This is a genomic window from Citrobacter sp. Ca225, assembly GCF_030337175.1.
GTDB lineage: Bacteria > Pseudomonadota > Gammaproteobacteria > Enterobacterales > Enterobacteriaceae > Citrobacter_A > Citrobacter_A amalonaticus.
On sequence record NZ_JAOWCD010000101.1, the window covers coordinates 6,139 to 62,443 of the forward strand.

Consider the following 56,305-nt stretch of genomic DNA (forward strand, 5'->3'; position numbering starts at 1 on the left):
GTGGGGCTATAGCTCAGCTGGGAGAGCGCTTGCATGGCATGCAAGAGGTCAGCGGTTCGATCCCGCTTAGCTCCACCAAATTCAGAACCCTCGCTGTGAAGCGGGGGTTTTTTTATCTCTGCGCGCCTTTCATTTTTGTAATACAGTTTCTATTAAGCCAGAGTCTGTGCTCACAAATTCGGTGGATTTATCTGGCGGGTATAGGTTTGCTTCGCGGTGCGAATAAACTTATCATTTATGTGACAAATAGTTCGTTCCGTGAGAGCAGTTAATTCATGCCACCCAAGCATAACCTGATAAATAATATAAGAATATTCGCTCTTGCGATCGTGCTCTCCATCGCAGCCATCCAGTTTTCACGTTTGATTTCCCCGCGGACCATAGTGGACTCCAGCGATATCTATCTTTCGTGGCTACCGCTGTGCGTGCTGCTGTCGATGCTGCTGCTGTTTGGTCGACGCGCTGTTCTGCCTATTGTGCTGGCGTTATACCTGACCAATCACTGGAATCTTCATCTGCCGTTTGCGCAAGGTATCGTGTTGCTCTTTTGTCAGATGTTTGCCGTACTAGGAACGAGCGCGCTTGTTCGCTGGCATATTGGACCGCGCTGGCGTTACGGCTTGCCCGATCGCAATATCTGGCGCAGGGTGATTTGGTTTGGCTTTGTGGCTCCTGTCGGGATGAAGATCAGCATGTATCTCGCCGGGCATTATCTCGACTTCCCGGTCGCGGTGTCGACATTCTTTGGTGCTGCGGCAGCCATCTTCACGATTGTCGATATTCTGAGTCTGATCTCGGCGGCGCTGATCTTCACCTTGCTGTTTTATTATCCGCTACGGATGATTGTGAATCCACGGTATGCCCGAACGTTCTGGTGCAGAGACATTGCCCCGTGTTTCGATAAAGAAAAGCGCTTATTTACCGTCAGTTGGCTGGCCTGTATTTCGGCCCTTCTTGTCATTATGTGTTCTCCCCTGGAGAGCGGATACATTGCAGGGTATCTGGTGCCGGTCTTCTTCATTATTTTTACCACCGGCGTGGGTAAACTCACCTATCCGTTTATTAATCTAAGCTGGGCGATTAGCACGCTGTTCTTGTTGACCTATAACCGCAATTTCTTACAAGGCGTGGGGTCGGAGTATTCGCTGGCGTTTATCCTGTCGGTTCTTGTTTCGTTCAGTATCTGCCTGATGTATATGATGCGCATCTTTCAGCGCAGTGAATGGCTTAATCGCCGCTGGCATATGCAAGCGCTTACCGACCCCTTAACTCGTTTACCGAATCTGCGTGCGCTGGAGCAGTTCCTGAAAAAAGAGTCAGGGCAGAGCGTCTGCTGTCTGCGACTGGAGAATCTGGAGTTTCTGAGCCGTCACTACGGCATGTTAATGCGCGTGCACAGCAAACGCACGGTGCACCGTATGCTGCAACCGTTGATGCTTGAGAATGAAAAAATCTTTCAGTTGCCGGGGAGTGAATTATTACTGGTGCTTAACGGGCCGGAAATGGACGCCCGTCTGCAACATATGCTCGACCTGTTGAACAGTCGTAAAATTTACTGGAACAACACCGGGCTGGACATGGGCTACGGCGCATCCTGGGGGCAATGGGATGGGAAGCAGGAGACGCTGCAACCGCTGTTGGGTCAGTTAAGCTGGCTGGCGGAACAATCCTGCGCCAATCACCGGGTACTGGCGCTGACGCATAGCCAGGAAGTCGCGACGGGCCAGACGACCGAACGGGTGCTGCTGCTCAATAAAATTCGTAAAGCGCTCGATAACGGCGATCTCCTGCTTTATGCGCAGCCTATCCGCGACGCTCACGGCAAAGGGTACGACGAGATTCTTGCGCGGCTGAAAAGCGATGAAGGTATCATGACGCCGGATCAGTTCATCCCGCTGATCGCGCAATTTAACCTCAGCGCCCGTTTTGATTTGCAGGTGGTGGAAGCCTTGCTGAACTGGCTATCTGCGCATCCTTCTGGCGAGGCGGGACCGCTTTTCTCGGTGAATCTCATGCCGCTGACCCTGCTGCAAAAAGAGACGGCGCCGCGCATTATTCGCCTGTTCACCCGCTATGGTATCGCCCCGGAAACGGTGATCATTGAGATCACCGAAGAGCAGGCATTTTCCAATTCGGAAACCAGCATGCAGAACCTTGAACAGTTGCATAAATTCGGCTTCCGGATTGCGATTGACGATTTTGGTACCGGGTATGCCAATTACGAGCGCCTGAAGCGTTTGCAGGCTGACATCATCAAAATCGACGGCGTGTTTGTAAAAGATATTCTGACCGATTCACTGGACGCGATGATTGTGAAGTCGATAACCGATCTGGCAAAGGCGAAGTCGTTAAGCGTAGTGGCGGAATACGTGGAAACCCCTGCGCAGCGGGAGCTGCTGTTAAGCCTGGGCGTGAACTACCTGCAAGGATATCTGATTGGACGACCGAGGCCGTTAGGGGAATCACAGGTATAAAAAAACGGGGATGCGCTCCCCGTTTTTTGTGTCAGTGCTGTCTTACAGAACCAGTGCGGCGATAGAGGCAGACAAGACGCTCACCAGCGTAGAGCCGTAAACCAGTTTCAGACCGAAACGGGATACGACGTTACCTTGCTCTTCATTCAGGCCTTTAATCGCGCCTGCGATGATACCGATAGAAGAGAAGTTGGCGAAGGAGACCAGGAATACAGAAAGGATACCTTCCGCGCGCGGAGAGAGCGTGGCGGCGATTTTCTGCAGATCCATCATTGCAACGAATTCGTTGGAAACCAGTTTGGTCGCCATGATACTGCCTACCTGCAACGCTTCGCTGGACGGCACACCCATCACCCAGGCAATCGGGTAGAAAATGTAGCCCAGGATGCCCTGGAAGGAGATGCTGTAGCCGAACCAACCGGTGACGGTGGCGAACAGGGCGTTCAGCGCGGCGATCAGGGCGATAAAGCCGATCAGCATGGCGGCAACGATAATCGCAACTTTAAAGCCCGCCAGAATGTATTCACCCAGCATTTCGAAGAAGCTCTGGCCTTCGTGCAGGTTGGACATCTGGATGTTTTCTTCGCTGGCATCAACGCGGTACGGATTGATCAGCGACAGCACGATAAAGGTGCTGAACATGTTCAGAACCAGCGCCGCAACCACGTATTTAGGTTCCAGCATGGTCATGTACGCACCGACGATAGACATGGAAACGGTGGACATTGCTGTCGCGGCCATGGTGTACATACGGTTGCGGGACATTTTGCCGAGAATATCTTTATACGCGATAAAGTTCTCAGACTGACCGAGGATCAGCGAGCTGACGGCGTTGAAGGATTCCAGTTTGCCCATGCCGTTGACTTTGGATAACAGGAAACCAATGGCACGGATGATAATCGGCAACACGCGAATATGTTGCAGAATACCGATCAACGCTGAAATGAAGACGATAGGGCAGAGAACTTTCAGGAAGAAGAAGGCCAACCCTTTATCGTTCATGCTGCCAAAGACGAAGTTCGTCCCTTCATTGGCGAATCCGAGCAGTTTTTCAAACATTTCGGAGAAGCCTCTCACGAAGCCGAGGCCGACGTCAGAGTTCAGGAAGAACCACGCCAGTAACACTTCGATAACAAGCAGTTGAACGACATAACGAATGCGAATTTTTTTACGGTCACTGCTTACCAGCAATGCGAGGATCGCAACAACGGCAAGTGCCAGGACAAAATGAAGGACGCGGTCCATATTTGCTCCAAATATGAGGCAGATTAAGTTTTCGTGCACATTCTATGCAACGTGTACAAAGAAAACGAGATCTAACACACACTATAATCAGGACCTGTGACGAGATTCAAAAATAGTGATCCGGCATACACTTCTGTTATGTCTAATGCGAAAGTAAATAGTTAAGTTATTGTGCTAATATAGTAACAATTATTAAACATGCCACGCGCATTCCTGTACCCACACTTTTATCGTTCCCGCCTATTAGAGAAATCAAGGTTACCTTTTTTACATGCACTTGATAACCATTCTCATCAGGCATACTATAAAACATAGCAAAGGCTATGTTTCCGAGGCAGAAGATGACAAACGATCGCGTTGAGAGTAGCAGTGGAAGAGCAGCGCGCAAGTTAAGGCTCACATTAATGGGACCTGCGTTTGTCGCGGCTATCGGCTATATCGACCCGGGCAATTTTGCGACCAACATTCAGGCCGGTGCCAGCTTTGGTTATAAACTGTTGTGGGTGGTGGTCTGGGCAAACCTGATGGCGATGCTGATTCAGGTCTTGTCTGCGAAACTGGGTATTGCGACGGGTAAAAATCTGGCTGAACAAATTCGCGATCACTATCCGCGGCCGGTAGTCTGGTTCTATTGGGTGCAGGCGGAGATTATCGCGATGGCGACCGATCTCGCGGAATTCATCGGGGCGGCGATAGGATTCAAACTGATCCTCGGCGTTTCGTTATTGCAGGGGGCGGTGCTGACCGGGATCGCCACCTTTCTGATCCTGATGCTCCAGCGGCGTGGACAAAAACCGCTGGAAAAAGTGATCGGCGGCCTGCTGCTGTTTGTCGCCATGGCTTATATCGTTGAACTGATCTTTTCCCAACCCAACTTTGCACAGTTGAGTAAAGGCATGATAATCCCTGACTTGCCCAACTCTGAAGCGGTATTTCTGGCCGCCGGGGTGCTGGGCGCTACCATCATGCCACATGTAATCTACCTGCACTCTTCGTTAACACAGCACCTGCATGGCGGCACGCGTCAGCAGCGCTATGCGGCGACAAAATGGGATGTAGCTATCGCCATGACCATTGCGGGGTTCGTCAATCTGGCGATGATGGCGACTGCCGCCGCCGCGTTTCACTTCAGTGGTCACACCGGTGTTGCCGATCTGGATCAGGCTTATCTGACGCTGGAGCCGTTATTAAGTCACGCGGCGGCAACGGTCTTCGGACTGAGCCTGGTGGCGGCGGGGTTGTCGTCAACGGTGGTTGGTACGCTGGCGGGGCAGGTCGTGATGCAGGGGTTTGTCCGCTTTCATATCCCCTTATGGGTGCGGCGTACCATCACCATGATGCCGTCCTTTATCGTGATTCTGATTGGCCTTGATCCGACGCGGATTCTGGTGATGAGCCAGGTGCTGTTAAGCTTTGGTATTGCACTGTCGCTGGTGCCGCTGCTGATATTTACCAGCGACAGCAAACTGATGGGCGATCTGGTGAATACCCGCTGGGTTAAACAGACTGGCTGGATGATTGTGGTGCTGGTGGTGGCGTTGAACCTGTGGTTGCTGGTCGGCACGGTGCTGGGGTTGTGATCTAACCCGCCGTGACACGCAACAGGTCACGGTTTTAGTCCTGGATTTCCGTTATCCTGCATCTTGCATTATCCACTGGCGAGCGTTCATGAATCACTTTGATCTCTCTTTCCTGAAGTATTTACAGGATAACAGCCCGCTGTCGATTGACGAGGCGGTTCAGCGTTTCGGTAAGACTCTCTCCACGCTAAAACGCACCATGAAAGAGCTCAATGAACTCTTGCCGGAAGACGTCCAGCTCCATCAGGATAATCAGTTTATTACGACCCGGATTGGCTATAGCGAATACCGGCAATTTTTAGCGCGTATACGTTTTAATCGCTATATCACTACGTCGGAAGAGCGTGTGAGGGATCTCCTCGTGGCGCTCTGTTTGCATGATGTGGTGAATAAAAACGAGTACTACAAAAAGTTTTATGTCAGCGCGGGGACGGTCAAAAATGATAATCCCGTGATGTTGCGTCTGGCGCAAGAACACGCCCTGACGGTACAAAGCATCCCACGTACCGGGTCGCGGCTTGTCGGCGATGAGTTCTCGTTGCGCCTGGCGGTGTGCATATTAATACTCAAAACCGTTGAGATTGGTGAACACCACCAGTTGATAGCCCATCAGGCGAATGAGCCCGTCAGTCGTTCGATTGCCGATCAGTTTCTGAGTGAATGTGCTTCGGAGATTACCCAGGCTGCACGTTGCTATGAAGACGTTATCCGGCCGATTAACACGCTGGGTTACAACGGTCGGAAATACCTGCTGGTGTATTTGAGCCTCGCGTTACATCGCATCCGCCGGGGACATGTAATCAAAGAGAGTACGACGACGCCGTTTTTGACGACGTTCCCTTTTGAGGCCATGACCAATCCGCAGGAAAACCGCTGTCTGGATCTCCTGATTGCTTCGCTGACGTTTACGTATCGCCCTTTCACCTTATATGACGCCAGCCTGGTGGCGCATGTGAAACGGACCTGTGAACGTTTAGCCGCTAGCCTGAACAACACCATTCACAATCAGCATGCCTGGTTTGCCGAGGTTTATCACTTTATCTATGCCGCCATCATCCAGAATAAATTTCATCTCTGGTTTGATGATAAAAAACTGCATAACGTCCAGAATCGTTACCCTGAACTCTGGGACGACGTTCAGTCTGCGGTGAGCGAGATTGAAAAAGGCTGGCAAACGACGTTTTCCGCCATTCATCTGGCGACACTGGTGTTGATCACGAAAAAATATGAGCTTAAAAACCGGGTAGTGAGTGAGCCGAAAAAGCGGGTCATTATTGTGACGAACTCTTCGGAAAGTAAGGTCGGGTATTTCAAAGAGGTCCTGTCCTCACGTTTTCATATCGATATCCCGGTATGTATTAATATCAATGAGATTCAACAGCTCCAGTCACGTGAGTTTGATCTGCTGATCACCTTTACCAATAAGATCTCAAGCCATTTGCGGTATGCCGGACTGGATTACGTCAAAGTTAACTTCTGGCTAACGCAGGATGACTTCCAGTTGCTTCGTGAGCGGGGACTTGCCTCCGCGCGCAAAAAAATACCGGCTGAGCAGTTTGTTCAGCAGGTACAGGGTATGAGTCCCGAGGCGCTCAGGGATTTCCTCGAACGCCATTATGGTGATGTGTTTATTTAGCCAGCGGTTGTAAGACGCCGCGACACCAGACGGCTTCAAGATCTAACGCCTCATCAAGGACAAGAATATCGGCATCTTTTCCGGGCGTCAGGCTGCCCTTACGCTGTTCAACACCGGCGAGAATCGCCGGATTCAGGCAGGCAATCTGCGCTACGGAAACCCAACTATTCTCCAGACGACCAACCACATTTTTCACTGAATCCAGAAAGCTCATCTCCAGTGTGCAGACGTCCGCCCAGTCATCAGGCGAGACCGTGCGGATATTGCCGTGGCGATCGGTTATTTCCAGAAGATGATGGCGAATACGAAACGTCTCCTGACGCAGGTAATGGTGAAATTCAAACCCTTCCGGGAAATCCACATATCCCAGACAGTCGCTGACCATGACCAGACGACGATCTTTTTTCAGACGATAGAGAATATCGAACACTTCCGGGCGTAGGGTGATGCCGCTTTGTTTTGCCACTTCGGCGAAGGTGTCCTGGTGGTACATTAGCGCGCCGACAACGCCTGGCTCACGATGATGTAATCCGCGCATGGCGCTGAAGGCGTGGGTAAAGTGGCATAGCCCTGCTTCAATCGCCCGGGTGGTTTCGTCAAACGTCGCGTCGGTATGCCCTGCGGATACCGTGACGCCAGTCCGGCGCAAATGACGGATCAGCGGCAGCGCATCCGGCAACTCTGGCGCCAGCGTCATTAAGCGAATATGCCCCCGTGCAGCCTGCTGATAGCATTCAAAGCCCTCAATGCTGGGGAGCTGAATAGACTCCTTGCGCTGCATCCCGCTGTATTTGGCATTGATAAACGGTCCTTCCATGTGAATGCCGACGGCTTCAGCCCCGTCTTCTGCTTTCGCGTGTGTAATCCAGTCGGCGGCCGTGGTCAGACTCTCCAGTAAGAACGCGTCCGGCTGGGTGGCGGACGTAGCAAGCCACGCGGTGACCCCGGCATTGACCAGATCCCGGCTCATCGCCTGTAAAGAGTGACGCTCCCCCTTCCAGGCAAACGAACCTCTTCCCCAACCGTGGACGTGGATATCGACAAAACCCGGCATCAGCATCGCATGTTGGTAATCAACCACCTGGCCGCGAGGAGAATTATCCAGGCCAACAATCTGTCCCTGTTTGATATGCAGATAACCGCGTTGTATCCCGTCGGGTGTGATGATTCGGTCGCTTGCCAGAGAGAGCAGGGGGTCAGACATCCTCTTTCTCCCATACGCGTGCTGCCGTTTCGGCGGCGATCTCCGCACACAAACCGAGGTAGTGGGCGGGATCGAGCAGGGCGTCGATTTCTGTATCGCTAAAATGCTGGCGAATCAGGGGGTCGGCGCGCAGCACGTCGGCATAGGGCAATCCCTCGTGGGTGCTGCGCATCGCCAACTGGTACACGCGCTCGTGCGCCGCGTCTTTGCCTAACCGCTCCACCAGTTGCATCATGATTTTTTCGCTATTGATCAAGCCATGGGTTAAGTGGACGTTCTGGCGCATACGTTCAGGATTAATCACCAGCGTACGGGTCAACTCTTCCGCGCGCATCACGATCTCCGCCATCAACTCCATGCTTTCCTGAATATTTCCGTCGAAGATAAAGTAGGCTGAACTGTCTGCTTCAAATGGGCGAGGGCTGACATACAGGCAGGAAGTGAGCACGGAATACAATTTTTGCGCGTTGGCGATAATCCCTTTAGCCAGTTTGGGGTTCACTTTTTGCGGCATAGTGCTGCTGCCAACCGTTCCTTTGGTAAACGCTTCAGAGACTTCAGCGAACTCTTCGCTGGAAGTCTGATACACCTCTTCGGCGATTTTATGCAGCGTGGTGGCGAGCAGGCACAAATTGCTGATGTATTCCGTGCGATAAACGCGGGAGTTACGCGAAGGGATCGCCATGGAGTGCATTCCCAACCGTTGTGCGACGCGATCCTGCACCCGACGTCCAGTTTCGCCAGTGGCGTGAAACGCCCCCACAGCCCCCCCCATCATCACCGTGAAAACGCGTTTTTCTGCTTCCTGCATGCGCTGTTGGGCGCTCAACAGTTCGTCAATCCATACGGCAGCTTTATAGCCCCAGGTCACCGGTAAGGCATGCTTACCGTGGGTGCGACCTGGCATCAGGGTGGCCTGATGATCGGATGCCATTTTCGCCAGGTTGCGCAGAATATCGTTCACAAAGCCCTGCATGATGTCATCGAACTGCTTTGCCAGGTAAAGCTGTGCGGTTTGCTGGATATTCTGGGTGGTGACGCCATAGTGCACATACTTCCCGCTTTCGCTGTCGCAGGCTTTGACCAGTACTTTGATCACCGGGACAAAGCCGTGGCCTATCTCGCGGAGCAGGCGTTCCATTTCTGTCAGGTCGATTTTATCGACGCGACAGTTGGCGGCAATATTTTCTGCCGCACGGGTGGGAATCATCCCGTATTCAGCCTGTGACAGCGCCAGGGCAGCTTCGACATCCAGCCAGGACTGGACCCGCGCAGGTTGAGCGAGCAGCGTTTTCATTCCCCGATCGTCGATGGTTTTACTTTTTGAATCATACAATGCGCGCATTCCTGTCTCCTTAAGCTTATTTCGCGCCGACAAGGCGGTCATCTACCGCATTGCGGACAAATTCGACGTGTGGGCCAAAGACCACGTGGACATGGTTGCTGGAGGGAATAAAGGTACCCAGCGATCCCGATTCTTTCAGCACGGTCATGTCCATTTTTTTCTGATCCTTTACATCGACACGCAAACGCGACACACAGTTTTCAACATGTTTAATGTTGTCGGATCCGCCTAGCCCCTGAATAACCAGTTCAGCGACCTTGTCGTACTCTTTATTATTCAGCAAGGTACTGTCTGACGTTTCACTTTCGCGTCCCGGCGTTTTTATATCAAAGCGAGCGATCGCGAAGCGGAAAACGACGTAGAAAACGACAAAGTTAATGGCACCAAGAAGCAGTAAATTTACCCAGTGCGTCTGTTCATACATCAGACCAAAAATACCGAAGTCGAAGATCGTGCCGCGAATATAGCCGATGGACACATCCAGCATTTGCAGTGGAATAGTCAGCAAACCGCAAAGTATGGCGTAAACAATAAAGAGCTGTGGAGCAATAAACAGGAAGGAAAACTCCAGCGGTTCGGTGATATTCCCCAGCATGGCGGTGAGCACCACGGTCAGAATCATCCCTTTGGCAAATTTCTTATTCTTAAAATAGGCCATGTGATACATCGCCAGCCCAATCGCTGGCACGCGGAACAGCGTGGTGAGCATTTGCGACGACGCCAGATAACTGGTGAGCGTCGGCATATATTCCTTCCACGCAGGATGGGAAGGGCCAAGCTCAAACAGGATCTTATTAATCGCAGGCAAAATGCCGACATACGTTTGTCCGTCAATGAGATAGGTACCCCCAGCCGCGGTAAAACGGACGGTCGAACTCAGGACATGGTGTAAACCAAATGGAATTAACAGACGGTTGAGCGTCATGTAAATCCCGGCACCGATATTAGGGGCCATCATAATGGTTGAAATGGCGCGCATACCGGCAGTAAACAGATCCCAGATAAAAGGGATAATTAACCCCACGGGAATCGAAAAGGCGATAGCCAGAATCGCTACGGATTTCTTACCACTGAAAAAAGCAAAGGCGAGAGGAAGTTGCAATCGGTAAAACCGGTCGGTGACTTTGGCCGCCAGTAGCCCGGCAATAATGCCGCCAAGCGCTTCGATTTTCAGCGTCTGAATACCGAGTACCATTCCTTGCCCAACGAGCGCCAGCTCATCTTTTGCCAGTGTACCCGCCAGTTTGAGGTGAACATGCATGGCGATAAGTAGCGTCAGATAGGCCACCACGGAGGCAAAAACCGCAATCCCTTTCTCTTTTTTGGACATGCCGTACGCCACACCCATCGCGAATAATAACGGGATATTGTTGAATACGACGCTACTGATTAATCCCAGTGAAGAAAGAATGGCTTTAAATATATCGTTTCCGAGAAACGGGAGTTTTTCTATCATATAGCTCTGGCCTAACGCAGAGCTAATTCCCATGACCATCCCCACGGGCGCCAGTACGGCAATCGGCAATAACAGCGATCGACCGAATGTCTGAATTTCATTCTTAAAATTAGCATTCATAAGTTAATCCTGACGTGAATTCTCATGAGGATAAGATACGTTCAGGATATTTTTGCTCAAGGGCAAATGGTGCAGGATAAAAAGCGCAGGATTTGACCATAAAAAAGAGCCCGAAGGCTCTTTTTTTTAATGATGGTGACCGTGGCCTTTTTTCCCGCGCCCGCGATGGTCGTCGCGATCGCGCCAGCCTTCCCGGTATCCGCGCTCGTAAGCATTACGCTTATCCCAGCCACGGTGATAGCCATTGTCATGTCGCCACCAGCGATTTTTACGCCATTCATAATTGCGATGCCAGTAGTCACGGTCACGCCAGTGTCCGCCGTCCCAGTAGTTACCGTAATTATCGCGATCGCCAATTTGTAATTTTATCGATGGCAACAGGGTGATTTCGCCCGCGTTTGCGGCAAGCGGTGTAAAAGCCAGTAGGGCTGCCGCCAGAATCAGTGACCTGAACATTCTTTATCTCCTTCACGATCGAAGCCGTAGTCGGCCTGTTAACGTAATATTACGGGGCCGTAAAGCCCCATTTCATCGCCTTAACTCTTAAATCATGAATGAGAGCACGAATTGCTAAAAACGCTGCTCACGCTTACTGTTCAGAATGTTGTCGATATCGGCGCATTCCTGGTCAGTGAAATGACGATTGGCCAGCATGCCGACCGCATCCTCAATCTGCGAGGTTTTACTGGCACCAATCAGGACCGAGGTGATGTTATCGTCGCGCAGTACCCATGCAAGCGCCATCTGCGATAATTTTTGTCCGCGCTTTTCAGCCAGTGCATTGAGCTGGCGAACGGTTTCCAGCTTTCCGGCGGTAAGCTGATCAGCATTCAGAAAACGGCTTCCGCTTGCCGCTCTGGAATCAGCCGGGATCCCGTTCAGATAGCGATCGGTGAGCTGTCCACCCGCCAGCGGGGAAAAGGCAATGCTGCCCACCCCTTTTTCCTGCAACATCGTCAGCAGTTCCTCCTCCACCCCGCGTTCAAACATCGAATATTTAGGCTGATGGATCAGGCATGGCGTGCCCAAATCATTGAGGATATCGATAGCTTCACGAGCGCGATCGGCCGGGTAATTGGAAATCCCGACATACAGCGCTTTCCCCTGGCGTACGAGGTGATCGAGCGCTTGCATTGTCTCCCGCAGGGGCGTTTCAGGATCGGGACGGTGGTGGTAGAAAATATCTACGTACTCCAGCCCCATTCGCTTCAGGCTTTGATCAAGACTGGCAATCAGATACTTGCGGGATCCCCAGTCGCCGTAAGGGCCGTCCCACATGGTATATCCCGCTTTGGTGGAGATAATGAGCTCATCGCGCCACGGTAAAAAATCTTCCTGCAGGATGCGGCCAAAGTTGCATTCCGCTGAACCCGGCGGGGGACCGTAGTTATTGGCGAGGTCGAAGTGGGTAATCCCCAGATCAAATGCGCGCTGAAGCAGTGCCCGGCTGTTTTCCACCAGGGTGGTATCGCCGAAGTTATGCCACAGGCCAAGCGAAATGGCGGGTAGCTTCAGGCCGCTCTGACCGCAACGGCGAAATGCCATTCTCTGATAGCGATTTTCATCAGGCTGGTAAACCATTGTCTTCCCTCGCAGTGAATTCAGCTCCCCAGTGTATACGTTTACACTGGTGATTTTTCAATGACATTTTCACTCCGGAAACTGTAAATCCTGCTTTCCACCCTCATCGCCGCCTCTTTCTGGACAGCCCCGACGCTTCTTCAATACTCAACATGAGGTTACCGTCAGAAGGAAAGCTGTCATGCAAACCCCTTACACCGTTGCGGATTACCTGCTCGACAGAATTGCCGGGTGCGGCATCGGGCATCTGTTTGGCGTGCCGGGTGATTACAATTTGCAGTTTCTTGACCATGTGATCGACCATCCGCACGTGCGCTGGGTTGGGTGTGCCAACGAGCTTAACGCTGCCTATGCGGCGGACGGTTATGCCAGGGTCGCCGGATCCGGAGCGCTGCTGACTACCTTTGGGGTCGGGGAGCTGAGTGCGATGAATGGCCTGGCGGGCAGCTATGCGGAATATGTCCCCGTTCTGCATATTGTTGGCGCCCCATGTAGCGGCGCGCAGCGTCGGGGAGAACTGATGCACCACACGCTGGGCGACGGCGATTTCCAACACTTCTACCGGATGAGCCAGTCCCTGTGTGCGGCCAGCGCTGTGTTGGATGCGCAAAACGCCTGTCATGAGATTGACCGTGTACTGAGTACGATGTTGACTGCCCATCGCCCGGGTTACCTGATGCTGCCTGCTGATGTGGCGAAACGTCCCGCGTTGCCCCCTTCAGCGGAACTGATCCTCTCTGCACCGGAATCGCAGGGGAGCGTGGTGACGGCATTTCGTTACCATGCCCGACAAAAGCTGATCAACAGTCCCCGCGTGGCGCTGCTGGCCGATTTTCTCGCCCACCGTTTTGGTCTACAACCGGTCCTGCAACGCTGGATGGCCGAGACGCCTATGGCCCACGCCACGCTGTTGATGGGAAAAGGACTTTTCGATGAACAACAGCCGGGATTTGTCGGCACCTATAGCGCGGGGGCCAGCAGTGACGACGTCCGTCAGGCGATAGAAGAGGCGGATACGACGATTTGTGTGGGTACTCGATTCGTCGATACGCTAACGGCTGGCTTCACCCAGCAACTGGCGCTGGAACGCACAATTGAGGTGCAGCCGCAGGCATCGCGGGTGGGAGGCATCTGGTTCAGTGGACTGTCTATGGAGCAGGCGGTTACCACGTTACGTGAGTTATGCCTGGAACTCTCCATTGCGCCGCCGCCCGTTAAACCTGCGACCGTACAGCTGCACATCGAACGAGGTCCACTGACCCAGGAGAACTTCTGGCATACCGTGCAGCAGGCGCTGGCACCCGGCGATCTGATCCTGGCCGATCAGGGAACGGCGGCATTTGGGGCCGCGTCCCTGTTGTTGCCTACGGGGGCGGAACTGATTGTCCAACCGCTCTGGGGATCGATAGGCTATTCGCTGCCCGCCGCGTTTGGCGCGCAAACGGCGGCGCCTGAGCGTCGGGTTATCCTGATAACCGGCGACGGCGCGGCGCAACTGACCATCCAGGAAATCGGCTCCATGTTGCGCGACGGGCAAACGCCGGTAATTCTGGTACTCAACAACGACGGCTACACCGTCGAGCGAGCTATCCACGGGGAGAAACAACGGTACAACGATATTGCTTCCTGGAACTGGACGCAGATCCCTCGGGCATTCAGCCTTGCGGATCAGGCTGAATGCTGGCGGGTGACTCAGGCCATCCAGCTCGAGGAAGTTCTGGCCCGGCTGGCACGTCCACAACGGCTCTCGCTGATAGAGGTCGTGCTGCCAAAAGCCGATTTATCCGTGTTATTACGTAAGGTCACCCAGGCGCTGGAGTCGCGTAACAGCGGATGACTATTTGTCCTCCCGGTTGGCGACCATCATGGGTTTGCCCGCCAGCAACAGCCAGGCCGGAAGCATCACAATACACAGCAGCGGCAGCAGGGTGGTATCCGGTACCACCACAGCAGCCATAAACAGGCTAAGCCAGCCGTCACGGGTGACGACCAGCACCAGGCCAAGAATAGCGCAGGAGACGGTAATCGCGGCCGGAACGGCTTCAACGTGGGCGTGCAGCATCAAACCTAATGCCACGCCGATAAACACGGCCGGGAAGATCCGCCCGCCGCGAAAACCACTGGCCGCAGCAATGACCAGCGCAGCGAGCTTTATCACCGCGAGCATGAAGAAATCCGTGGTACCGAGCGTCTGACTGAACGCCATTTGCTGCATTTCATCCAGACCTTTAAACAGCGTCAGTGGTCCACCCATCACGCCGAGTAACCCTAACAGGAAACCTCCAACGCCGAGGATCAGCACCGGATTCTTCAGGCGATGCAGTAAAGCGTGCAGCCGGGGTAAGCACCAGACCGCCACCATCCCCGCGGCAATAGCAATCGCCGCCACCACGGCTCCGGAGAAAATGTCCACGATGCGCATCTGGGTGTAATGGGCGATCGGGAGCGAGAAATGCGGGTGAAAAAACAGGCTGGTGGTCAATGAACCTGCCGCCGCCGCCATTAACGGCGCAAAGAGGCGATCCCACAAAGGGGTATCGTTAGAGCCACTCAGGGTTTGCGAGAAAATCAGCGCGGCGGCGACCGGCGTGCCAAACAGGGCGCCGATGGTGCCGGCCGAGGCCAGAATGGTCCAGTCGAGGGCACCAATCCGTGGGAAAGACCGACGTCCCAGCGCAACGGCTAGCGCGATGTTAACGGCCATAATCGGATGTTCGGGACCAAGGCTGACGCCACCCGCCAGACCCAGCACCAGTGCGATGATTAGGCCTGGCAATGCAACAGGAGAAATTGGCGCACCGATCAGCGGTTCGGTGGCCGGATCAGGGCCAGCGTGCCCGGTGCTGTAACGAATCACCAGCCCCACCAGAACCCCGGTTAACGTCAGGGTGAGCATGATCCAGAGCGGGGAATCGGCGGCAATCCCCACACTTCCCGGCAGACGTTGCCAGAGTATGCTCTGTAAGATGGAAGCAAACTTCATGACCACAATCAGGACTAAACTGGATGCAACCCCCAGAATCAGCGCGGGGATCGACAATAACAACATGGTTCTGGCTCGCGGATGGAGCATGTTTTTTTCCTTAATACCGTGTCTTACGTTCAGTTTGCCGCGTCAGCCAGATGGCATCGCTGCAAATGGTGCTGAAACGATAAAGTTATTGTGTGACCTGGATCGATATTTTCAGGGGACTCGCTTTTCTGAGATTGTTGTTATGCCCCCGTATATTTACAGTGTGGCAAAGACTTATTTTGACTTTAGCGGAGCAGTAGAAGAATGACAAAGTATGCTTTAGTAGGTGATGTCGGCGGCACCAACGCTCGTCTTGCTCTGTGTGATATCGACAGTGGTGACATCTCACAGGCTAAAACCTATTCCGGTCTGGACTATCCCAGTCTGGAAGCTGTCGTGCGTGTTTACCTCGATGAGCACAAGGTGAAAGTGGACGCGGGCTGTATCGCGATCGCCTGTCCGATTACGGGTGACTGGGTGGCTATGACCAACCATACCTGGGCGTTTTCTATTGCGGAGATGAAAAAAAATCTCGGTTTCAGTCATCTGGAAATCATTAATGATTTCACTGCGGTGTCGATGGCGATCCCGATGCTGAAAAAAGAGCATTTGATCCAGTTTGGCGGCGCGGAACCGGTTGAAGGTAAACCTATCGCAGTGTATGGCGCGGGCACCGGTCTGGGGGTATCGCATCTGGTTCACGTCGACAAACGCTGGGTTAGTCTGCCGGGCGAGGGCGGTCATGTCGACTTCGCGCCGAACAGCGAAGAAGAGGCGATCATCCTGGAGGTCCTGCGCGCTGAGATTGGTCACGTCTCTGCTGAACGCGTGCTTTCTGGTCCGGGTCTGGTAAATTTGTATCGTGCAATCGTCAAATCTGACGGACGTCTGCCAGAAAATCTGCAGCCAAAGGATATTACCGAACGTGCGCTGGCCGACAGCTGCACGGACTGTCGCCGCGCGCTGTCGCTGTTCTGTGTGATTATGGGGCGCTTTGGCGGCGATCTGGCGTTAACGCTGGGCACCTTTGGCGGCGTCTACATTGCCGGTGGTATCGTGCCGCGCTTCCTGGAGTTCTTCAAAGCCTCGGGGTTCCGTGGCGGTTTTGAAGATAAAGGTCGCTTTAAGGCCTACGTTCAGGATATTCCGGTGTATCTGATTGTTCACGATAACCCCGGCCTGCTCGGTTCCGGCGCGCATTTGCGCCAGACGTTAGGCCAGATTCTGTAAGTCTCGTTCCACAGGAAAACCGCGTGTCCCACGCGGTTTTTTGGTCTCTGCTCTCTGCGTCGCACGGGTTCACAGTTTATGACCAGGCGGCATCCGTAACCCTGTCCGAGCATAACGAGACCCGTAAACCACGTCCACCAACTGGTATCGTCGCAAAAATTGCAGGTATAATCTCAGACATCATTCCACAGGTTTATAAGTAAAGATGACGAAACTTACCTTACAAGAGCAGATGCTAAAAGCGGGTTTAGTAACCAGCAAAAAAATGGCGAAAGTCCAGAGAACGGCTAAAAAATCACGCGTGCAGGCTCGTGAGGCAAGAGAGGCAGTTGAAGAAAATAAAAAGGCGCAGCTTGAGCGTGACAAGCTGCTCAGTGAGCAGCAAAAGCAGGCGACGCTGGCGAAAGAATTTAAAGCCCAGGTAAAGCAACTGATTGAAATGAATCGTATCACTGTCGCAAAAGGCGACATTGGCTTTAACTTCACCGATAACAATCTCATCAAGAAAATCTACGTCGATAAACTGACCCAGACGCAGTTGATTAACGGACGTCTGGCGATTGCGCGTTTGTCTACCGATAACAGCGCCGAGAGCGAATACGCGATTATCCCGGCCAGCGTCGCCGATAAAATTGCGCAGCGTGACGCAACCAGCATCGTATTGCACAGCGCGTTGAGTCAGGAAGAGCAGGATGAAGACGATCCGTATGCTGATTTTAAAGTGCCTGATGATCTGATGTGGTAAGTCGTATTCAGAACGGCGCGGCGTGATGCACGTTGATGCGCTCCCCGCTAATGGGGTGAGTAAAGCGTAATTCGCTGGCGTGTAGCATCAGCCGTGCGGTTTGTTCTGTACCGGGCAGCAGGCGACCGCCATACAGGTCGCAACCCAGAATAGGGTGCCCCAACAGCTGGCAGTGAATACGTAGCTGATGCGTACGTCCGGTCTCCGGCGTGAGCTGGACCCGCGTCAACGGCAGTATAGTTCCGTCGTCCTGCGGTTGGTTAATTCGTGCGACGACCTGATAACGTGACCGCGCGGGTTTGCCATTGACCGGGCTTATTGACATCAGCGGGAACCGTGCCGGATCGTTGGCTATCGGCGCATCAATCACTCCTTCATCAGCGTTCAGATGGCCGCAGAGCAATGCGCAGTAGACTTTACTGACGGTGCGCTGGCTGAACTGGTGGCAGAGGGCGGCATTGACGGCCTTATTACGCGCCACGACCATCAGTCCGGACGTGCCGAAATCCAGACGGTGGACCAGCGTGCAGCCAGGATATTGCTGAACCAGCCGATAGTGTACCGAATCGAGATTTTGTGGATTTTTCCCTGAAAGACTGAGCAGCCCGCTGGGTTTATTGATCAACAGCAGGTGATCGTCCTGATAGAGCGTCTCTATCTCGTCGTTGCACGGTGGGGCAATAAAGGTATCAATAATCGTAGACATCAGGCTGCCCGACGGGAAAGTGGGTGCGGATGATAACCCATTTTCAGCCGACCGGCGAATGACGGCGGCTTTACTTTCTCTCATGTCGCTAAAATTTATCATCCAGACTTAAGCCAAAGACGTGGCCTGCGCAGGCAATGTGCTTTACACTGCGCGCTGCAAAAAATTGAGTGGATTAACCAGACGGTAATGGCGATGAACGGAACAATCACAACGTGGTTTAAAGATAAAGGTTTTGGATTTATCAAAGATGAGAACGGCGATAATCGCTATTTTCATGTGATTAAGGTTGCCAACCCTGAGCTTCTCAAGAAAGATGCGGCGGTAACCTTTGAGCCCACCACCAACAACAAAGGTCTTTCTGCGTATGCGGTGAAGGTCGTGCCGGACAGCAAATATATCTATATCGCGGGCGAGCGTCTTAAGCTCACCTCGATTAAGTCCTTCGTGGTATTCAGTGAAGAGATCCCGGCCGACACGCCGATTGATAAAGAAAATGCAGTGCTCTCTGTCGGGCTACTGATGAGCAACATCCGACCGAAAACTACGGCGACACCGGGTGAAATGCGCACGGTAAAAAAACTGGCGATCACCACTTTCCAGGGCACGACATTAATCTTCTCGGAAGATGAGATTGATATCGAGTCCACGGTTAAAATGCTCAAAGTTTGATTTTTTGTGCTGCCGCGCAGCAGCACAGTTCAGCCGACTACAGATGCATTAACTGGCGGAATTCTTTCACCTTACTGCGGCTTACGGGAATTTCAAATTCCAGATCCTTGAGCCGCAGAATATAGGTATTGTTGAACCACGGCTCGATCTCGCGAATCTTGTTCAGGTTGACGCAGAACGAGCGGTGACAGCGGAAAAAATGCGAAGGCGGCAGTTTGTTGCAGAACTCGGTGATGTTGATGGGCATCACGTACGATTCCCGCCGCGTATAAACAAACGTCATTTTCTCATGCGCTTCGGCATAATAGATATCGTTGATCGGGGTAACGATGATCCGCTCATCTTTAATTAGATTGATGGTGTCATTTTCACGCGCCACGGGCCCAACCCCAGCAGCGCCAGACTGTTGCTGCTGCCAGGCCGCCTCCAGTTTTTGCAGCATTCCGACAATTCGCGATTCCTGATACGGCTTGAGAATATAGTCAAACGCTTCCAGTTCGAACGCTTCAACCGCATGTTCTTTCCACGCGGTAATAAACACAATAAACGGCTTATGGGCGAACTGGCTGATATTTTGCGCCAGCAGAACGCCGTCCAGAGACGGAATATTGATATCGAGAAAAATGGCGTCAACGCGCTGATGCTGCAAAAACTTCAGCACATCCAGACCGTCGTCAAACGTCCCGACAATCTCCATCTGGCTATGTTCTTTAATCAGCCAACTGAGTTCCTGTTGGGCGAGGAATTCATCTTCAACGATGATGACTTTCACAGTGTTACTCCGGCTTAAAGCAATAACGTGGCGGGCGTAGCCGTTGCCGAACGCTGGTTGGGGACATAAAAGGCAATTTCGGTGCCTGGTTCCAGGCGGCGTATATGCAGGCCTTCACCAAATAACAGCTTAACGCGATGATGGACATTAAGCAGGCCAATTTTATTGCCCGGCATTTCGTTGGACTCCACGCGCTCGATCACTTTCGGATCGATACCGTGGCCGGTGTCCCTTACCGCAATGCGCACCCGGTTGCCGCACTCGGCGACGCTAATCGTTACCACGCCTTTCCCTTTGCAGGGCTGAATGCCGTGGACGATGGCGTTCTCCACTAACGGTTGTATCAACAGGCTGGGAATGGAGCAGTTGACCTCTTCATCAATATCATAAATCACGGTCAGCTTGTCGCCAAAACGGGCCTGTTCAATGGCAATGTAATCCTTGATTTGATACAGCTCTTTTTTGATGTCGATCTGCTCGTCGTCCTTTAACTCAATGTTATAGCGTAGATAACGCGACAAATTAAAAATGAGCTGACGGGCAGTGTCCGGATTAAGTCGAATCGATGACGAAATCGCGTTCAGGGCGTTAAACAGGAAATGAGGATTAATTTTGCTTTGCAGCGCACGTAGCTCTGCCTTATTTGCCATTTCCCGCAATTGCTCGGTACGGGAGACTTCGAGCTGGGTTGAGATAATTTGCGACAGACCCACCGCCATCTCCTGCAATGATGAGGTGATTTGATGGGCGTGACAATAGTAAATTTTTAGCGTACCGGTCACCACGCCTTTTTCCCATAATGGAATGACCAGCATGGAGTGGATCTCCGGCGTGCGGTGCGCTTCATCATTGTTTTTAATAATGATTTCACCGTGATTGATCGCCTGCTGAGTGGTCGGACTGACGAAGTCATCGTGGTTGCGGTAATTTGCTTCCCCGACGCCGACGTAGGCCAGCACATGCTGGGTATTGGTAATGGCGACCGCATCGGCGTGGATATCGTGACGAATGATGTCGCAGATCTGGCGCAGCGATTCGCTGTTGACCTTGCGAAACAGGGGCAGGGTTTTATTGGCGATATCCAGCGCCAGCTTGGCTTGCCGCGCGGCGCTCGCTTCTTTTTCCCCCTCAACGCTCTGAACCAGCAGCACGATAAACCCGATACAGACGCTACCGAGGATCATCGGAATACCGATTTTCGAGACAATATCCAGCCCCAGTTCAGTGGTTGGCGCCCAGAGGACCACCAGGATCATCGTCAGCGTTTCGCAAAGCATGCCGCCTAAAATCCCGGCGCGCCAGTGTTGGGCTTTGGGGATCCTGCGGTTAATCCAGCCCGCGAGGCAGCCCGCCAGAATGCTGGTAATAAAGCAGGGGATTGCCGTCACGCCGCCAATGTCGATCAGGTAACGGTGCGTTCCTGCGATCACCCCCGTAATAATGCCGACCCACGGACCAAACAGGATGCCGCCGGACATTACGGCAATGATCCGCACGTTCACCAGCGATCCTTCTACCGGTACACCAGACCAGGTACTGAACAACGCGAACATCGAAAAAATCGCGGTGACAGCAAGCAATTCCTTTGGCGTATGGGCAGATTTATGCAGCAGCTCGCGAAACAGGCGGATGCGGATGAGAAAGAACAGGCAAAATAGCATCAGCGCTGCGCGGTCAAACACGGCCAGCAGCATGGTAAATATTTCGTGCACGGGGGGACTCTTGCCAAAGGATTAAAGCCCTATGATAGGTAACCTCAGAGGGGATGACCAGCCTGCTGAGATCTTGCGGCTAATGAGGAAAAACCATAATTTTAAAAGGGGATTGATGGTTGGTTGGTGTATTTACAATACATCTCATAAAATGCCCGCTTTCATAGTTATCATCATGGCAACAAAATGTTATTGGAAGGTAATATTGAGCGGTGTCGAAAACCTGTTATTTCCCCTTTTAAAATTGTTATTCCTCTTTTGGTGAACGAAAAAATATTTTCCTTTCCCTCTCGACAGAAGGATTTTAATCAGGCTATTTTCTAAACGTGCCACCATCGTGGCAGCGTCGCTCGGACGGTCCGGGCGCTAACGTGAATCTGAGGAAATTATGGCTGACTCTCGCCCTGAACGTCGCTTTACGCGTATTGATCGTCTTCCCCCTTACGTTTTTAACATCACCGCTGAACTGAAGATGGCTGCGCGTCGGCGCGGCGAAGATATTATCGACTTCAGCATGGGGAACCCGGACGGCGCGACGCCGCCTCATATCGTCGAAAAACTGTGTACCGTGGCGCAGCGCCCGGATACGCACGGTTATTCAACTTCTCGCGGTATTCCGCGTCTGCGTCGGGCCATCTCCCGGTGGTATCAGGAACGTTATGATGTCGATATCGACCCGGAATCCGAAGCGATTGTCACCATCGGCTCAAAAGAGGGGCTGGCGCATCTGATGCTGGCCACGCTCGATCACGGTGATACGGTGCTGGTGCCGAACCCCAGTTATCCCATTCATATTTACGGTGCGGTGATCGCCGGCGCGCAGGTCCGTTCTGTTCCGCTGGTGGAAGGTATCGATTTCTTCAACGAGCTGGAACGTGCGATTCGCGAAAGTTATCCAAAGCCGAAGATGATGATCCTCGGCTTCCCGTCTAACCCGACGGCACAGTGCGTTGAGTTAGAATTTTTTGAGAAAGTGGTCGCGCTGGCGAAGCGTTACGATGTGCTGGTGGTGCACGATCTGGCTTATGCCGACATCGTTTACGACGGCTGGAAAGCGCCGTCCATCATGCAGGTGCCTGGCGCTCGCGACGTGGCGGTGGAGTTTTTCACCCTGTCGAAAAGCTACAACATGGCCGGCTGGCGTATTGGCTTTATGGTCGGTAACAAAACGCTGGTCAACGCGCTGGCGCGGATTAAGAGCTATCACGATTACGGGACGTTTACCCCGTTGCAGGTTGCGGCGATTGCGGCGCTGGAAGGCGATCAGCAGTGCGTACGGGATATCGCCGAGCAGTATAAGCGTCGCCGTGACGTGCTGGTGAAAGGCCTGCATGAGGCCGGATGGATGGTCGAAATGCCGAAGGCTTCGATGTACGTATGGGCGAAGATCCCGGAACAGTATGCCGGCATGGGGTCGCTGGACTTCGCGAAGAAACTACTGAACGACGCCAAAGTATGTGTATCGCCAGGCATTGGTTTTGGTGATTACGGCGATACCCATGTCCGCTTCGCGCTGATTGAGAACCGCGATCGCATTCGTCAGGCGATCAGAGGGATTAAATCAATGTTCCGCGCCGATGGCTTGCTGCCAGCCGGGACGAAATCACCCTCTGAGACACTTGAGTAAAACCCAGTCCTTCCAAACGCAAACAGGAGCCATCGGCTCCTGTTTTTTTGCTGCATTGTTGTCTTTAGATCATCAGAGCAAACGTACCGGCCCAAACGATGACCATAAAAGAAATGCCCATAAAGAAATATTTCACTTTCATCTCTCCGCGCAATAACTGATACGCCTGAATGAATTTCATCTCATCTGATTATAGAGAGCTGATACCGGTAAAAACGAAACCCAGAATATTCCTCATTTCGTTTACGGCACCACCTCAGAATTCTGTGCGTTGATTGCTCCAGACGGCGCTAATGTACGCCTAAAAATGAGGCGAGACAAGAGGGATTTTTTTATTTACTTTTAGTAACTTACAACTGTCGTGATTCGGCGACAGTATAATTGCAGAGGGTAATAAATCACTTTTGAGCGACGCGAGTGACGACCCGAAAAACGAGGATAAAAACCATAACATAATCAAGGTTATTAGCGGGTAACAGGCAATAAAAAAGGCCTTGCGGCCTTTTTTAAATGTAGAGTGAGGTTTCACCCATTGGACGGGTTTTAAAGCGGCGATGGATCCAGAGATACTGTTCGGGTGCGCGCATGATCTCTTTCTCGATAATCTTGTTCATATAGGCAGCAGCCTGATTTTCATCCGCCGGGTAGCCTTGCATCTCTGGTGAGATATACAGACGGTAGCCGCAATTACCGGCTTTTCTGACCATCGTTACGGTGAGCATCGCGGAACCTGACAGGCGCGACAACACATAGGTACCATTAGTGGTCGCTACGTTTTTAACGGCGAAGAACGGCGCGAAAGAACTGCCTTTCGGGCCGTAATCCTGGTCGGGGGCAAACCAGACGGCTTCCCCTTTTTTCAGGGCACCGACGATACCGCGCAGATTGTTTCTGCCGATCATCGCTTTATTCGAACGCATCCGTCCGCGGGTCTGTACCCATTCCATCAGCGGATTGTTGTGTGGACGATAGGTTGCCATCATCGGCTGGCAAAGCCCCATTACCCGGCCACCCAGTTCCAGTGACATAAAGTGAACGCCAACGACCATCACGCCGCGGTTTTGCGCCTGCGCGCGCTGTAGGTTTTCCAGTCCCTCAACATCAAACCATTTACGCACGCGACGGTCAGGCCAGAACCAGGCCATACCGGTTTCCAGCAGCGCCATCCCGAGAGAACGGAAATTCTCTTCAATCATCTTTTCTCTCTGTTCCGGAGAATAAGACGGGAAGCAGAGCTCAAGATTTTTGCGGGCAATAGACTCGCGACGTTTCAGTAAGGGGCGCGCCAGTGTGCCCGTCCGGGTGCCGAGAAAGCACAGAACAGGGTAGGGCAGTTGCACCAATAACCAAAGCACACCGAGGCCAAACCAGGTGAGCCAGTAACGCGGATGCAGAAACGCGCGGGAAAATTTGCATGTTGGGAACATAAACACCTTCTATAGATACCCATTTTTGTATCGCAGAAGATGAATTCTCCAACGCGGTACACTCAATGTCTTAGGCCATCATGTACGACAATGGTTCCTGCTAAGAGTGTAAAACTGCGTCAGGATAAAACCACGAGGGGCATGAATGCTGGACGTATAATGTACCATCAGGGGATTAATGTCAGCCACAAATAATTAATCAAGAAGCGTAAATATTTGCATGGCGTATAAAGGATAATGGCGTGTTTTTTAATTATTTGTTTTTAATAAGGTTAGAAAAGCACAATGCGGAATATTCGTATAATTAGACTTGTTATAAAAAAGTTGTGAAATTTGCTGGTGGTGGCGCTTTAGTTTATGATGAAAAGTATAAGGAGAGTAAGGATTTAGGTTTGGAGTTCACGCAAAAAGGAGGTACAGCGATGATCTTTTTTTTAGCCTTTCTGCTCGCGAGTATGCTGGGTGTCAGCGGGTATATCGCGCAGGTTTTAGGTTGGATATCAGCCATTAGCGCGCTTCTTGGCATGGTCGTTCTGGCAGTGCTGATATACTACACCACGATGTGGTTGACTGCGGGTGATGAAATGGTCACAGGATTGTTTCTTTTTCTTTCACCTGCCTGCGGCCTGATCATTCGTTTTATGGTGGGTTACGGTAAGCGTTAATTTGCACGGCAATAAATCATTATTATTGATGATTGCCATTTTTATATTGGGTTGTCGCGTCCTGTGGGAAAGTGCCAGCCAACTGGCACTTTCGTTGTCAGCCCCCCCGAAACGACCCGGTTAATCCTCTGTTCTTCCGTTCGTGCCTTACTCGGCGACTGACCACTCCTGTGGATAGCGTGCGGGAACGAAACGCACTGTGAGCGCCATCAGTCCGGCGATACAGAGGGCATGGAACGTCCAGTCAAGCCAGTAATTGCCGCTCAGACTGCGCAAGAGTCCAGAGAGCCAGGGAGAGAGGCCAGCAATAATAAAACCAATCCCCTGCATGAAAGCGACTATTTTACCGGAGATTACCGGATGTCGGGCATGGTCGAGCGCCAGCACCAGACATAAAGGAAACGCGCCGCCCAGGCCGATACCGCACACCACCGCCCAGAGAATCGGCAATTGCGCAGGCCAGAGGATAAAACCACAAAAGCCGAGCATCTGTAGTGCCAGCGTGAAAAGCAGCAATTTACGGCGATCCTGATGATGCGCGAGCATAGGCAGTATGAGTGCTCCCGCCGTTTGACCGACGGTCATCAGCGCCAGCAGCGTACCGCTGAACTGTGCACTTTTGCCCAGTTGAATATAGTACGGCGGCAGCCAGGCAATCAGACTGCCGTAACCGCCATTGATCACGCCAAAATAAAGCCCCAGCGTCCAGGCACGCGGGTTGAGGACGACGCACACGGCGGCACCTTTCGGGTGAGTGATCGGCATCTCTGCGGAGCGGCGTTGTGCTAGCCAGCCAACCAGAGCAATCAGCGCGGGCAAGGCCCACCATGCCAGCGAGCGATGCCAGAGTTCGCTGTGTTGCGCGATCCACGGCGTCAGCGCCGCCCCGAGTCCCCCGCCCCCCATCAATGCGGCCGACCAGAGTCCCATCACCTGCGGCATGCGGCGATGAAAAAGACGCTTAATCACCGTGGGCATCACCACCTGAATAATGCCAATGCCAATGCCACCCAGCAGAGCGCTGCTGAGCAGCACAACGCTGTGCGGCGCCAGTTCACGAAGCAACGCGCCGGTCATCACCATCAACAAACTCAAGGCGACACTGATATGCTCGCTGATATGGCGATTGATCCACCCGCCTGCCAGCGCCAACGCGCCCATGGCGATCATCGGTAGCGCCGTGAGCAGCGACGCCACGGCAAAGCTCATGCCGCTGGCGGCGCGCAGCTGTGGCAGAAGCGGGCCGACAGAAGTCAGCAGCGGACGCATGTTCAGGCCTATCAGCACCAGAACCAGCAGCATCAGGCCAACGCGGGGAGTTTTGTTCATGACTGTTTTTCAGCCCAGCGTTGATACACCGCCAGACCGTTAGGCTGCGGAAGATGATGAACGGGCAGGGTTTGCTGCTCGAGAGGCTGCTGTAGTTGCTGATAAATGGCAGCCGTAGAAAGACGGAACGTTTCGCCGTCGCCATTGCTGTTGGCGAACCAGACCTCTTTCACCCCGGTGAGATACATCGCGCTAAGGCACATTGGGCACGGTTGTCCGCTGGCGTAAACCACGCATTCGCGGAGCGCTGCACTGCCTGAATGGGCAGCAATCGCCCGAATGGCATTGAGTTCCGCATGTCCGGTGGGATCATCATCCAGGTGCAGCGTATTGACGGCTTCGGCGATCGCGACGCCGTTGCGGACAATGACCACGCCAAACGGGCGTCCACCCTGTTCAACGTTACGGGCCGCCAGGGCCAACGCCTGTTGCAGATAGTTATCATGTGCAGACATGCTTTACTCCTGTGAGCAAATAAAAGAAGAACGATACGCCTGCGCGTACCGTTCTGATGGATTAAAAAGGCTTCGTTGGCAAGTACTTACCATCCAGAGTAATCACGGCGCGCTCGCCACCTTCTGGATCCGCCACTTTTTTTACATCCAGCCTGAAATTTATGGCGCTGATAATGCCGTCGCCAAATTTTTCGTGGACCAGCGCTTTTAGCGTGGTGCCGTAAACCTGCAACATCTCATAGAAGCGGTACATCGTCGGGTCTGTCGGTACGCGATCGTCAATACTGCCGCGCAGGGGAATGGTCTGTAACAACAGGACTGCATCGCTGTCGAGGGCCAGCTTCTCGCCGATGAGGCGCGCAGCATCGGCCGGGAGGGCATGTTGACCGAGCAGTGCGGCGGTGACAAAGGCTTCGGATAAGCCGGTACCGTCCGCAAGCTGGGCAAATGTGAGATCCTTTTTGGCTTTGCTCAGCAGGATCTGGTCAGCCAGGACCAGGCGAATATCACGGTTAATTTGCGACTGAATCATGATGAATCCTCATTGATACGTTAAAAAATAGCTCAGGCTGCGGATGGCTGGCGGTAAGGCATCGCGCAGGTGTCTGGGTTTTTCGCCAAAGAGACGAACTGTCTGCTGGCACCGTCATAAGCGGCAATCTCTGCACTTTCGATGTCGTAAACCCAGCCGTGTAGCGCGATGCGCCCCTCTTCGAGCGCGAGGCGCACGGAGGGATGGGTCTGGATGTTGGCGAGTTGCGCGATGACGTTTTCACGCACCATTGAGGCCGTTTTCTCAGCCAAAGAGGTGTGCATTCGTGACTCGTTAACGACGCGAGCGGAGTCCGCATAACGCAACCAGTGGTTGACGGCAGGCATATGATCCAGGCAGTGACAGCCGGCAATGGCGGTCATCGCACCGCAGTCTGAGTGTCCGCAGATCACAATGTCGCTGACGCGAAGCGCAGAGACGGCGTATTCCACCGAGGCGGTTACCCCGCCGGGCTCCGGCCCGTATGACGGCACAATATTTCCGGCGTTGCGGATCACGAACAGATCGCCAGGCTCGCGCTGCGTGACCAGTTCGGGAACCAGGCGGCTGTCCGAACAGGAGATGAATAACGCCCGGGGATTTTGCTGGGTGGCAAGGCGTCTGAACAATTCCGCGCGTTCAGGAAAGACCTTGCGCTGAAACTTCAGGAAGCCATCAATAATCTCTTTCACGAATAATCCTCTGTCTCGCTATGCGATGGACACAGGCTACGCACTTCATATCATAAGATAAAAGACTCATTTATAATGGAGGCTATTGGAAAATCTTATAGGTAATGGCGATGCTGGATCGACACACTCACTATTTTCTTGCCGTCGCGGAACATCACGGATTCACTCGTGCAGCGGCGGCGCTGCACGTTTCGCAACCGGCGCTATCACAGCAAATCAGGCAACTGGAGGAGGCGCTGGGCGTTCAGTTGTTCGATCGTAGCGGGCGTTTGACCCGGTTGACCGATGCGGGAGAGGTTTATTTGCGCTATGCGCGTAGCGCGCTACAGGCGCTGGAAGAGGGCAAACGTGCCATTCATGATGTGGAGGATCTGAGCCGGGGGGCCCTGCGCGTCGCGGTGACGCCTACCTTTACCGCCTGGTTTATCGGCCCGTTACTGGCCAAATTCTATACCCGCTATCCTAATGTGACTTTACAGTTGCAGGAGCTCTCGCAGGACAACATCGAAGAGAGGCTGGTCAACGATAAACTGGATGTTGGCATTGCTTTTGATGAGATTCACTCTGCGGATATCGATGCACAACCGTTGCTGACTGAAAACCTGGCCCTGGTTGTGGCGAATCATCATCCGCTGGCGGCACAGGCGTCGGTGGATTTAAGCGTGCTCAATAATGAAAAGTTGATTTTATTGAGCGCGGAGTTTGCTACCCGGGAACAGATTGATCGTTACTGTCGTCAGGCTGGACTGCAACCGCAGATCCACATGGAGGTTAATTCCATCAGCGCGGTGCTGGAACTGGTGCGGCGCACGGGATTATCCACGCTATTGCCTGCGCCTATCGCGTTGCAAAGCAACGATCTGCGGGCCATTTCACTGACGCCACAACTGCTCGAACGCACGGTCGTATTATTGCAGCGCAAAGGCGCCTGGCGAAGCGCCGCCGCCAGGGCGTTTGTCGCGATTGCGCAAGAAGGCGTTAAGACGGTGAAAGCGACACGCTAAGCGGCGTTTCGGCGAGGTAAGCCGCGGAGCAGATTGTGATTGCATAAGGAAAGTAGTTTGGGTATTTTTATGCAGTAAATGTGCATAAAAATAACAGGAGAAGGGAATGTTCAGTCAGTGGATAAAAGCAGGATGTTTGATGATGGCGTTGACCGGGGCCGCTTTTGCAGCACAAGAAACCTACGTGGTCGGCGCGGGTGGCACCTATCGCCCATTTGAATTTGAAAACAGCCAGAAACAACTGGAAGGCTTTGATATCGATATTATTAAAGCCATTGCTAAAGCAGAAAATTTTGATGTCAAACTGGTCAACACGCCGTGGGAAGGTATCTTTGCGACGCTGGGTTCCGGGGATCGCGACATCATTATCTCGGGGATCACCATCACGGATAAACGTAAGCAGATGGTGGATTTTTCTCTTCCTTATTTCCCGGCGGAGCAGTCCATTGTCGTTCCGGCTGATTCAAAAGTGAGTTCTCTGGACTCGCTGAAAACGGAAAAGGTTGGCGTCGTTAACTCCAGCACCGGCGACATTGTGGTTTCTGGCGTTCTCGGGAAAAACAGCACCGCAATTAAGCGTTTCGACAACACGCCGTTAATGCTGCAGGAATTGTTTGAAGATGGCGTCAGCGCGGCGGTTGGCGATGTTGGCGTGGTGAAATACTACATCAAGCAGCATCCGGAAAAACAGTTCAAGCTTGTGCCGGATGCCAAGTTTGAGCGCCAGTATTTTGGTATTGCGGTCGCCAAAGGGAATACCGAATTACAGCAAAAGATTAACGCGGGATTGAAGAAAATCATCGCTGACGGTACCTACGATAAAATTTATAAAACCTGGTTTGACAGTGAAGTCCCGACGCTTCCGTCAGAGTAATTTGCATTATTAATTTATTTTTTAGGCTGACACGCGGTCTGTGTCAGCTTTTTTGCAGGGGAAAACCATGACGGGATTTCGTTGGGAAATCATCCAGGAGTATGCGCCATTATTTATGGAAGGCGCGTGGATGACCATAAAATGCACCATCATCTGTGTCTGTCTTGGCACACTCTGGGGGCTGACGCTGGGGCTGGGCCGCATGGCGAAAGCCGAGCACGGTTTCTGGAAATACGCACTCCGCTATTTTGTTCAATATCCCGTTCGTTTCTACGTCAGCGCCTTTCGCGGAACGCCACTGTTTGTTCAGATCATGGTCGTCCATTTTGCGCTGGTACCGCTGTTCATCAATCCCCGTGACGGAATTCTGGTCACCAGCGGGCTGATGAGCGCCGATTTTGCCCGCGAATTGCGCTCGGGCTACGGGGCTTTCTTATCCTGTATTGTGGCGATCACGCTGAATGCCGGAGCTTATGTTTCTGAGATCTTCCGCGCGGGGATCCAGTCGATTGACCCCGGTCAGATGGAGGCCTCGCGAGCGCTGGGGATGCCGTGGTGGAAAACCATGCGCAAAGTCATTCTGCCTCAGGCTTTTCGCCGTATTCTTCCACCGCTGGGCAATAACGCCATTGCGATTGTCAAAGATTCCTCACTCGCCTCGGCGATCGGTCTTGCCGATTTGGCCTACGCGGCGCGTACGGTTTCAGGCGCTTACGCCACCTACTGGGAACCCTACCTGACCATTTCACTGGTGTACTGGGTACTCACCTTCCTGCTGGCGCAGCTGGTTAACCGTCTGGAAAAAAGGTTTGGTAAAAGTGATCCACATTAAAAATTTACATAAACATTTTGGTGACAACCACGTTCTGCGCGGGATTGACTGTGATATCAAACCGCAGGAAGTGGTGTGCATCATTGGCCCGTCAGGGTCCGGGAAAAGCACCTTTTTACGCTGTATGAATGCGCTTGAGACAGTCACCGAAGGCGAAGTGATGGTGAATGGTTTTGCCGTTCACGATCGCAAAACCGATCTCAATAAAATGCGCGAAAGCGTGGGGATGGTGTTCCAGCGTTTTAATCTGTTTCCGCACATGACGGTGCTGGACAACCTGATGATGGCACCGCAAATGTTGTTGGGGCTCTCGCGTCGAGATGCGACCAGCCGGGCAGAAATGTTGCTGGAAAAGGTCGGATTAAGCGATAAACGCGACGCCTGGCCTTCACGCCTGTCGGGCGGTCAACAGCAACGTGTGGCGATTGCCCGCGCGCTGGCAATGAACCCCTCGATCATGTTGTTCGATGAGCCAACCTCGGCGCTGGATCCAGAGTTAGTGGGGGATGTGCTGGAGGTTATGAAGAATCTGGCCAATGAAGGCATGACCATGGCGATTGTCACTCACGAAATGGGGTTCGCCCGTGAAGTGGCTGATCGGGTCATCTTCATCGATCACGGTATTATCCAGGAAGAGGGATCGCCTGACGTGCTTTTTACATCGCCAGCGAATCCGCGAACGGCTGAATTTTTAAGTAAGGTTCTTTGATATTAGAGGCCAGATCGGTATTTCCCGATCTGGCCAATTACGTCAAAATCCGATCTGCTCTTTTATCGTTTTGCTACTGCCGTTTGTTTTTACTGGCGCGATGCCCGCATCACGCGATTGCACGGAGGCATACATCTGGCTGGCGCCAATAATCTGATGATTACCTGCTTTCAATACAAAACGGAATTGATCGTTTGTACTCTTACTCAATTCAAACCAACCGGCCATCATTATCGCCTTTTTGAAAAGAGAGGAATTACCGGACCGTATTGAGCATCGTTTAGTGATAATTTATCAGGCACTATTCGAAGGGAACTGTAAAGTCTCAAACTAGTCGCGATGCAGAAGGAGAGAAATGAAACAGATCAATGTGCGTCTCGCAAAGCTCAGAAGTCGGTTTCCGCCGCCGGTCATTTTGTTAATCTTTGTGGTCGGGGATTGTTTGACCGCAAATCCGCGTTTTACCTTTGGCCTGGTCACCCAGGTGCTGAGTCTGGCGATTGCTGCAGTCAGTCTTGGCATCATTCTGACGACCGCGTGGCACATGCATGTGAGTCGCACTACCCTCAATCCACTACAGGCGGATAAAACAACGACGCTGGTTACGCACGGATGTTATGCCTGGAGTCGAAATCCTATTTATCTTGGACTGATCGGTGTGCAATTTGCCGTTGCGCTCTGGATGGGCAGTCTGCCTGGCATGATTGCCGTGCCGCTCTTTATGCTGGCGGTGGCCCGGTTGCATATCGATTTTGAAGAGTTCGAGTTACATAAGCGTTTTGGTGCTCAGTGGGAGCACTACACTAAACAGGTTCGCCGCTGGCTATAAAGGCAGGATGTCGACTATCCGCAGACCGCGTCAACAAATGCGATGGCATCAGCGACAGCATGGCGCGCCTGCCACGCAAGGTATCCGGGGCTGTCTGCGTCACAAAAGCCGTGCTGTGCATCGTACATATGACATTGCACCAGGGGCAATGTTTCCAGCTTCTGTTGTAGCGCCGTAGGGTCGAATGACGGCTCATGGCGAGCCATGATCATCAGCGCAGGGCAGTGCGGTAACTCATCGCTGTACTGGCGAATGCGAGAGCCATAATGACAAATAACCCCGTCACACAAGCCGCTTCCTGCGACCCGCCATGCGAGCGTTGCCCCGGTGCTGTAGCCGATGACAATCAATTTGCGATGTTGCGCACGCAGTGTGGTAAGCAACGTTAAGATGGGTTGTGGATCAAAACCAACGTGGTTTGAAAAATAGCGATACGCCTCGTCCTGCTGAGCATAGCTGTACGGCGCGTCATGCGGAAAAAGTGCGGGGGCGTAGACATCGAAACCACGCGCCCGCCACATTTCCCTGGTGCGATGTATATGCGCATTGATGCCGTAGATTTCATGCAGGATCACGACGGCATCTGACCGTTGGGTTGGCATCGGCGGTTTAGTCGTCTGCTTTGTGTGCCCAGGCAGGCATGGATGTCAGGTAACGGATTGCGCGCTTACGTGACTCCTCAGGGCCCACTTTTTGCCAGGAATCCAGAAATCCTGCCAGACCGGAAACGGCGTCATCCCAGGGCTTCAGATTGCCTTCGGCATCGCTGCAATAGGCACAGTATTTATCGCTCGCCCCTTTGGCATCGGGTGCGGAAAGTGGCATTCCGCAGGCATGGCAAAACTGTTCTTGCTGTGACATTTCACGCTCCTTGTATCCTGTGGTTGATGAATGAATATACGGTTATTTTTCGAGAAGAATCCGATGCCAGATCAAATAACCCTGATAGTAGTGTCACAAATATTGATTTGATTTATGTATTGAGAGGCCTGGGGTCTGTTAGTCTTGCTGGCCTATCGGTAACTCAAGGGATTGTTGTGCTGGAAATCTTTTCTTAACCCACTGAAAAATATCTTCAAATATTTTTCGCATAGCAAAATTCATGGTTCGTCCAGGACGAATCCGTTTTTGTATGGGTTAAAAAAGGGTCAACATGCACGTCACATGGACTGTCAGTCCCGTGGGATATCAGCGCATTGCGAAGCGCTGTCCTGCCTGCAATATCAAACGCGATTTCATCCCTTCCGGGGCTTTCAGAATGAATTCGCAAAAGAAGCTGCTTGATGTCTGGAGCATCTATAAGTGCCTTCATTGCGATTATACCTGGAATATCAATCTGTTCTCTCGACTCCCTGTCAGCCGTATTGACCGCGATCTTTTTGCGCGGATCGTTGGCAATGACGCAAGCGCGATCCTGTTTTTCGCTCACGATCGCCAGGTTTTGAAGCGAAATAATGCTGAGCTTTCCGGTAGCCCGGAGTTTGCTGTTCGCGAACAGTGGCGGATGACGCTTGCCCGGCATCAACAGGTGAAGGTCACTATCCGCTTAACGACCGCCTTTCAGGTCAGTCTGTTGTCGGTGATGAAAAAGCAGTTACGACTCAGTACGGGGGAGGTCGCGCGACGGATTGCAGAAGGGAAGATTCGCGGCATTACGCTGCGTGAGCTAAAAAATCGCAAAATTCATGATATGGCGTATGAGTTTTGGATGAGCCCCGACGCGTTCTACGCGACCCGAAAAATACACATCGGAGTGAAACGCTAAACCAGACGACGCCCGCCAGTATGGCGGGCGTCACCGTCCAACGAGTCAATCCTGCGAGGGATATCGCGTTTCCGTGATGAGGTCTTTTTATTTTACGGACAATTTCTCCTGAAATATCAATCTTCAAGTGAGATAAATTCTTCGCAAAAAGGCGTATAGGGACGCAGATTCGCGTAATTCCGCGAGAAGCGAAGTCTGCGGTCAATATTTTTGACCAGCCTGTTTGTGGAATCTTCATTCAGGAGTTTACACACGTGCCGTGTATCCAGACGTAATATTTTGCACGCCTCCAGCGTTGGACAGAAATTCATGGAATGGAACGTGATCTGTTTTTCACTTCTCGCCACCACAGGCATTTCATCAACTGTGGTGTGAAATCGACTTACCAGCAAGCGATGGGCCGCTTCTAACAGATTGCTGTGTTCAGCACGCAGTATCGCGCTATTCTCACAGAACCAGGCCGTTCGACGCGCAATGGAATCGGCATTCAGCGCCCTAAGATCGTCATCGGTCGCCGAACGTAGTCTATTGATTTCATTTCGAACATCCGCGCGATAAAGAGTTGCGCATTCTCGCTGAAGAATACCTTTATGTACGGTAATATCCATTCCTGCTTTATCAAACGCTTCAGTACAGAGGAATAAAATCCGCCGCCGCCCCTGGGCCAGCGCATCCTGAATAGAGTATCCAAAGGCTATCTCTTTGATACCTGACCACGCAATGGCGAAGGCACACATCGGACAGGGTTCACTGGTTGAGAGAAGAAGACAACCGGATAAATCTTTGCCGATCTTTTTCCCGGCGAGTTTAATGGCATTAATTTCCGCGTGCGATGTCGGGTCTGATTCTGTTTCCTCACCATCATGCGCAGAGGCAATGATTTCCCCATCCTTGATGATGACTGCGCCAAAACCTTTATTCCCTTCACGCAGACTTTCTTCTGCTTCACGAATGGCGTGGCGCATATAGGATTCAAGTTGAATAATATCATCCATAAGTTATTTATTCCGTGGCATATTTTTATGAATTATTACACCGCCGTTATTCCGCTGGCAAGGAACAATAACAGAATTTACTGCTGCACAAAAAAGCGTTATTTACGTAAGGTTTGGTGACTCATTATTTATTTGAAAAGAGATTTCTGCATAAACGCGCCGATCCCCTGTGCGATGCCGCCGAATAAAAACATCAGTATTCCCGGAACGACTGACGCCGTGCCAAACGGCTGCGCGTTTTTTCGCAACCGTCTTTTTTTGCAAAACACAATTAATGCGTTCTTATTACAAAAATAGTTTCTATTCGCATCTTATCTATTCTTGCGGTCGCTGTAATTCCATACTTTTTATCTGGTTATCTGTGAATGCTTTCACAACATCCATTCAGTCATAAGCCTAGCCTCATAAGTAGCTATTTGTACTCAGTTTGCCTTACGTAAACTTATTATTAAGGAATGGCATATGTCGCAACGAGACTACCTTGATGAACTGATTCCTGGCTTCACGCCCTTGTTGGCTATCAAAGAAGCTTCCCGCTGTTTGTTGTGTCACGACGCACCGTGCAGCCAGTCCTGTCCGGCGGAAACAGACCCGGGGAAATTTATCCGCTCTGTTTATTTCCGTAACTTTAAGGGCGCGGCCGAAACCATTAGAGAAAATAACGCGCTTGGCGCCGTCTGCGCCCGGGTATGTCCCACGGAAAAACTCTGCCAGCGCGGCTGTTCCCGTTCCGGAATTGATAAACCTATCGATATTGCCCGTTTGCAACGGTTTGTCACCGACTTTGAACGACAAACGCAGATGCAGATTTATCAGCCAGGCCGTAAAGATAAGGGCAACGTCGCCATCGTGGGGGCGGGCCCAGCCGGGTTGCAGGCCAGTGTCACGTTGTGCAATCTGGGCTATGACGTCACTGTGTTCCAAAAAACGGCTCAACCCGGCGGTTGGTTGCGCCACGGCATTCCTGAATTCCGTCTGCCGCAATCGGTGCTGGACGCTGAAATTGCGCGTATTACGGAAATGGGGGTGACAATCCGCTGTGGCTGCGAGATTGGCAACACTGTCACGCTGGAGGCGCTCAAAGCTGAATATCGCGCTGTCCTGCTGACGGTCGGCCTGTCAAAAGGCATGTCGCTGCCGTTGTTTAATGACGCGGGGACGGCAGAAATCGCCGTCGACTTTTTAAAACGCGCGCGTGGCAAGGCGGGTGGCATATCCGTGCCGCAAAGCGCGCTGGTGATTGGCGGCGGCGATGTCGCCATGGACGTGGCCAGTACGCTCAAAATTCTCGGCTGTGAATCGGTTACCTGCGTGGCGCGTGAAGAGCTTGCGGAGTTCCCGGCCAGTGAAAAAGAGTTCACCACCACCCAGGCGCTGGGCGTCTCTATCATTGATGGCTTTACGCCAACGGCAGTTGACGGAAATAAGGTCACCTTCAGGCACGTGCGCCTGCCTGGCGAGCTATCTCTGACCGCAGAAAAAATTATCCTCGCCGTCGGTCAGCATGCCGGGCTGGAAGCCTTCTCCGGCATTCGGGTACAACGCAATACCGTCGACACTCAACATTACCAGACTGCAGTTCCGGGACTGTTCGCCGCTGGCGATATCGTCCAGGGAGATAAAACCGTGGTGTATGCCGTTAAAACCGGGAAAGAAGCCGCTCAAGCCATTCATCACTATTTAGAGGAGGCGTCATCATGCTAACCAAAGATCTCTCTATTACCTTCTGCGGCGTGAAGTTTCCCAATCCGTTCTGCCTCTCTTCTTCCCCGGTCGGCAATTGCTATGAGATGTGCGCTAAAGCCTACGATAGCGGCTGGGGCGGCATCGTTTTTAAAACCATCGGTTTCTTTATCGCCAACGAAGTTTCTCCCCGCTTCGACCATCTGATTAAAGAAGACACCGGGTTTATCGGCTTTAAAAACATGGAGCAGATTGCTGAGCACCCGCTGGCAGAAAATCTTGCGGCGATTCGTCGGCTCAAACAAGATTACCCGGATAAGGTGCTGATCGCCTCGATCATGGGGGAAAATGAGCAGCAGTGGCAGGATCTGGCGCGTCTGGTCGAAGAGGCTGGCGCGGATATGATTGAATGCAACTTCTCCTGTCCGCAGATGACCTCTCACGCCATGGGGAGCGATGTGGGGCAAAGTCCTGAACTGGTGGAGAAATATTGCCAGGCGGTGAAACGCGGCTCTTCTCTGCCGATGCTCGCTAAAATGACGCCCAATATCGGCGATATGTGCGAGGTTGCGCTGGCGGCGAAACGCGGTGGTGCCGATGGTATTGCCGCCATCAACACCGTCAAGTCAATTACCAATATTGACCTCAAGCGTAAATTGGGTCTGCCAGTCGTCAATGGCAAATCCAGTATTTCGGGCTATTCAGGTAAAGCGGTGAAACCGATTGCCCTGCGCTTCATTCAGCAGCTACGCACCCATCCTGAGCTGAAAGATTTTCCGATTAGCGGTATCGGTGGAATTGAAACCTGGGAAGATGCTGCCGAGTTCTTGCTGCTGGGCGCCGCAACACTTCAGGTGACAACCGGCATCATGCAGTACGGTTATCGCATTGTTGAAGATATGATCAGTGGCTTGTCGCACTATCTTAACGATCAGGGTTTCGACTCGCTGGATGAGATGGTGGGGCTGGCAAATGCCAATATCGTTCCGGCAGAAGATCTCGACCGCAGTTATATCGTTTACCCGCATATTAATCAGGAAAAATGCGTCGGCTGCGGTCGTTGCTACATTTCTTGCTTCGACGGTGGTCATCAGGCGATGGAGTGGAACGAACAGACGCGGACCCCGCACTGCAATACCGAAAAATGCGTCGGCTGCCTGCTGTGCGGCCATGTTTGCCCGGTCGCGTGTATCAGCCTCGGAGAGGTAGTATTCAAACCCGGCGAAAAAGCGCATTCGGTCACCCTTTAACGCCCGGACGTTTTCCGGCTCACCACGGTGGGCCGGATGGTGTCCCCTGCAGGAATCGAACCTGCAACTAGCCCTTAGGAGGGGCTCGTTATATCCATTTAACTAAGGGGACGAGGCGGCACGAGTATACCGGTTTTTGTTTGCCCCGGTAAGAGAGTGACCGCCTGACTGTTCAAACCGTCGCCATTCAGGACTGTTTTTCCTCCTTTTTCTTCGCATTGTCTCTTTTTTGTGCCGCGATTCTGGCTTCTTCTTTGCGGGCGTTGCTCATATCGTTGCGGATCTGCGCGTGGCTCATCAGGGCAAAGATAAAGGTGCCGCCGCAAATGTTTCCGGCAAGTGTGGGTAAGGCAAACGGCCAGAGGAAGTCGCTCCAGTGCAGCGTGCCGTTAAATACCAGATAGAGAATTTCGACCGACCCGACGACGATGTGGGTGGTATCGCCCAACGCAATCAGCCACGTCATCAGGATGATCACCACAATTTTCGCTGCACCCGCCGCCGGGAACATCCAGACCATGGTGGCAATCAGCCAGCCGGAAATAATGGCATTGGCAAACATCTCCGTAGGGGAATTTTTCATCACGTCCATGCCGATCTTCACGAACGCATCGCGGGTCTCTTCGTTGAAAATGGGCATGTATTCAAAGGCCCACGCCGCGACGCCGGTGCCCAGCACGTTCCCCAGCAGTACGATACCCCACAGTCGCATCAACAGGCCCGCGTTACTGAGCGTCGGATTCTGCATGACGGGCAGCACGGCGGTGACGGTGTTTTCAGTGAACAACTGCTGGCGAGCCATGATGACGATGATAAAGCCAAAGGTATAGCCGAGATTCTCCAGCAAGAAACTGCCGGGTACCCCCTCCAGTTCAACGTGGAAGATCCCTTTTGCCAGCAGCGAAGCCCCCATCGAAAGCCCGGCGGCGATGGCAGACCACAGCAATGCCATCGCGTCCCGTTCCAGCTCTTTCTCCCCGTCCTGACGAATATGCTCATGAATCGCCATCGCCCGCGAGGGGAGGCGATCCTCATCCAGTTCTATCTTCTTCCCATCCTGTTTTTCTTCACTTTCGACGGCAAGCTCGTCGCTATGTTTATCTAATTTGTCGTTTTCATGATCGACCATTATTCGTCTCCGGTATAAGCACTGACACGTTAAAGCGTAGCGGTTTTTAGCCTCCCCCCTGTCAGGACATGTTCTGAAAACGCAAAAATGGTAACGTTTGTTTTTCTTCATCCCGCTAAAATAGAAGCGCGACGATTCTGGTGTGACCAGGCTATGATCAAATCAACAAGTTCGGTGATATAGACATCGTTTGACGTACTGTTACAATCGCTCACACCTTTACAGGCGGATACGATAGCGTTCCGTCATGGATGGCAATCAGCGATAGCCATAATTAACAGGGAGACATTTATGAAGCTTCGCCTGTCGGCGCTTGCGCTGGGAACCACACTGCTGGTGGGGTGTGCGAGTTCCGGCACAGAACAGCAGGGGCGTTCAGACCCGTTTGAAGGGTTCAACCGCACCATGTACAACTTCAACTTTAATGTGTTGGATCCGTATATCGTTCGACCGGTGGCCGTCGCCTGGCGTGATTATGTTCCGCAGCCTGCCCGTAATGGTCTGAGCAACTTCACTGGCAACCTGGAAGAGCCGGCGGTGATGGTGAACTATTTCCTGCAGGGCGATCCGTATCAGGGGATGGTGCATTTCACCCGCTTCTTCCTCAACACGATCCTGGGGATGGGGGGCTTTATTGACGTCGCCGGTATGGCGAACCCGAAACTGCAGCGTGTTGAACCGCATCGCTTCGGCAGCACTTTAGGTCACTATGGCGTAGGTTACGGTCCTTACGTGCACTTACCGTTCTATGGTAGCTGGACGATCCGTGATGATGGCGGCGATATGGCGGATACATTATATCCGGTGCTCTCCTGGCTGACCTGGCCGATGTCTATCGGTAAATGGACGGTTGAAGGGATTGAAACCCGTGCCCAGTTGCTGGATTCCGATGGTCTGCTGCGTCAGTCTTCCGATCCCTACATTATGGTTCGTGAAGCTTACTTCCAGCGTCATGATTTTATCGCTGATGGCGGCAAGCTCAAGCCGCAGGAAAACCCGAACGCGCAGGCGATTCAGGATGAACTCAAAGAGATCGATTCCGAGTAAGCCAGATTGAGCAAATAAAAAGGTGAGCTAAAAAGCTCACCTTTTTTACATCTGCAAGAAATCAGAATGCGTAGTTGAAGTTGGTACCGAACAGCCAGGCTTTACCTTCAGACTCGAACTGGTACGGACCTTCGTTAATCTTAACGCTCTGACCGTGCATGTAAGAGACACCAACGTCCACAGACGCATCTTTATTGAAGGCGTAGGTGGTACCGGCGCTCAGCCAGAAGCGGTCTTGATCCGGAATAGAGATAGAGCGGTTTTGTGATGGAACCGGGCTATCATCGAAGGCGATACCGGTACGGAACGTCCAGTTATCATCGTAGTAGTAGGTGGTTCCCAGTGCGATGCGGTAAGCGTCTTTAAAGCCTTCATGTTTCTGGAACAGCGTATCACCACTGGTGGATTTCGCTTTCAGCTCCTGGAACTGACTCCAGCTGGTATAGGCCAGGCTGTAGTGGATAGCCCACTGCGGCGCTACGCGGTTATAACCGGACACTTCCCACATTTCTGGCAGGTTAAGCGTCAGGTAACCTGACTGAGTGGCGCCGCCGGTAGCGGTCGGGATACCCAGGTTGTAGTTGTTGATCGCCGGAGGCAGATCGCTGCTGTAATTACCTTTAAAGTCAATTTTGACTTCAGAACGGTAGGTCAACGCGTAGCGGTTGTTTTTATCCAGTTCATACAGGATCCCGGCGTTCCAGCCGAAGCCCCATTGGTTACCATTCAGATGAGCAATTTTGGTATCGCTTGGGATGCCATTTGCGGTGGCAGCCAGTTGCTGACCCTGCGGCGTTTGTCCGGCAGGAGAGTTCATCACCTGACCGGCGACCAGTTGCCCCAGGTCACCGGCGAAGCGTTCGATTTTCGCACGCGCATAAACGGCGTTCAGACCAAGACCGAAGCTCCAGGCGTCGTCTAAGCGATAGGCGCCGCTTAAGTTGAGGTTCATGGTTTCGAGGTCGGTGGTACCGCCAACAGAACCGCCTGCGTAGGTATCGTTGAACTCTGTTGCCAGACCGTAGTTAGAGGTAATTGATGCCCCCCAACCGAACTGATCGTTAATTGGCGCAACAAAGTGTGCGTTTGGCACCCATGCCGTTGGCGCGATGTTATCGGCATCAAGGCTACGGCCAGACGGAGAGCGTCCGCTGATGTTGACGTCCGGATCGATATAGACCGCACCCGCAGAGAACGTCGGGCGATCGAACATTGTGATCAGCGCTGGGTTACGGCTGACGTTACCTGCATCGTCTGCGATAGCGCCTTCACCCGAATAGGCCCGGCCGAGGCCAGAGGAAGAAAATTCGTTTAACTGAAAGCCTGCAGACCAGGCCTGGGTGGAGATAATTGCCACTGCGACTGCGAGAGCAGACTTTGTTAACAGGGTTTTCTGGCTCATGACCATAACCTCAATTGATTTATTTTTATACAAACTATGTTACATGGTGTAACAGGAGCGCGAAGTGTAGGGTCTGTGGTACAACATAGAAATCAGACCAGTGGCGTGAGTATAGGTCTGACCAGCTGAAATGTTGCAAGTATGTTTATAACTTTTTTCAATTGTGATCTTAAAAACGCGATCCAGCTGGCAAAATTGACGGTTTGCGCACTCACCCTTTTAGGTGAAATTTGTTTTAGATCATTTTTAATTGTGATTTCGGTCACTTATCGCATTTCGCACAATTAACAACTGGAGAGGTGAATGTGGGGGGCGTAAAATATCCCCATCGTTTATCTGGCACCCTGGGTGCGAAATACAGAGGAAATCTACAATGAGTAAATGCAGTGCTGATGAAACCCCGGTTTGCTGCTGTATGGATGTTGGTACCATCATGGACAACTCCGATTGCACCGCATCATACAGCCGCGTGTTCGCTAACCGCGCAGAAGCTGAAGAGACGCTGGCGGCGCTGACCGAAAAAGCCCGTAGCGTGGAATCTGAACCGTGCAAAATCACCTCGACCTTCACCGAAGAGTCTGACGGCGTGCGTCTGGATATCGATTTTGTCTTCGCCTGCGAAGCCGAAACCCTGATTTTCCAGCTGGGTCTGCGTTAATCCCGCCTCGTTGTTTCTGATGCCCCGGTGAGTTTTCCCCGGGGCATTTTCGTTTCAGGCAGTGATTATTCACTGTGTCGTAGCTCTCACTTTCTTTGCGCTCCGCTTGGCTAAATGTAAAAAATTGGTTAAGACTATGATCAGGTCAGACCACTTATTTATTTTTTACAGGGGAGTGTTATGAGTCAGGCATTACCGCTGGTCACCCGTCAGGGCGATCGCATCGCCATCGTGAGCGGATTACGTACGCCTTTTGCCCGTCAGGCGACCGCATATCATGGCATTCCCGCCGTCGATCTCGGCAAAATGGTGGTTGGCGAACTGCTTGCACGCAGTGAAATCTCTGCTGATGTGATTGAACAACTGGTTTTTGGCCAGGTGGTACAGATGCCGGAAGCGCCGAACATCGCGCGTGAAATTGTGCTCGGGACCGGGATGAATGTGCATACCGATGCCTACAGCGTCAGTCGTGCCTGTGCAACTAGTTTTCAGGCAGTGGCTAACGTCGCAGAAAGCCTGATGGCCGGCACCATTCGTGCGGGTATCGCCGGTGGGGCTGATTCATCTTCGGTGCTGCCCATTGGCGTCAGCAAAAAACTGGCGCGGGTGCTGGTCGATGTCAACAAAGCCCGCACGATGGGGCAGCGTCTGAAACTCTTTTCCCGTCTGCGCTTGCGCGATCTGATGCCCGTCCCGCCTGCTGTGGCGGAATACTCAACCGGTCTGCGAATGGGCGATACCGCTGAGCAGATGGCGAAAACCTACGGGATTACCCGTGAACAACAGGATGCCCTGGCGCATCGCTCTCATCAGCGGGCTGCCCTGGCGTGGGCAGAAGGTAAGCTCGCCGATGAAGTCATGACCACTTACACACCGCCTTTTAAAGAGCCCCTGTCTGAAGATAACAATATTCGCGGCAACTCCACGCTGGCAGATTACGCCAGACTGCGTCCGGCATTTGACCGCAAGCATGGCAGCGTTACGGCGGCAAACAGCACTCCGCTGACCGATGGCGCGGCGGCAGTCATCCTGATGACGGAATCTCGAGCGAAAGAGTTGGGGCTGGTTCCGCTCGGCTATCTGCGCAGCTACGCGTTTACCGCGATCGATGTCTGGCAGGATATGCTGCTGGGTCCGGCCTGGTCTACGCCGCTGGCGCTGGAACGTGCGGGCATCACAATGGCCGATCTGACGCTTTTCGATATGCACGAAGCCTTTGCCGCGCAGACGCTTGCCAATCTCCAGTTACTTGGCAGTGAGCGTTTTGCCCGCGACGTGCTCGGTCGAAGCCATGCCACTGGCGAAGTGGATGACAGCAAATTTAACGTACTTGGCGGTTCAATTGCCTTTGGACATCCATTTGCCGCGACGGGCGCGAGGATGATCACGCAAACGCTGCACGAATTACGTCGTCGTGGTGGCGGCTTTGGCCTGGTCACCGCCTGCGCAGCGGGTGGGCTGGGTGCGGCAATGGTTCTGGAGGCGGAATAATGGAAATGACATCGGCTTTTACGCTTAACGTGCGTCTGGACAACGTCGCGGTCATCTCTGTTGATGTCCCCGGAGAAAAGATGAATACCCTTAAGGCGGAGTTTGCCTCGCAGGTACGCATCATTCTTAAACAGATTCGCGAGAACAAGGCGATTCGCGGCGTCGTCATTATTTCTGCAAAAGCGGACAATTTTATTGCCGGGGCGGATATCAATATGATTGGCCGCTGCAAAAGCGCCCAGGAAGCAGAAACGCTGGCGCGACAGGGGCAGCAACTGATGGCCGAGATTAACGCGCTGCCGATTCCGGTGGTGGCCGCCATTCACGGCGCTTGCCTGGGTGGCGGACTTGAACTGGCGCTGGCCTGTCATACTCGCGTTTGCACGGACGATGCAAAAACCGTACTCGGTTTACCGGAAGTGCAACTCGGGCTGCTGCCGGGGTCGGGCGGTACCCAACGGCTACCCCGACGGGTGGGTGTTAGTACGGCGCTGGATATGATCCTCACTGGTAAGCAACTTCGCGCGAAGCAGGCGCTGAAAGCGGGGCTGGTGGATGAGGTAGTCTCGCAGACGATCCTGCTGGATGCTGCCGTGGAATGGGCGAAAAAAGATCGTCCCGTTCACCGCGCTTTACCGGTTCGTGAACGTATTCTGGCGGGCCCGCTCGGACGGGCGTTGCTGTTCCGCATGGTTAGCAAGAAAACAGAACAGAAAACCCAGGGAAATTACCCGGCGACAGAACGTATTTTACAGGTGATTGAAACCGGACTGGCACAGGGGAGTAGCAGCGGCTATGACGCGGAGGCGCGCGCGTTTGGCGAGCTGGCGATGACGCCGCAATCGCAGGCGTTACGCAATATCTTTTTTGCCAGTACGGACGTGAAAAAGGATCCGGGCAGCGAGGTGCCGCCAGGGCCGCTTAACAGCGTCGGCGTATTAGGTGGTGGACTGATGGGAGGCGGTATTGCGTACGTCACAGCCTGTAAAGGTGGCTTGCCAGTTCGTATCAAAGACATAAATACCAAAGGAATCAATCACGCGCTGAAATACAGCTGGGATCAGCTTGAAACGAAGGTACGTCGTCGGCATATCAAAGCCAGTGAACGTGACAAACAGCTGGCGCTAATATCGGGTTCGACCGACTATCGCGGCTTTTCCCATCGCGACCTGGTGATTGAAGCGGTATTTGAAGATCTGTCGTTAAAACAACAGATGGTGGCGGAAGTTGAGCAGAATTGCGCATCCCACACCATTTTTGCCTCCAACACGTCATCTTTACCGATTAGCGATATTGCGGCCAAAGCGGCCAGGCCTGAGCAGGTGATTGGTCTGCACTTCTTTAGCCCGGTAGAAAAAATGCCGCTGGTGGAGGTGATTCCGCATGCTATGACGTCGGGGCAAACCATCGCCACTACGGTTAAGCTGGCGAAAAAACAGGGCAAAACGCCAATTGTGGTGCGTGATAAGGCTGGGTTCTACGTAAACCGCATTCTTGCGCCGTATATCAATGAAGCGATTCGCCTGCTGACCGAAGGTGAGCGGGTCGAGCAGATCGACAGCGCACTGGTAAAGTTTGGTTTTCCGGTTGGGCCAATCCAACTTTTGGATGAGGTCGGAATCGACACAGGCACTAAAATTATACCGATACTGGAAGCCGCTTATGGCGAGCGTTTTAGCGCCCCTGCAAATGTTGTTTCATCAATTTTGAATGACGATCGCAAAGGTAGAAAAAATGGTCGGGGTTTCTATCTTTATGGGGCGAAAGGGCGTAAAAGCAAAAAACAGGTCGACCCTACAATTTATACGCTTATAAGCGCTCAGGGGCAGAGCCGGCTCTCCGCTTCGCAGATTGCGGAACGCTGCGTCATGTTAATGCTCAATGAGGCGGCGCGCTGCTTCGATGAGCAGGTGATCCGTAGCGCGCGCGACGGTGACATTGGCGCAGTGTTTAGTATTGGTTTTCCTCCGTTTCTCGGTGGCCCGTTCCGTTATATGGATTCTCTCGGGGCGGGTGAAGTGGTTGCGGTATTGCAACGTCTGGCTTCGCTGTATGGTCCGCGGTTCACGCCGTGCGATACGTTGTTACAGATGGCGGAGCGGGGTGAAAGTTTCTGGAAAGCAGATGCAACTGACCTGAAAGAACAAGGTCAAATGTAAGGTATATCCGCACTGAATGGCTGTGGGTTGGTTAAATTGTAAACACAGATTGACTATACTTACGCCATTGAGGTAAAACACAGCGTTTCATTCAGTGAACGGATAAGGCACAATGCCGGCCACTGCATTACAGCAACCCTGAGGGGTTTTGGCTGGGGTGCGTGTGATTCTGGTTAACAAAAGCGGTGCAATATGCAAGTTTTTATCATGCGTCACGGCGACGCGGCCCTCGATGCCGCCAGTGATTCGGTTCGTCCCTTAACCCCCTGCGGTTGTGACGAATCACGCCTTATGGCGAACTGGCTGAAAGGTCAAAAAGTGGATATCGAACGTGTTCTGGTGAGCCCGTTCCTGCGAGCCGAACAAACGTTGGATGTGGTAGGGGGATGCATGAACCTGCCACGCGACGTGGATGTTTTGCCGGAGTTGACTCCCTGCGGCGATGTCGGTCTGGTCAGCGCCTATTTGCAGGCTCTGGCCAATGAAGGCGTAGCCACCGCGCTGGTAATCTCCCACCTTCCGTTAGTGGGTTATCTGGTGTCCGAGCTGTGTCCAGGCGAAACGCCGCCGATGTTTACCACCTCCGCGATTGCCAGTGTGACGCTGGATGAAAGCGGAAAAGGGGTGTTCAACTGGCAGATGAGCCCGTGCAACCTCAAAATGGCGAAAGCGATTTAACCGCTGTATTCTCTGTAAAGAACCGCTGATGCGGCTCTTCAGACTGCTGACAAAGAAGAAAAAACGTGGTTTTTCCTTCTTTGTGGTTATCAGCCGAAAATCAATAAATTGATTTTCCTGGTTTTTTAATGAGGTGCTCTCTGCTTGTCGGGGGGCCGGAATCAGGTTTATCACTACGCTAAAGAGCCGCTGATGCGGCTCTTGTTGTTTCTGTGCTCAGGGCAGTTCCGGCGGCGCCCACTCTTCCACTTCGATTAACACCAGCAGCGCGGCATCGCCGCCGTACTCTTTCGGTGCCTGATGGAAGGCCATGACGTGCGGATGCTGCGCCAGCCACAGCGGCGTCTGTTGTTTCAGCACATGTTTGCCGTGACCGTGCATCACGCAGGCGCAAAACACATGTTCCCGGCGGCAGGCGGCAATCAGCGCGCCCAGTTCCTGCTTTGCCTGAAGCTGCGTCAGACCGTGTAAATCGAGAAACAGCTCCGGAGAGTAATCGCCACGGCGCATTTTCTTCAGCTCGAAATGGCTCACGTCAGGACGGACATATTTGACCGGGCCTTCCGTATTCAGCAGCGGCTGAAACTCATCAGAGAAATAATGGCTGGCATCGGCCTGCTCCGAAAGCAGCCGCTTAACCGGCACCTCGGTGATCTTTTTACGCAGCGGGCGATGAACAATGGTGTCCTGTTTAATCTGACGGGTGCCGGTCATCAGCTGCCGGAACAGCGCCTGGTCCTCCTCGCTCAGCGATGTTTTCTTTTTCATTCTGCGATCTCATCTTTTTTTATTGTCCGTTAGTTTACCCGACTCGATGCGGATGCGAATGCTCAAAACGCAATTTTCACCCGCAACCCCTGCGTGATTGCTGATTTATCGCCGTCTTCATGGCAAACTAGCCGCCGAAATTAATGCGAGCATGCCCTGGAGGAACAGGTGGATAAAATTTTCGTTGATGAAGCAGTGAGTGATCTGCATACCATTCAGGACATGTTGCGCTGGGCGGTCAGCCGTTTTAGCGCGGCGAACATCTGGTACGGTCACGGTACCGATAACCCGTGGGATGAAGCCGTGCAACTGGTGTTGCCATCGCTGTATCTGCCGCTTGATATTCCAGAAGATATGCGTACCGCGCGCCTGACCTCCAGCGAACGCCATCGTATTGTTGAGCGCGTAATCCGCCGTGTGAACGAACGTATTCCGGTGGCCTATCTGACCAACAAAGCCTGGTTCTGCGGCCATGAGTTTTATGTTGATGAGCGCGTGCTGGTGCCGCGTTCTCCAATTGGTGAGTTGATCAACAACCGCTTTGCGGGGCTGGTCAGGGAGTCGCCTCAGCTTATCCTTGATATGTGTACCGGTAGCGGCTGTATTGCGATTGCCTGCGCCTATGCCTTCCCGGAAGCGGAAGTGGATGCGGTAGATATCTCGGCGGACGCGCTGGCCGTGACCGAACACAACATTGAAGAGCACGGTCTGATCCATCATGTCACGCCGATTCGTTCCGATCTGTTCCGTGACCTGCCGAAGGTTCAGTACGATCTGATCGTAACCAACCCGCCGTACGTTGATGCGGAAGATATGTCCGATCTGCCTAATGAATATCGTCATGAGCCGGAACTGGGTCTGGCGTCCGGCACTGACGGCCTGAAACTCACCCGTCGCATTCTGGGCAACGCGCCGGATTACCTGTCTGATAACGGCATTCTGATTTGTGAAGTCGGTAACAGCATGGTACATCTGATGGAACAATATCCGGATGTGCCGTTCACCTGGCTGGAATTTGACAATGGCGGCGATGGCGTCTTTATGCTGACCAAAGCCGAGTTGATTGCTGCCCGCGAGCACTTCAGCCTCTATAAAGATTAAACCACAACGACAACAACGAGACCGCAATGGCAGGAAATACAATTGGACAACTCTTTCGTGTAACCACCTTCGGCGAATCGCACGGGCTGGCGCTCGGTTGTATCGTCGACGGTGTGCCGCCAGGCATTCCGCTGACAGAAGCTGACCTGCAGCACGATCTCGACAGACGTCGCCCTGGCACGTCGCGTTACACGACGCAGCGTCGCGAACCGGATCAGGTGAAAATCCTCTCCGGCGTGTTTGAAGGCGTAACGACGGGGACCAGCATAGGTTTGCTGATTGAAAACACCGATCAGCGCTCGCAGGACTACAGCGCTATTAAGGACGTGTTTCGTCCGGGACACGCAGACTACACTTACGAACAGAAATATGGCCTGCGCGATTATCGTGGCGGCGGGCGTTCTTCCGCGCGAGAAACCGCGATGCGCGTGGCGGCAGGTGCCATTGCTAAAAAATATCTCGCTGAAAAATTTGGCGTAACCATTCAGGGCTGTTTGACCCAGATGGGCGACATTCCGCTGGCAATCAAAGACTGGTCGCAGGTCGAGCAAAACCCGTTCTTCTGTCCTGACCCTGATAAAATTGAAGCGCTGGACGAGCTGATGCGCGCGCTGAAAAAAGAGGGCGATTCCATTGGCGCGAAAGTGACCGTGGTCGCCAGCGGTGTGCCGGCAGGCCTGGGTGAACCCGTCTTTGACCGACTTGATGCCGATATCGCCCACGCGCTGATGAGCATCAACGCGGTGAAAGGTGTCGAAATTGGTGACGGCTTTGAGGTCGTGGCGCTACGCGGCAGTCAGAATCGTGATGAAATCACCAAAGACGGCTTCCAGAGCAATCACGCCGGCGGTATTCTGGGCGGGATCAGTAGCGGCCAGCAAATCGTGGCCCACATGGCGCTGAAACCGACGTCCAGTATTACCGTTCCGGGTCGCACAATTAACCGTTTTGGCGAAGAGGTGGAGATGATCACGAAAGGTCGTCACGATCCGTGCGTGGGGATCCGTGCGGTACCCATCGCGGAAGCGATGCTGGCGATCGTGCTGATGGATCACCTGTTACGTCAACGGGCGCAAAATGCGGATGTCAAAACGGATATTCCACGCTGGTAAGAGATGAAAAAAACCGCGATAGCACTGCTGGCTCTGTTTGCCAGCGCGGCCAGTCTGGCGGCGACGCCGTGGCAGAAAATTACCCAGCCCGTGCCGGGCAGCGCACAGTCAATTGGTGGTTTCTCGAACGGCTGCATTGTGGGGGCGGACACGCTTCCCGTGCAGTCGGATCACTATCAGGTGATGCGCACCGATCAGCGCCGCTATTTTGGCCATCCCGATCTGGTGATGTTTATCCAGCGACTGAGTACGCAGGTGAGCAATCTGGGGTTGGGAACGGTGCTGATTGGCGATATGGGAATGCCCGCCGGTGGTCGATTTAACGGCGGACATGCCAGCCATCAGACCGGTCTGGATGTAGACATTTTCCTGCAGTTGCCAAAAACACGCTGGACTCAGGCGCAACTGTTGCGTCCCCAGGCGCTGGATTTGGTCGCCCGTGACGGTAAACATGTTGTGCCTTCGCTCTGGAAACCGGAAATCTCCAGCCTGATTAAGCTGGCGGCGAAAGATAACGACGTCACGCGTATTTTTGTGAATCCTGCCATAAAACAACAGCTCTGCCTGGATGCCGGTACCGATCGCGACTGGTTACGTAAAGTGCGACCCTGGTTCCAGCATCGTGCGCATATGCATGTCCGATTACGTTGCCCTGCCGACAGCCTTGAGTGCGAAGATCAACCTTTGCCTCCTCCGGGCGACGGTTGCGGCGCTGAGCTACAAAGTTGGTTTGAACCGCCAAAACCTGGAACAACAAAGCCTGAGAAGAAGACACCGCCTCCGTTGCCGCCTTCCTGCCAGGCGCTTCTGGATGAGCATGTACTCTAATGGATAATTTTGCGGACCTGTTTATGGTCTCTCCGCTGCTGTTGCTGGTGCTGTTTTTTGTGGCAATGTTGGCTGGATTTATCGACTCACTGGCGGGCGGCGGCGGCCTGTTGACCATCCCCGCGCTGATGGCGGCAGGGATGTCTCCCGCGCAGGCGCTGGCAACCAATAAACTGCAGGCCTGCGGCGGTTCGATTTCATCTTCAATTTATTTTATTCGCTGTAAAGTGGTGAACCTCGCCGAGCAAAAACTCAATATCGCGATGACCTTTATTGGTTCGATGAGCGGCGCACTGCTGGTGCAGCATGTGCAGTCAGGCGTGTTGCGACAGATCCTGCCTGTTCTGGTGATCTGCATTGGTCTCTACTTTTTGCTGATGCCGAAAGTGGGCGAGGAAGACAGACAGCGTCGCCTGTACGGTCTGCCGTTTGCCCTGGTGGCCGGTGGCTGCGTAGGCTTCTACGATGGTTTTTTTGGCCCGGCGGCTGGTTCATTTTACGCGCTGTCGTTTGTCATGCTGTGCGGCTATAACCTTGCTAAATCGACGGCTCACGCCAAGGTGCTGAATGCCACCTCCAATATTGGCGGCCTGCTGCTGTTTGTCATCGGCGGGAAAGTGATTTGGGCCACCGGATTTGTCATGCTGATCGGGCAATTTCTCGGGGCGCGGATGGGCTCCCGACTGGTACTGAGCAAAGGACAAAAGCTGATTCGGCCCATGATCGTCATTGTCTCGGCGGTGATGAGCATGAAACTTCTTTATGATAACCATGGACAGGAGATTCTCCACTGGCTGGGGATGAATTAATGAACAGTACGCACCGCTACGAACAATTGATTGAGATTTTTAACGGCTGCTTTGCCGATGATTTTAATACCCGTCTGATTAAAGGCGACGACGAACCGATCTATCTTCCTGCTGATACGGAGATCCCGTATCACCGGATTGTTTTTGCGCATGGCTTTTACGCCAGCGCATTGCATGAGATTTCGCACTGGTGCATTGCCGGAAAAGCGCGCCGCGAGCTGGTGGATTTCGGCTACTGGTATTGTCCGGACGGTCGCGATGCGGTGACACAGGGGCAGTTTGAAGATGTGGAAGTGAAACCGCAGGCATTCGACTGGTTGTTTTGCGTGGCGGCGGGATATCCGTTTAACGTCAGTTGCGACAACCTGGAAGGCGATTTTGAACCGGACCGCGTGGTGTTTCAGCGTCGGGTTCATGCACAGGTGATGACGTATCTGGAGGAGGGCATTCCCGAACGTCCGGCGCGCTTCATCAAAGCATTACAGAATTATTATCACACGCCTGAACTTACGGCGGAACAATTCCCGTGGCCAGAAGCGCTCAACTGAAGCCAGTGCCACGTTACAATGAGGAAAGAAGATGATCGCGGAGTTTGAATCACGCATTCTGGCATTAATCGACGACATGGTAGAGCATGCAAGCGATGATGAGCTGTTTGCCAGTGGATATTTGCGTGGCCACCTGACGTTAGCCGTCGCAGAACTGGAAGGTACTGATGACCATTCTGGTCAGGCCGTCTATGCCAACGTCACCCGCAGCCTGGAAAACGCTATCGGTGCCGGTGAGTTGTCGCCGCGCGATCAGGCGTTAGTCAAAGAGATGTGGGACGCGCTGTATCAGAAGGTGGCGCATCAAGGCGTTTAATAATGACTCAACAGAGGGTCAATTAGACATCTAAGCGAAAGTGTCTCATTGTGGGTCCGATAGTGAATTCTTTATTGGACCCAAATTCTGGCAGGTCGCAAAAAAACAAATCTATTTAAATATATTGCATTATATTATCTCATGTGTAATTTAATTTAAATTAATCAGAAACGCCTCAAAAAAAGAAGAAAAAACGCACGATATAATTCCCACAAATTCAAATCAATCGTTTTGATGAATTGTAATCTGACAATTCAATCCCCTTCGCTATATAAATATAATCTTAAAAAAAAATCATAGGGTTATATTTTAGAAATCCAAAGTTCATAATGTTTCCAGCTTGAGCCATATACGAATTCAGGCTGCAGACTGTGTATACGCGCGACTAGCTATCAGGGTTGTTAGCTACTAAATGTATCATAATAGGGACTAAGAAAATGAATGAGCTACTCATCAAAGCTTATGTTAAGGGGTTAAATGGAGCCGGACGTGTCCATAACTACTTTAAAGATGAGCGAGGCGTGACAGCTGTAGAATATGCAATTGTACTTGCTGGCGTTGCAGCCGTAGTCGCAGTGATCTTCGGTAAAGATGGTACAGTACAGACGTTGTTAGAAAGTATTTTCAAAACGGTATCGCAACAGGTCTTGGATTCTATCTCTTCCAATGCCAATCCATAAACAGCGTTGAGATAATGCGGGCAGGGAATATTCTGCCCGTACAGTTTAATAAAATAAGTATAAATAAATGGTGTGAAAACATCATTTTTTATGTGTAAGTAAAATATGGTAATCCCTTTGTAGACTTCGCAATCAGCAAAGTCCGTGCGGTAGCTATGTCCTAAATAAATGTATATCATGTACGTATTCCTCAATATACATTTACTTCTATTATAGAACTTAACTCTTATATTCAATTTTTCCATAATATGCGGACGATGATGGCATCATAAATCATAGTTTTCGTCATATAAATTATGACGTCACACATATTAGCCTGATAACGTTGAGGATATCAATGAGCAAAAAATACTCATTAATAATTAATATTGCCATGATCGTTATTGGTATCATTGGTATGCTTTTTTATTATATGGCGAGCAAGAAACCCCAGTACAAGCCCAGTCAGGTGCAGAAAGTTGTTCAAACAAAAGTTATCGAAGCGCCTACGGAAAGTATTACCGTCGCCGTTGCGAAGAAAAATCTGCAAAAAGGGACGCGATTAACCTCTGGGGATTTTCAACTCGAAACCCTCAAGATAAAAGAGGGGGGGAATGAAAAAAGTACACTTTCTGTGGGCGATATTGATAACTGGATGCTGAAAAGTGATATTTCAGAAGGCGCAAAAATTCCCCAGGCAATTTTAGTTAAGCCAGGTAGCGAAGAATATATAAAAATGTCAGCAAAACCTGGAAGTATAGTCTACGGATTCTCTATTAAAAAAAATGATAGCTATCTCTTCAACAATGCGCAAGCTGGCGGCGGAGTAGATATTTATCTGGCCTATAATTTGAGAGTAACAAAAGACGAATCCGGAGAGATAAAGACCGCGCCAGTAACAGATGCAACGGATCATATTAATGGTCGGCATTTTAAAATGTTAATGAAAAATAAGAAGATACTGTCCATTCAAACAGTTACATCGAAAGTTAAAGCAGTAGTAAATGAACAAAACCCCATGATAAATGAAGGATATGTTTTAGTGGAGCTTACGCCTGCAGAAGTGATAATGCTAAAAGGTTTAGAGGATGCAAAACTGTATATTTTCCCTACGAGTGAAAATATTGCTGAATTTGATCCTGCTCATTCTGTCTTAGTGGGGGATGAAGGTCAGTGGCCGATTGATAATAGAAATATTTTATCGACAGCGGTTCAAAGTGCGACAACGATTCAAAATGACAGTGAGTTTATAAGAGAGTTTCGCGGTGAGAATAGTGCTAACAGTTCGATAAATAGCAAATAGCGCTAAAAGTATTAATAATACGGATGCTTAAAAATAAGGATAGATTTATGTCGAAAACAGCAAAAGTGCTCGTTTTATTTTGTTTATGTCCATTATTACTATCGTCTGCCTTTGGAGAAGATTTAACACTGAAGGAAGGGCAAGCAAAAAATATTTCATCGCAGCAGAAAATAGAGACTGTTTTCATCTCAAACCCAGAAGTTGCAGATTACAAAGTCATTGATAATAAAAAAATTGTCCTGTTCGCCAAGCAACCAGGTGTGGCTGACCTAACGATTTACGGAGTGAAAGGTAAAGTATTAAAAAAAATCAGCGTTGCCGTTGATGAAATCGGAAGCTCCCTGGCCCAAAAGGTGAATAAAAAATACCCTGGCACCAAAATTAGCATTGAGCGCTACATGAGTAAAGATAAGGCAACTTATATTATTCAAGGTGAAGTGGCGACAGAAGAATTAAGAGATGAGATCTATAACACTGTAGGTAGTCTTGTTGGCAGCGATAAAAAAGAAGAAGACGTCACCTGGAATGAAAGCTCGCAAGGCGGCGGCACGGGCGGCACCAAAATTGACCATTTAAGTAAAAAAAGATGGGACAATATCATCGATCGCATGACTGTACTATCATCGCCGCAACAGGTTAATGTGAAGTTAACCGTTGTTGAAGTGACTAAGCAATTCACCGATGCGTTGGGCATTGAATGGAGCAGCTTAACACTTGACAGTATCATCAACGGTGGGAGTACAGCAAACAGCGCGGGAGTCTTCAGTTTAATAGGCTTTAAAGGCGGATTTGATGCAGGAAACATTAGTACTGTTATCAACGCCGTCAAAAACGACAGCATTGCGAAAGTGTTAGCACAACCGAATTTAACCGTTCTCTCAGGAGAGTATGCCAGCTTTTTGGTAGGAGGGGAGATTCCAATTGTTGTCGACAGTGGTGGCAACAGTACGGCATCTGTGGAGTATAAGGAATACGGCATACGTCTTAATATTGGCGCAAAGGTGAATCGCACTGATAAAATCCGTCTTTTCATATCTAACGAATTAAGTAATGTTACAGGGAGCTACACTTACAACTCCTATGCTATCCCGACCATTAACACCAGAAGAACACAATCCACAATAGAATTAGCCGATGGAGATAGTTTTGTCATCGGTGGATTACTGACTGAAACTGACCGAGAGTCTTTATCTAAAGTGCCGTATGCCGGCGATATCCCAATCCTTGGGGCTTTTGCCCGCAGCTCACAGACTGAAAGAGAGAAGAGTGAGCTGGTCGTATTCGCAACTGTAAAATTAGTAAAACCATTTTCAGCAGAAAATAGCTATAAAATCCCCACTCCCCAATACCATAAAACTTCAGTAGACAAACTTTTCTTCAATGTCGGCGTTGCTGATGAACATACTAATAGACTAGAAGAAGACGCAAGAAGTTTCATTTCACGCGGTGGATTTATCCGATAAGGAACGGGAGGGGAAATGCTGGATCTTACTAAAATTAACAAAAGAAATATTGAAAATAAAAATAACAATTCCACCATTGGAACTGTTGCTGTCATCTCATCACGTAGTCATGTTTCTGCTGGGGTAATGACCCAAATACGCGTGAACGGCTGCCATGACATTATCCAGGTAAATAAATTTTTCAATGATATTATCGATGATAAAGAATTAACATCGTCAGAGTATCTCATCGTTGATATTGAAGATTTTAACGATGTAGACGCTATACAGCAAAAGATAAAATATCTCTTTCCAGCTGCAACGAAAAAAATATTTATTGGTGATGTTGATTCAATTACCTTCAGCAATGAGATGAAGCGAATTGGGGCTGTATATTTGCATCTTGATTCACAAATTACATTGCTCGGTGTAACATTGAAGAATTTTGAAACTGATGTTACAAGTGTGAGCTATACACAACGCATCAGTATCCTGGGCTGCAAAGGGGGAAGTGGAACTTCTTTTGTCGCATACCAGTTTTTTAGATCAATTTGTGGATTAAGTCATTTACCTGTATTGCTTGTTCAGGGGCATACAGGCACACCCGATCTTGATCTCATATCAGATACCGCTCTACAACATGACGGTGTAATATCCTATATTGACGCAAATCGCGGAATGAAGATTGCTACTGAT

Annotated in this window: 56 protein-coding genes and 2 tRNA genes (1 of these 58 cut by a window edge); 34 read left to right on the forward strand and 24 right to left on the reverse strand. The window is 51.8% G+C overall.

Going from position 1 to position 56,305, the window contains the following annotated elements:
• Positions 1-2 precede the first annotated feature (2 nt).
• Together OGW13_RS22730 and OGW13_RS22735 are read left to right on the forward strand one after the other, a co-directional pair.
• Positions 3-78, forward strand: a tRNA-Ala gene (locus tag OGW13_RS22730).
• Positions 79-275: 197 nt separating this feature from the next.
• Complete coding sequence (locus tag OGW13_RS22735) at positions 276-2,474, forward strand: bifunctional diguanylate cyclase/phosphodiesterase (protein ID WP_287116503.1); 2,199 nt, start codon at positions 276-278, stop codon at positions 2,472-2,474.
• Between the two features lie 42 nt (positions 2,475-2,516).
• On the opposite strand, the gene nupC is transcribed toward OGW13_RS22735, so the two are convergent.
• Positions 2,517-3,719 carry a nucleoside permease NupC gene (nupC, locus tag OGW13_RS22740; RefSeq protein ID WP_042999925.1) on the reverse strand — a complete coding sequence of 401 codons (1,203 nt, stop codon included), beginning with the start codon at positions 3,717-3,719 and terminating at the stop codon, positions 2,517-2,519.
• 271 nt (positions 3,720-3,990) lie between these two features.
• Here nupC and OGW13_RS25910 point away from each other — a divergent pair, with 271 nt between their 5' ends.
• From OGW13_RS25910 to OGW13_RS22750, 3 genes are all read left to right on the forward strand, one after another.
• Positions 3,991-4,080, forward strand: a complete 90-nt coding sequence (locus tag OGW13_RS25910; RefSeq protein WP_418219731.1) for a hypothetical protein — start codon at positions 3,991-3,993, stop codon at positions 4,078-4,080.
• Complete coding sequence (locus OGW13_RS22745; protein ID WP_287116505.1) at positions 4,061-5,299, forward strand: Nramp family divalent metal transporter; 1,239 nt, start codon at positions 4,061-4,063, stop codon at positions 5,297-5,299. The genes OGW13_RS25910 and OGW13_RS22745 overlap by 20 nt, the downstream gene beginning before the upstream one ends.
• A gap of 88 nt (positions 5,300-5,387) precedes the next feature.
• Positions 5,388-6,935, forward strand: coding sequence for a BglG family transcription antiterminator (locus OGW13_RS22750; RefSeq protein ID WP_287116506.1), 1,548 nt, complete (start codon positions 5,388-5,390; stop codon positions 6,933-6,935).
• Here OGW13_RS22750 and OGW13_RS22755 read toward each other — a convergent pair.
• The 5 genes from OGW13_RS22755 to mgrA form a co-directional block, all read right to left on the reverse strand.
• Positions 6,928-8,139 (reverse strand): N-acetylglucosamine-6-phosphate deacetylase, encoded by a 1,212-nt coding sequence (locus OGW13_RS22755; RefSeq protein WP_287116508.1) that lies wholly within the window; start codon positions 8,137-8,139, stop codon positions 6,928-6,930. The genes OGW13_RS22750 and OGW13_RS22755 overlap by 8 nt on opposite strands.
• On the reverse strand, positions 8,132-9,484 hold the full coding sequence (locus OGW13_RS22760) for a class-II fumarase/aspartase family protein (RefSeq protein WP_042999929.1): 1,353 nt from the start codon (positions 9,482-9,484) through the stop codon (positions 8,132-8,134). The genes OGW13_RS22755 and OGW13_RS22760 overlap by 8 nt, the downstream gene beginning before the upstream one ends.
• 16 nt (positions 9,485-9,500) lie before the next feature.
• Complete coding sequence (locus tag OGW13_RS22765; RefSeq protein WP_044258408.1) at positions 9,501-11,060, reverse strand: PTS transporter subunit EIIC; 1,560 nt, start codon at positions 11,058-11,060, stop codon at positions 9,501-9,503.
• A gap of 126 nt (positions 11,061-11,186) precedes the next feature.
• Positions 11,187-11,516 carry a DUF2502 domain-containing protein YpeC gene (ypeC, locus tag OGW13_RS22770; protein WP_042999931.1) on the reverse strand — a complete coding sequence of 110 codons (330 nt, stop codon included), beginning with the start codon at positions 11,514-11,516 and terminating at the stop codon, positions 11,187-11,189.
• A 114-nt stretch (positions 11,517-11,630) separates the two neighbouring features.
• Positions 11,631-12,641 carry an L-glyceraldehyde 3-phosphate reductase gene (gene mgrA / locus OGW13_RS22775; RefSeq protein ID WP_099434034.1) on the reverse strand — a complete coding sequence of 337 codons (1,011 nt, stop codon included), beginning with the start codon at positions 12,639-12,641 and terminating at the stop codon, positions 11,631-11,633.
• Between the two features lie 181 nt (positions 12,642-12,822).
• Here mgrA and OGW13_RS22780 point away from each other — a divergent pair, with 181 nt between their 5' ends.
• Entirely contained in the window at positions 12,823-14,478 is a 1,656-nt protein-coding gene (locus tag OGW13_RS22780; RefSeq protein WP_287116510.1) for an alpha-keto acid decarboxylase family protein, read from the forward strand.
• On the opposite strand, the gene OGW13_RS22785 is transcribed toward OGW13_RS22780, so the two are convergent.
• Entirely contained in the window at positions 14,479-15,714 is a 1,236-nt protein-coding gene (locus OGW13_RS22785) for an ion channel protein (protein ID WP_287116511.1), read from the reverse strand.
• Positions 15,715-15,918: 204 nt separating this feature from the next.
• On the opposite strand from OGW13_RS22785, the gene glk reads away from it, so the two are divergent.
• Both glk and OGW13_RS22795 read left to right on the forward strand, forming a co-directional pair.
• Positions 15,919-16,884: a glucokinase gene (gene glk, locus OGW13_RS22790; protein ID WP_042999936.1), complete on the forward strand. Its 966-nt coding sequence runs from the start codon at positions 15,919-15,921 to the stop codon at positions 16,882-16,884.
• Positions 16,885-17,089: 205 nt separating this feature from the next.
• Complete coding sequence (locus OGW13_RS22795; RefSeq protein WP_042999937.1) at positions 17,090-17,629, forward strand: DUF2058 domain-containing protein; 540 nt, start codon at positions 17,090-17,092, stop codon at positions 17,627-17,629.
• 7 nt (positions 17,630-17,636) lie between these two features.
• On the opposite strand, the gene OGW13_RS22800 is transcribed toward OGW13_RS22795, so the two are convergent.
• Complete coding sequence (locus OGW13_RS22800) at positions 17,637-18,335, reverse strand: RluA family pseudouridine synthase (protein WP_054175933.1); 699 nt, start codon at positions 18,333-18,335, stop codon at positions 17,637-17,639.
• 189 nt (positions 18,336-18,524) lie between these two features.
• On the opposite strand from OGW13_RS22800, the gene OGW13_RS22805 reads away from it, so the two are divergent.
• Complete coding sequence (locus OGW13_RS22805) at positions 18,525-19,007, forward strand: cold-shock protein (RefSeq protein ID WP_042999939.1); 483 nt, start codon at positions 18,525-18,527, stop codon at positions 19,005-19,007.
• Between the two features lie 37 nt (positions 19,008-19,044).
• Here OGW13_RS22805 and OGW13_RS22810 read toward each other — a convergent pair whose 3' ends face one another.
• Together OGW13_RS22810 and OGW13_RS22815 are read right to left on the reverse strand one after the other, a co-directional pair.
• Positions 19,045-19,779, reverse strand: coding sequence for a LytR/AlgR family response regulator transcription factor (locus tag OGW13_RS22810; RefSeq protein WP_042999940.1), 735 nt, complete (start codon positions 19,777-19,779; stop codon positions 19,045-19,047).
• Between the two features lie 14 nt (positions 19,780-19,793).
• On the reverse strand, positions 19,794-21,491 hold the full coding sequence (locus OGW13_RS22815) for a sensor histidine kinase (RefSeq protein WP_090049569.1): 1,698 nt from the start codon (positions 21,489-21,491) through the stop codon (positions 19,794-19,796).
• Positions 21,492-21,879: 388 nt separating this feature from the next.
• On the opposite strand from OGW13_RS22815, the gene alaC reads away from it, so the two are divergent.
• The gene (alaC, locus tag OGW13_RS22820) at positions 21,880-23,118 is read left to right on the forward strand and encodes an alanine transaminase (protein WP_042999942.1); all 1,239 of its coding nucleotides are present in this window, start codon (positions 21,880-21,882) and stop codon (positions 23,116-23,118) included.
• Between the two features lie 64 nt (positions 23,119-23,182).
• Here the strand turns inward: alaC and ypdK are convergent, their stop codons facing one another.
• The gene (gene ypdK, locus OGW13_RS22825; protein WP_010723117.1) at positions 23,183-23,254 is read right to left on the reverse strand and encodes a membrane protein YpdK; all 72 of its coding nucleotides are present in this window, start codon (positions 23,252-23,254) and stop codon (positions 23,183-23,185) included.
• 370 nt (positions 23,255-23,624) lie between these two features.
• Entirely contained in the window at positions 23,625-24,545 is a 921-nt protein-coding gene (gene lpxP / locus OGW13_RS22830) for a kdo(2)-lipid IV(A) palmitoleoyltransferase (protein WP_044258423.1), read from the reverse strand.
• A gap of 422 nt (positions 24,546-24,967) precedes the next feature.
• Between lpxP and OGW13_RS22835 the strand changes: the two genes are divergently transcribed.
• On the forward strand, positions 24,968-25,210 hold the full coding sequence (locus tag OGW13_RS22835; RefSeq protein WP_042999944.1) for a DUF2545 family protein: 243 nt from the start codon (positions 24,968-24,970) through the stop codon (positions 25,208-25,210).
• 147 nt (positions 25,211-25,357) lie between these two features.
• On the opposite strand, the gene OGW13_RS22840 is transcribed toward OGW13_RS22835, so the two are convergent.
• From OGW13_RS22840 to OGW13_RS22855, 4 genes are all read right to left on the reverse strand, one after another.
• Positions 25,358-26,539, reverse strand: coding sequence for a cyanate transporter (locus OGW13_RS22840; protein ID WP_287116512.1), 1,182 nt, complete (start codon positions 26,537-26,539; stop codon positions 25,358-25,360).
• Positions 26,536-26,994: a nucleoside deaminase gene (locus tag OGW13_RS22845; RefSeq protein ID WP_200016153.1), complete on the reverse strand. Its 459-nt coding sequence runs from the start codon at positions 26,992-26,994 to the stop codon at positions 26,536-26,538. The genes OGW13_RS22840 and OGW13_RS22845 overlap by 4 nt, the downstream gene beginning before the upstream one ends.
• Before the next feature lie 61 nt (positions 26,995-27,055).
• The gene (gene cynS, locus OGW13_RS22850; protein ID WP_044258425.1) at positions 27,056-27,526 is read right to left on the reverse strand and encodes a cyanase; all 471 of its coding nucleotides are present in this window, start codon (positions 27,524-27,526) and stop codon (positions 27,056-27,058) included.
• A gap of 32 nt (positions 27,527-27,558) precedes the next feature.
• The gene (locus tag OGW13_RS22855) at positions 27,559-28,218 is read right to left on the reverse strand and encodes a carbonic anhydrase (protein ID WP_042999948.1); all 660 of its coding nucleotides are present in this window, start codon (positions 28,216-28,218) and stop codon (positions 27,559-27,561) included.
• Between the two features lie 110 nt (positions 28,219-28,328).
• Between OGW13_RS22855 and cynR the strand changes: the two genes are divergently transcribed.
• From cynR to OGW13_RS22875, 4 genes are all read left to right on the forward strand, one after another.
• Positions 28,329-29,222 carry a transcriptional regulator CynR gene (gene cynR, locus OGW13_RS22860; RefSeq protein ID WP_222167948.1) on the forward strand — a complete coding sequence of 298 codons (894 nt, stop codon included), beginning with the start codon at positions 28,329-28,331 and terminating at the stop codon, positions 29,220-29,222.
• A gap of 106 nt (positions 29,223-29,328) precedes the next feature.
• Positions 29,329-30,096, forward strand: a complete 768-nt coding sequence (locus OGW13_RS22865; protein WP_042317722.1) for a basic amino acid ABC transporter substrate-binding protein — start codon at positions 29,329-29,331, stop codon at positions 30,094-30,096.
• Positions 30,097-30,163: 67 nt separating this feature from the next.
• Positions 30,164-30,928: an amino acid ABC transporter permease gene (locus OGW13_RS22870; RefSeq protein WP_042999949.1), complete on the forward strand. Its 765-nt coding sequence runs from the start codon at positions 30,164-30,166 to the stop codon at positions 30,926-30,928.
• Positions 30,915-31,637 carry an amino acid ABC transporter ATP-binding protein gene (locus OGW13_RS22875; protein ID WP_043001868.1) on the forward strand — a complete coding sequence of 241 codons (723 nt, stop codon included), beginning with the start codon at positions 30,915-30,917 and terminating at the stop codon, positions 31,635-31,637. The genes OGW13_RS22870 and OGW13_RS22875 overlap by 14 nt, the downstream gene beginning before the upstream one ends.
• 42 nt (positions 31,638-31,679) lie before the next feature.
• On the opposite strand, the gene OGW13_RS22880 is transcribed toward OGW13_RS22875, so the two are convergent.
• Positions 31,680-31,865: a YegP family protein gene (locus OGW13_RS22880; protein WP_042999950.1), complete on the reverse strand. Its 186-nt coding sequence runs from the start codon at positions 31,863-31,865 to the stop codon at positions 31,680-31,682.
• Positions 31,866-31,992: 127 nt separating this feature from the next.
• Here OGW13_RS22880 and OGW13_RS22885 point away from each other — a divergent pair, with 127 nt between their 5' ends.
• On the forward strand, positions 31,993-32,466 hold the full coding sequence (locus OGW13_RS22885; protein WP_042999951.1) for a methyltransferase family protein: 474 nt from the start codon (positions 31,993-31,995) through the stop codon (positions 32,464-32,466).
• 14 nt (positions 32,467-32,480) lie between these two features.
• Here the strand turns inward: OGW13_RS22885 and OGW13_RS22890 are convergent, their stop codons facing one another.
• Together OGW13_RS22890 and OGW13_RS22895 are read right to left on the reverse strand one after the other, a co-directional pair.
• Positions 32,481-33,068: a dienelactone hydrolase family protein gene (locus OGW13_RS22890; protein WP_109740688.1), complete on the reverse strand. Its 588-nt coding sequence runs from the start codon at positions 33,066-33,068 to the stop codon at positions 32,481-32,483.
• A gap of 7 nt (positions 33,069-33,075) precedes the next feature.
• Positions 33,076-33,327, reverse strand: coding sequence for a zinc ribbon domain-containing protein (locus OGW13_RS22895; protein WP_042999953.1), 252 nt, complete (start codon positions 33,325-33,327; stop codon positions 33,076-33,078).
• Positions 33,328-33,619: 292 nt separating this feature from the next.
• Here OGW13_RS22895 and OGW13_RS22900 point away from each other — a divergent pair, with 292 nt between their 5' ends.
• Positions 33,620-34,231 (forward strand): DUF1062 domain-containing protein, encoded by a 612-nt coding sequence (locus OGW13_RS22900; protein ID WP_287116513.1) that lies wholly within the window; start codon positions 33,620-33,622, stop codon positions 34,229-34,231.
• A 116-nt stretch (positions 34,232-34,347) separates the two neighbouring features.
• On the opposite strand, the gene OGW13_RS22905 is transcribed toward OGW13_RS22900, so the two are convergent.
• Positions 34,348-35,226, reverse strand: a complete 879-nt coding sequence (locus tag OGW13_RS22905) for a nucleoside deaminase (protein ID WP_044258443.1) — start codon at positions 35,224-35,226, stop codon at positions 34,348-34,350.
• Between the two features lie 462 nt (positions 35,227-35,688).
• Between OGW13_RS22905 and OGW13_RS22910 the strand changes: the two genes are divergently transcribed.
• Together OGW13_RS22910 and preA are read left to right on the forward strand one after the other, a co-directional pair.
• Positions 35,689-36,930 (forward strand): NAD(P)-dependent oxidoreductase, encoded by a 1,242-nt coding sequence (locus OGW13_RS22910; protein WP_287116514.1) that lies wholly within the window; start codon positions 35,689-35,691, stop codon positions 36,928-36,930.
• A complete protein-coding gene (gene preA, locus OGW13_RS22915; protein ID WP_042999957.1) occupies positions 36,924-38,159 on the forward strand; it encodes an NAD-dependent dihydropyrimidine dehydrogenase subunit PreA in 1,236 nt (411 codons plus the stop codon). The genes OGW13_RS22910 and preA overlap by 7 nt, the downstream gene beginning before the upstream one ends.
• A gap of 37 nt (positions 38,160-38,196) precedes the next feature.
• Here preA and OGW13_RS22920 read toward each other — a convergent pair.
• Together OGW13_RS22920 and OGW13_RS22925 are read right to left on the reverse strand one after the other, a co-directional pair.
• A tRNA-Arg gene (locus tag OGW13_RS22920) sits at positions 38,197-38,271 on the reverse strand.
• A 75-nt stretch (positions 38,272-38,346) separates the two neighbouring features.
• Positions 38,347-39,288, reverse strand: a complete 942-nt coding sequence (locus OGW13_RS22925; protein WP_287116515.1) for a formate/nitrite transporter family protein — start codon at positions 39,286-39,288, stop codon at positions 38,347-38,349.
• 291 nt (positions 39,289-39,579) lie between these two features.
• Between OGW13_RS22925 and mlaA the strand changes: the two genes are divergently transcribed.
• Positions 39,580-40,335: a phospholipid-binding lipoprotein MlaA gene (gene mlaA, locus OGW13_RS22930; RefSeq protein WP_287116516.1), complete on the forward strand. Its 756-nt coding sequence runs from the start codon at positions 39,580-39,582 to the stop codon at positions 40,333-40,335.
• Positions 40,336-40,396: 61 nt separating this feature from the next.
• Here mlaA and fadL read toward each other — a convergent pair whose 3' ends face one another.
• Positions 40,397-41,737, reverse strand: a complete 1,341-nt coding sequence (fadL, locus tag OGW13_RS22935; protein WP_042999959.1) for a long-chain fatty acid transporter FadL — start codon at positions 41,735-41,737, stop codon at positions 40,397-40,399.
• Between the two features lie 373 nt (positions 41,738-42,110).
• Between fadL and OGW13_RS22940 the strand changes: the two genes are divergently transcribed.
• The 4 genes from OGW13_RS22940 (at position 42,111) to sixA (ending at position 46,723) form a co-directional block, all read left to right on the forward strand.
• A complete protein-coding gene (locus OGW13_RS22940) occupies positions 42,111-42,395 on the forward strand; it encodes a YfcZ/YiiS family protein (RefSeq protein ID WP_042317736.1) in 285 nt (94 codons plus the stop codon).
• A 180-nt stretch (positions 42,396-42,575) separates the two neighbouring features.
• Entirely contained in the window at positions 42,576-43,886 is a 1,311-nt protein-coding gene (gene fadI, locus OGW13_RS22945) for an acetyl-CoA C-acyltransferase FadI (RefSeq protein ID WP_181627663.1), read from the forward strand.
• The gene (gene fadJ, locus OGW13_RS22950; RefSeq protein ID WP_287116518.1) at positions 43,886-46,045 is read left to right on the forward strand and encodes a fatty acid oxidation complex subunit alpha FadJ; all 2,160 of its coding nucleotides are present in this window, start codon (positions 43,886-43,888) and stop codon (positions 46,043-46,045) included. The genes fadI and fadJ overlap by 1 nt, the downstream gene beginning before the upstream one ends.
• A gap of 192 nt (positions 46,046-46,237) precedes the next feature.
• Entirely contained in the window at positions 46,238-46,723 is a 486-nt protein-coding gene (gene sixA / locus OGW13_RS22955; RefSeq protein ID WP_042999962.1) for a phosphohistidine phosphatase SixA, read from the forward strand.
• A gap of 216 nt (positions 46,724-46,939) precedes the next feature.
• Here sixA and smrB read toward each other — a convergent pair whose 3' ends face one another.
• Complete coding sequence (gene smrB, locus OGW13_RS22960) at positions 46,940-47,491, reverse strand: endonuclease SmrB (RefSeq protein WP_042999963.1); 552 nt, start codon at positions 47,489-47,491, stop codon at positions 46,940-46,942.
• 168 nt (positions 47,492-47,659) lie between these two features.
• On the opposite strand from smrB, the gene prmB reads away from it, so the two are divergent.
• The 10 genes from prmB to OGW13_RS23010 all read left to right on the forward strand — a co-directional run.
• Entirely contained in the window at positions 47,660-48,592 is a 933-nt protein-coding gene (gene prmB / locus OGW13_RS22965; protein ID WP_044267843.1) for a 50S ribosomal protein L3 N(5)-glutamine methyltransferase, read from the forward strand.
• 26 nt (positions 48,593-48,618) lie between these two features.
• Positions 48,619-49,704: a chorismate synthase gene (gene aroC / locus OGW13_RS22970; protein ID WP_042999965.1), complete on the forward strand. Its 1,086-nt coding sequence runs from the start codon at positions 48,619-48,621 to the stop codon at positions 49,702-49,704.
• Between the two features lie 3 nt (positions 49,705-49,707).
• Positions 49,708-50,532 carry a penicillin-insensitive murein endopeptidase gene (gene mepA, locus OGW13_RS22975; protein WP_044258456.1) on the forward strand — a complete coding sequence of 275 codons (825 nt, stop codon included), beginning with the start codon at positions 49,708-49,710 and terminating at the stop codon, positions 50,530-50,532.
• On the forward strand, positions 50,532-51,341 hold the full coding sequence (locus OGW13_RS22980) for a sulfite exporter TauE/SafE family protein (protein ID WP_287116520.1): 810 nt from the start codon (positions 50,532-50,534) through the stop codon (positions 51,339-51,341). Before mepA ends, OGW13_RS22980 begins: the two co-directional genes overlap by 1 nt.
• Positions 51,341-51,889, forward strand: coding sequence for an elongation factor P hydroxylase (locus OGW13_RS22985; RefSeq protein ID WP_044258458.1), 549 nt, complete (start codon positions 51,341-51,343; stop codon positions 51,887-51,889). The genes OGW13_RS22980 and OGW13_RS22985 overlap by 1 nt, the downstream gene beginning before the upstream one ends.
• A gap of 31 nt (positions 51,890-51,920) precedes the next feature.
• Entirely contained in the window at positions 51,921-52,205 is a 285-nt protein-coding gene (locus OGW13_RS22990) for a YfcL family protein (protein WP_287116521.1), read from the forward strand.
• A 437-nt stretch (positions 52,206-52,642) separates the two neighbouring features.
• Positions 52,643-52,885, forward strand: a complete 243-nt coding sequence (locus OGW13_RS22995) for a Flp family type IVb pilin (RefSeq protein WP_082366160.1) — start codon at positions 52,643-52,645, stop codon at positions 52,883-52,885.
• Between the two features lie 337 nt (positions 52,886-53,222).
• A complete protein-coding gene (locus OGW13_RS23000) occupies positions 53,223-54,167 on the forward strand; it encodes a CpaB family protein (protein ID WP_061069817.1) in 945 nt (314 codons plus the stop codon).
• Between the two features lie 47 nt (positions 54,168-54,214).
• A complete protein-coding gene (locus tag OGW13_RS23005) occupies positions 54,215-55,630 on the forward strand; it encodes a type II and III secretion system protein family protein (protein ID WP_109740443.1) in 1,416 nt (471 codons plus the stop codon).
• Between the two features lie 15 nt (positions 55,631-55,645).
• Positions 55,646-56,305: the 5' portion of a CpaE/TadZ family protein gene (locus OGW13_RS23010; RefSeq protein ID WP_044258464.1), read on the forward strand. Its footprint extends 486 nt past the window's final position; the window shows 660 of its 1,146 coding nt (coding positions 1-660); the start codon lies at positions 55,646-55,648; its stop codon lies off the right edge, out of view.

What these genes read in the sequence shown, in the direction of transcription:
- OGW13_RS22925 (WP_287116515.1), bottom strand. Translation starts at nt 39,288, where the DNA reads ATGGTCGATCATGAAAACGACAAATTAGATAAACATAGCGACGAGCTT.
- OGW13_RS22800 (WP_054175933.1), bottom strand. Translation starts at nt 18,335, where the DNA reads ATGTCTACGATTATTGATACCTTTATTGCCCCACCGTGCAACGACGAG.
- alaC (WP_042999942.1), top strand. Translation starts at nt 21,880, where the DNA reads ATGGCTGACTCTCGCCCTGAACGTCGCTTTACGCGTATTGATCGTCTT.
- aroC (WP_042999965.1), top strand. Translation starts at nt 48,619, where the DNA reads ATGGCAGGAAATACAATTGGACAACTCTTTCGTGTAACCACCTTCGGC.
- OGW13_RS22940 (WP_042317736.1), top strand. Translation starts at nt 42,111, where the DNA reads ATGAGTAAATGCAGTGCTGATGAAACCCCGGTTTGCTGCTGTATGGAT.
- OGW13_RS22785 (WP_287116511.1), bottom strand. Translation starts at nt 15,714, where the DNA reads ATGCTCCATCCGCGAGCCAGAACCATGTTGTTATTGTCGATCCCCGCG.
- OGW13_RS22780 (WP_287116510.1), top strand. Translation starts at nt 12,823, where the DNA reads ATGCAAACCCCTTACACCGTTGCGGATTACCTGCTCGACAGAATTGCC.
- OGW13_RS22885 (WP_042999951.1), top strand. Translation starts at nt 31,993, where the DNA reads ATGAAACAGATCAATGTGCGTCTCGCAAAGCTCAGAAGTCGGTTTCCG.
- OGW13_RS22895 (WP_042999953.1), bottom strand. Translation starts at nt 33,327, where the DNA reads ATGTCACAGCAAGAACAGTTTTGCCATGCCTGCGGAATGCCACTTTCC.
- OGW13_RS23000 (WP_061069817.1), top strand. Translation starts at nt 53,223, where the DNA reads ATGAGCAAAAAATACTCATTAATAATTAATATTGCCATGATCGTTATT.
- OGW13_RS22805 (WP_042999939.1), top strand. Translation starts at nt 18,525, where the DNA reads ATGGCGATGAACGGAACAATCACAACGTGGTTTAAAGATAAAGGTTTT.
- OGW13_RS22750 (WP_287116506.1), top strand. Translation starts at nt 5,388, where the DNA reads ATGAATCACTTTGATCTCTCTTTCCTGAAGTATTTACAGGATAACAGC.
- OGW13_RS22845 (WP_200016153.1), bottom strand. Translation starts at nt 26,994, where the DNA reads ATGTCTGCACATGATAACTATCTGCAACAGGCGTTGGCCCTGGCGGCC.
- ypeC (WP_042999931.1), bottom strand. Translation starts at nt 11,516, where the DNA reads ATGTTCAGGTCACTGATTCTGGCGGCAGCCCTACTGGCTTTTACACCG.
- OGW13_RS22980 (WP_287116520.1), top strand. Translation starts at nt 50,532, where the DNA reads ATGGATAATTTTGCGGACCTGTTTATGGTCTCTCCGCTGCTGTTGCTG.
- OGW13_RS22840 (WP_287116512.1), bottom strand. Translation starts at nt 26,539, where the DNA reads ATGAACAAAACTCCCCGCGTTGGCCTGATGCTGCTGGTTCTGGTGCTG.
- OGW13_RS22795 (WP_042999937.1), top strand. Translation starts at nt 17,090, where the DNA reads ATGACGAAACTTACCTTACAAGAGCAGATGCTAAAAGCGGGTTTAGTA.
- OGW13_RS22880 (WP_042999950.1), bottom strand. Translation starts at nt 31,865, where the DNA reads ATGGCCGGTTGGTTTGAATTGAGTAAGAGTACAAACGATCAATTCCGT.
- OGW13_RS22890 (WP_109740688.1), bottom strand. Translation starts at nt 33,068, where the DNA reads ATGCCAACCCAACGGTCAGATGCCGTCGTGATCCTGCATGAAATCTAC.
- OGW13_RS23005 (WP_109740443.1), top strand. Translation starts at nt 54,215, where the DNA reads ATGTCGAAAACAGCAAAAGTGCTCGTTTTATTTTGTTTATGTCCATTA.
- OGW13_RS22760 (WP_042999929.1), bottom strand. Translation starts at nt 9,484, where the DNA reads ATGCGCGCATTGTATGATTCAAAAAGTAAAACCATCGACGATCGGGGA.
- OGW13_RS22865 (WP_042317722.1), top strand. Translation starts at nt 29,329, where the DNA reads ATGTTCAGTCAGTGGATAAAAGCAGGATGTTTGATGATGGCGTTGACC.
- OGW13_RS25910 (WP_418219731.1), top strand. Translation starts at nt 3,991, where the DNA reads ATGCACTTGATAACCATTCTCATCAGGCATACTATAAAACATAGCAAA.
- glk (WP_042999936.1), top strand. Translation starts at nt 15,919, where the DNA reads ATGACAAAGTATGCTTTAGTAGGTGATGTCGGCGGCACCAACGCTCGT.
- OGW13_RS22765 (WP_044258408.1), bottom strand. Translation starts at nt 11,060, where the DNA reads ATGAATGCTAATTTTAAGAATGAAATTCAGACATTCGGTCGATCGCTG.
- OGW13_RS22755 (WP_287116508.1), bottom strand. Translation starts at nt 8,139, where the DNA reads ATGTCTGACCCCCTGCTCTCTCTGGCAAGCGACCGAATCATCACACCC.
- mepA (WP_044258456.1), top strand. Translation starts at nt 49,708, where the DNA reads ATGAAAAAAACCGCGATAGCACTGCTGGCTCTGTTTGCCAGCGCGGCC.
- OGW13_RS22900 (WP_287116513.1), top strand. Translation starts at nt 33,620, where the DNA reads ATGCACGTCACATGGACTGTCAGTCCCGTGGGATATCAGCGCATTGCG.
- OGW13_RS22735 (WP_287116503.1), top strand. Translation starts at nt 276, where the DNA reads ATGCCACCCAAGCATAACCTGATAAATAATATAAGAATATTCGCTCTT.
- fadJ (WP_287116518.1), top strand. Translation starts at nt 43,886, where the DNA reads ATGGAAATGACATCGGCTTTTACGCTTAACGTGCGTCTGGACAACGTC.
- fadI (WP_181627663.1), top strand. Translation starts at nt 42,576, where the DNA reads ATGAGTCAGGCATTACCGCTGGTCACCCGTCAGGGCGATCGCATCGCC.
- OGW13_RS22990 (WP_287116521.1), top strand. Translation starts at nt 51,921, where the DNA reads ATGATCGCGGAGTTTGAATCACGCATTCTGGCATTAATCGACGACATG.
- smrB (WP_042999963.1), bottom strand. Translation starts at nt 47,491, where the DNA reads ATGAAAAAGAAAACATCGCTGAGCGAGGAGGACCAGGCGCTGTTCCGG.
- nupC (WP_042999925.1), bottom strand. Translation starts at nt 3,719, where the DNA reads ATGGACCGCGTCCTTCATTTTGTCCTGGCACTTGCCGTTGTTGCGATC.
- OGW13_RS22745 (WP_287116505.1), top strand. Translation starts at nt 4,061, where the DNA reads ATGACAAACGATCGCGTTGAGAGTAGCAGTGGAAGAGCAGCGCGCAAG.
- OGW13_RS22985 (WP_044258458.1), top strand. Translation starts at nt 51,341, where the DNA reads ATGAACAGTACGCACCGCTACGAACAATTGATTGAGATTTTTAACGGC.
- preA (WP_042999957.1), top strand. Translation starts at nt 36,924, where the DNA reads ATGCTAACCAAAGATCTCTCTATTACCTTCTGCGGCGTGAAGTTTCCC.
- OGW13_RS22995 (WP_082366160.1), top strand. Translation starts at nt 52,643, where the DNA reads ATGAATGAGCTACTCATCAAAGCTTATGTTAAGGGGTTAAATGGAGCC.
- mlaA (WP_287116516.1), top strand. Translation starts at nt 39,580, where the DNA reads ATGAAGCTTCGCCTGTCGGCGCTTGCGCTGGGAACCACACTGCTGGTG.
- OGW13_RS22905 (WP_044258443.1), bottom strand. Translation starts at nt 35,226, where the DNA reads ATGGATGATATTATTCAACTTGAATCCTATATGCGCCACGCCATTCGT.
- fadL (WP_042999959.1), bottom strand. Translation starts at nt 41,737, where the DNA reads ATGAGCCAGAAAACCCTGTTAACAAAGTCTGCTCTCGCAGTCGCAGTG.
- cynR (WP_222167948.1), top strand. Translation starts at nt 28,329, where the DNA reads ATGCTGGATCGACACACTCACTATTTTCTTGCCGTCGCGGAACATCAC.
- lpxP (WP_044258423.1), bottom strand. Translation starts at nt 24,545, where the DNA reads ATGTTCCCAACATGCAAATTTTCCCGCGCGTTTCTGCATCCGCGTTAC.
- cynS (WP_044258425.1), bottom strand. Translation starts at nt 27,526, where the DNA reads ATGATTCAGTCGCAAATTAACCGTGATATTCGCCTGGTCCTGGCTGAC.
- OGW13_RS22835 (WP_042999944.1), top strand. Translation starts at nt 24,968, where the DNA reads ATGATCTTTTTTTTAGCCTTTCTGCTCGCGAGTATGCTGGGTGTCAGC.
- sixA (WP_042999962.1), top strand. Translation starts at nt 46,238, where the DNA reads ATGCAAGTTTTTATCATGCGTCACGGCGACGCGGCCCTCGATGCCGCC.
- OGW13_RS22910 (WP_287116514.1), top strand. Translation starts at nt 35,689, where the DNA reads ATGTCGCAACGAGACTACCTTGATGAACTGATTCCTGGCTTCACGCCC.
- mgrA (WP_099434034.1), bottom strand. Translation starts at nt 12,641, where the DNA reads ATGGTTTACCAGCCTGATGAAAATCGCTATCAGAGAATGGCATTTCGC.
- OGW13_RS22870 (WP_042999949.1), top strand. Translation starts at nt 30,164, where the DNA reads ATGACGGGATTTCGTTGGGAAATCATCCAGGAGTATGCGCCATTATTT.